The sequence below is a fragment of the Enterobacter sp. UPMP701 genome (assembly GCF_053709515.1).
The window spans coordinates 1-56,859 of record NZ_JBSKJN010000020.1; the positions used below are offsets into that span (position 1 = coordinate 1).

The 56,859-nt window shown below is 56.8% G+C and carries 47 protein-coding genes and 2 pseudogenes; 12 read left to right on the forward strand and 37 right to left on the reverse strand.

All coding sequences use genetic code 11. The features are described 5' to 3' along the window. From ACWKXT_RS22990 to ACWKXT_RS23115, 26 genes are all read right to left on the reverse strand, one after another. Positions 1-254, reverse strand: a 254-nt coding sequence (locus tag ACWKXT_RS22990; RefSeq protein ID WP_454533461.1) for a contractile injection system protein, VgrG/Pvc8 family, incomplete at its 3' end; no start/stop codon positions are given. 64 nt (positions 255-318) lie between these two features. Beyond that, the gene (locus ACWKXT_RS22995) at positions 319-729 is read right to left on the reverse strand and encodes a hypothetical protein (protein WP_454527703.1); all 411 of its coding nucleotides are present in this window, start codon (positions 727-729) and stop codon (positions 319-321) included. Positions 730-960: 231 nt separating this feature from the next. After that, a complete protein-coding gene (locus ACWKXT_RS23000) occupies positions 961-2,379 on the reverse strand; it encodes a serine/threonine protein kinase (protein ID WP_454527704.1) in 1,419 nt (472 codons plus the stop codon). 24 nt (positions 2,380-2,403) lie between these two features. Further along, a complete protein-coding gene (gene tssH / locus ACWKXT_RS23005) occupies positions 2,404-5,019 on the reverse strand; it encodes a type VI secretion system ATPase TssH (protein ID WP_454533462.1) in 2,616 nt (871 codons plus the stop codon). 38 nt (positions 5,020-5,057) lie between these two features. Continuing rightward, on the reverse strand, positions 5,058-6,101 hold the full coding sequence (gene tssG / locus ACWKXT_RS23010) for a type VI secretion system baseplate subunit TssG (protein WP_454533463.1): 1,044 nt from the start codon (positions 6,099-6,101) through the stop codon (positions 5,058-5,060). Continuing rightward, the gene (gene tssF, locus ACWKXT_RS23015) at positions 6,098-7,969 is read right to left on the reverse strand and encodes a type VI secretion system baseplate subunit TssF (RefSeq protein WP_454533464.1); all 1,872 of its coding nucleotides are present in this window, start codon (positions 7,967-7,969) and stop codon (positions 6,098-6,100) included. The genes tssG and tssF overlap by 4 nt, the downstream gene beginning before the upstream one ends. Positions 7,970-7,971: 2 nt before the next feature. Further along, positions 7,972-8,535, reverse strand: coding sequence for a type VI secretion system baseplate subunit TssE (gene tssE, locus ACWKXT_RS23020; protein WP_454533465.1), 564 nt, complete (start codon positions 8,533-8,535; stop codon positions 7,972-7,974). Then, positions 8,528-9,340: a type VI secretion system accessory protein TagJ gene (locus tag ACWKXT_RS23025; protein WP_454533466.1), complete on the reverse strand. Its 813-nt coding sequence runs from the start codon at positions 9,338-9,340 to the stop codon at positions 8,528-8,530. Before ACWKXT_RS23025 ends, tssE begins: the two co-directional genes overlap by 8 nt. Before the next feature lie 9 nt (positions 9,341-9,349). Continuing rightward, positions 9,350-10,342, reverse strand: a complete 993-nt coding sequence (locus ACWKXT_RS23030) for a hypothetical protein (RefSeq protein WP_454527709.1) — start codon at positions 10,340-10,342, stop codon at positions 9,350-9,352. 16 nt (positions 10,343-10,358) lie between these two features. Then, complete coding sequence (locus ACWKXT_RS23035; protein ID WP_023336024.1) at positions 10,359-11,156, reverse strand: PP2C family protein-serine/threonine phosphatase; 798 nt, start codon at positions 11,154-11,156, stop codon at positions 10,359-10,361. Further along, the gene (gene tagH / locus ACWKXT_RS23040; protein WP_454533467.1) at positions 11,153-12,916 is read right to left on the reverse strand and encodes a type VI secretion system-associated FHA domain protein TagH; all 1,764 of its coding nucleotides are present in this window, start codon (positions 12,914-12,916) and stop codon (positions 11,153-11,155) included. The genes ACWKXT_RS23035 and tagH overlap by 4 nt, the downstream gene beginning before the upstream one ends. An 87-nt stretch (positions 12,917-13,003) precedes the next feature. Next, entirely contained in the window at positions 13,004-13,420 is a 417-nt protein-coding gene (locus ACWKXT_RS23045; protein ID WP_454527711.1) for a hypothetical protein, read from the reverse strand. Beyond that, positions 13,414-14,403 (reverse strand): hypothetical protein, encoded by a 990-nt coding sequence (locus ACWKXT_RS23050; protein ID WP_454533468.1) that lies wholly within the window; start codon positions 14,401-14,403, stop codon positions 13,414-13,416. Before ACWKXT_RS23050 ends, ACWKXT_RS23045 begins: the two co-directional genes overlap by 7 nt. Before the next feature lie 595 nt (positions 14,404-14,998). Continuing rightward, complete coding sequence (locus ACWKXT_RS23055) at positions 14,999-15,481, reverse strand: Hcp family type VI secretion system effector (protein WP_008502640.1); 483 nt, start codon at positions 15,479-15,481, stop codon at positions 14,999-15,001. 180 nt (positions 15,482-15,661) lie between these two features. Further along, on the reverse strand, positions 15,662-16,087 hold the full coding sequence (locus tag ACWKXT_RS23060) for a T6SS amidase immunity protein Tai4 family protein (RefSeq protein WP_108417629.1): 426 nt from the start codon (positions 16,085-16,087) through the stop codon (positions 15,662-15,664). A 27-nt stretch (positions 16,088-16,114) separates the two neighbouring features. Beyond that, complete coding sequence (locus tag ACWKXT_RS23065) at positions 16,115-16,609, reverse strand: T6SS effector amidase Tae4 family protein (protein ID WP_454527713.1); 495 nt, start codon at positions 16,607-16,609, stop codon at positions 16,115-16,117. Then, entirely contained in the window at positions 16,606-17,010 is a 405-nt protein-coding gene (locus ACWKXT_RS23070; RefSeq protein ID WP_226347761.1) for a Rap1a/Tai family immunity protein, read from the reverse strand. The genes ACWKXT_RS23065 and ACWKXT_RS23070 overlap by 4 nt, the downstream gene beginning before the upstream one ends. Positions 17,011-17,359: 349 nt before the next feature. After that, positions 17,360-18,859: a type VI secretion system contractile sheath large subunit gene (tssC, locus tag ACWKXT_RS23075; protein ID WP_148241900.1), complete on the reverse strand. Its 1,500-nt coding sequence runs from the start codon at positions 18,857-18,859 to the stop codon at positions 17,360-17,362. Positions 18,860-18,862: 3 nt separating this feature from the next. After that, positions 18,863-19,387, reverse strand: a complete 525-nt coding sequence (gene tssB / locus ACWKXT_RS23080) for a type VI secretion system contractile sheath small subunit (RefSeq protein WP_008502644.1) — start codon at positions 19,385-19,387, stop codon at positions 18,863-18,865. Between the two features lie 75 nt (positions 19,388-19,462). Then, on the reverse strand, positions 19,463-20,479 hold the full coding sequence (gene tssA / locus ACWKXT_RS23085) for a type VI secretion system protein TssA (RefSeq protein WP_454533469.1): 1,017 nt from the start codon (positions 20,477-20,479) through the stop codon (positions 19,463-19,465). 11 nt (positions 20,480-20,490) lie between these two features. After that, on the reverse strand, positions 20,491-21,207 hold the full coding sequence (gene tagF / locus ACWKXT_RS23090; protein WP_454533470.1) for a type VI secretion system-associated protein TagF: 717 nt from the start codon (positions 21,205-21,207) through the stop codon (positions 20,491-20,493). Between the two features lie 16 nt (positions 21,208-21,223). Further along, complete coding sequence (tssM, locus tag ACWKXT_RS23095; protein ID WP_454533471.1) at positions 21,224-24,844, reverse strand: type VI secretion system membrane subunit TssM; 3,621 nt, start codon at positions 24,842-24,844, stop codon at positions 21,224-21,226. Positions 24,845-24,846: 2 nt separating this feature from the next. Next, positions 24,847-26,085: a DotU family type VI secretion system protein gene (locus ACWKXT_RS23100; protein WP_119915863.1), complete on the reverse strand. Its 1,239-nt coding sequence runs from the start codon at positions 26,083-26,085 to the stop codon at positions 24,847-24,849. Between the two features lie 17 nt (positions 26,086-26,102). After that, complete coding sequence (gene tssK, locus ACWKXT_RS23105) at positions 26,103-27,446, reverse strand: type VI secretion system baseplate subunit TssK (protein ID WP_454527717.1); 1,344 nt, start codon at positions 27,444-27,446, stop codon at positions 26,103-26,105. 28 nt (positions 27,447-27,474) lie between these two features. After that, on the reverse strand, positions 27,475-27,978 hold the full coding sequence (tssJ, locus tag ACWKXT_RS23110; RefSeq protein ID WP_116339318.1) for a type VI secretion system lipoprotein TssJ: 504 nt from the start codon (positions 27,976-27,978) through the stop codon (positions 27,475-27,477). Positions 27,979-28,001: 23 nt separating this feature from the next. Continuing rightward, a complete protein-coding gene (locus ACWKXT_RS23115; protein WP_454533472.1) occupies positions 28,002-28,496 on the reverse strand; it encodes an SH3 domain-containing protein in 495 nt (164 codons plus the stop codon). Between the two features lie 981 nt (positions 28,497-29,477). On the opposite strand from ACWKXT_RS23115, the gene ACWKXT_RS23120 reads away from it, so the two are divergent. Continuing rightward, positions 29,478-31,766: an FdhF/YdeP family oxidoreductase gene (locus ACWKXT_RS23120; protein ID WP_454533473.1), complete on the forward strand. Its 2,289-nt coding sequence runs from the start codon at positions 29,478-29,480 to the stop codon at positions 31,764-31,766. A 22-nt stretch (positions 31,767-31,788) separates the two neighbouring features. After that, positions 31,789-32,685 carry a LysR family transcriptional regulator gene (locus ACWKXT_RS23125; protein ID WP_454527720.1) on the forward strand — a complete coding sequence of 299 codons (897 nt, stop codon included), beginning with the start codon at positions 31,789-31,791 and terminating at the stop codon, positions 32,683-32,685. Here ACWKXT_RS23125 and ACWKXT_RS23130 read toward each other — a convergent pair. Then, a complete protein-coding gene (locus tag ACWKXT_RS23130) occupies positions 32,664-33,422 on the reverse strand; it encodes a phosphate/phosphite/phosphonate ABC transporter substrate-binding protein (protein ID WP_454533474.1) in 759 nt (252 codons plus the stop codon). The two genes, ACWKXT_RS23125 and ACWKXT_RS23130, sit on opposite strands and share 22 nt — an antisense overlap. Beyond that, positions 33,415-34,386 carry a fatty acid desaturase gene (locus ACWKXT_RS23135; RefSeq protein WP_454533475.1) on the reverse strand — a complete coding sequence of 324 codons (972 nt, stop codon included), beginning with the start codon at positions 34,384-34,386 and terminating at the stop codon, positions 33,415-33,417. Before ACWKXT_RS23135 ends, ACWKXT_RS23130 begins: the two co-directional genes overlap by 8 nt. 138 nt (positions 34,387-34,524) lie before the next feature. Between ACWKXT_RS23135 and ACWKXT_RS23140 the strand changes: the two genes are divergently transcribed. Both ACWKXT_RS23140 and gap read left to right on the forward strand, forming a co-directional pair. Then, positions 34,525-35,505: a GlxA family transcriptional regulator gene (locus ACWKXT_RS23140; RefSeq protein WP_454527723.1), complete on the forward strand. Its 981-nt coding sequence runs from the start codon at positions 34,525-34,527 to the stop codon at positions 35,503-35,505. 78 nt (positions 35,506-35,583) lie between these two features. Further along, positions 35,584-36,594, forward strand: a complete 1,011-nt coding sequence (gap, locus tag ACWKXT_RS23145; RefSeq protein ID WP_454533476.1) for a type I glyceraldehyde-3-phosphate dehydrogenase — start codon at positions 35,584-35,586, stop codon at positions 36,592-36,594. Positions 36,595-36,635: 41 nt separating this feature from the next. Here gap and ACWKXT_RS23150 read toward each other — a convergent pair whose 3' ends face one another. Next, on the reverse strand, positions 36,636-37,823 hold the full coding sequence (locus tag ACWKXT_RS23150; RefSeq protein WP_454533477.1) for an MFS transporter: 1,188 nt from the start codon (positions 37,821-37,823) through the stop codon (positions 36,636-36,638). 115 nt (positions 37,824-37,938) lie between these two features. On the opposite strand from ACWKXT_RS23150, the gene ACWKXT_RS23155 reads away from it, so the two are divergent. Beyond that, positions 37,939-38,895 carry an AraC family transcriptional regulator gene (locus ACWKXT_RS23155; protein WP_454533478.1) on the forward strand — a complete coding sequence of 319 codons (957 nt, stop codon included), beginning with the start codon at positions 37,939-37,941 and terminating at the stop codon, positions 38,893-38,895. A gap of 14 nt (positions 38,896-38,909) precedes the next feature. On the opposite strand, the gene ACWKXT_RS23160 is transcribed toward ACWKXT_RS23155, so the two are convergent. Continuing rightward, positions 38,910-40,250, reverse strand: a complete 1,341-nt coding sequence (locus ACWKXT_RS23160; protein WP_454527726.1) for a carbohydrate porin — start codon at positions 40,248-40,250, stop codon at positions 38,910-38,912. Between the two features lie 419 nt (positions 40,251-40,669). On the opposite strand from ACWKXT_RS23160, the gene ACWKXT_RS23165 reads away from it, so the two are divergent. Continuing rightward, positions 40,670-42,355 carry an alpha,alpha-trehalase gene (locus ACWKXT_RS23165; protein ID WP_454533479.1) on the forward strand — a complete coding sequence of 562 codons (1,686 nt, stop codon included), beginning with the start codon at positions 40,670-40,672 and terminating at the stop codon, positions 42,353-42,355. Positions 42,356-42,393: 38 nt separating this feature from the next. Here the strand turns inward: ACWKXT_RS23165 and ACWKXT_RS23170 are convergent, their stop codons facing one another. Together ACWKXT_RS23170 and ACWKXT_RS23175 are read right to left on the reverse strand one after the other, a co-directional pair. Next, on the reverse strand, positions 42,394-44,496 hold the full coding sequence (locus ACWKXT_RS23170) for a TonB-dependent siderophore receptor (protein ID WP_454533480.1): 2,103 nt from the start codon (positions 44,494-44,496) through the stop codon (positions 42,394-42,396). 112 nt (positions 44,497-44,608) lie between these two features. Continuing rightward, entirely contained in the window at positions 44,609-44,863 is a 255-nt protein-coding gene (locus tag ACWKXT_RS23175; protein ID WP_028013508.1) for a GlsB/YeaQ/YmgE family stress response membrane protein, read from the reverse strand. Positions 44,864-45,070: 207 nt separating this feature from the next. On the opposite strand from ACWKXT_RS23175, the gene ycgR reads away from it, so the two are divergent. Further along, complete coding sequence (ycgR, locus tag ACWKXT_RS23180) at positions 45,071-45,802, forward strand: flagellar brake protein YcgR (protein ID WP_454527729.1); 732 nt, start codon at positions 45,071-45,073, stop codon at positions 45,800-45,802. A gap of 37 nt (positions 45,803-45,839) precedes the next feature. Here ycgR and emtA read toward each other — a convergent pair whose 3' ends face one another. Next, positions 45,840-46,451, reverse strand: coding sequence for a membrane-bound lytic murein transglycosylase EmtA (gene emtA / locus ACWKXT_RS23185; RefSeq protein ID WP_080329418.1), 612 nt, complete (start codon positions 46,449-46,451; stop codon positions 45,840-45,842). Positions 46,452-46,557: 106 nt separating this feature from the next. On the opposite strand from emtA, the gene ldcA reads away from it, so the two are divergent. Both ldcA and ACWKXT_RS23195 read left to right on the forward strand, forming a co-directional pair. After that, the gene (gene ldcA, locus ACWKXT_RS23190; protein WP_454527730.1) at positions 46,558-47,472 is read left to right on the forward strand and encodes a muramoyltetrapeptide carboxypeptidase; all 915 of its coding nucleotides are present in this window, start codon (positions 46,558-46,560) and stop codon (positions 47,470-47,472) included. Positions 47,473-47,569: 97 nt separating this feature from the next. Next, positions 47,570-49,285, forward strand: a pseudogene (locus ACWKXT_RS23195) (potassium/proton antiporter); the annotation flags it as partial. Here the strand turns inward: ACWKXT_RS23195 and ACWKXT_RS23200 are convergent. From ACWKXT_RS23200 to ACWKXT_RS23210, 3 genes and pseudogenes are all read right to left on the reverse strand, one after another. Continuing rightward, positions 49,241-49,336: pseudogene (locus tag ACWKXT_RS23200) on the reverse strand (hypothetical protein); the annotation flags it as partial. The pseudogenes ACWKXT_RS23195 and ACWKXT_RS23200 overlap by 45 nt on opposite strands. A 16-nt stretch (positions 49,337-49,352) precedes the next feature. Continuing rightward, positions 49,353-50,423, reverse strand: coding sequence for a catabolic alanine racemase DadX (gene dadX / locus ACWKXT_RS23205; protein WP_454527731.1), 1,071 nt, complete (start codon positions 50,421-50,423; stop codon positions 49,353-49,355). Positions 50,424-50,432: 9 nt separating this feature from the next. Further along, positions 50,433-51,731, reverse strand: a complete 1,299-nt coding sequence (locus tag ACWKXT_RS23210; RefSeq protein ID WP_454533481.1) for a D-amino acid dehydrogenase — start codon at positions 51,729-51,731, stop codon at positions 50,433-50,435. A 321-nt stretch (positions 51,732-52,052) separates the two neighbouring features. Between ACWKXT_RS23210 and ACWKXT_RS23215 the strand changes: the two genes are divergently transcribed. After that, a complete protein-coding gene (locus ACWKXT_RS23215; protein WP_100170101.1) occupies positions 52,053-53,585 on the forward strand; it encodes a SpoVR family protein in 1,533 nt (510 codons plus the stop codon). Positions 53,586-53,630: 45 nt separating this feature from the next. Here ACWKXT_RS23215 and fadR read toward each other — a convergent pair whose 3' ends face one another. Further along, positions 53,631-54,350, reverse strand: a complete 720-nt coding sequence (gene fadR, locus ACWKXT_RS23220) for a fatty acid metabolism transcriptional regulator FadR (RefSeq protein WP_454527733.1) — start codon at positions 54,348-54,350, stop codon at positions 53,631-53,633. A 200-nt stretch (positions 54,351-54,550) separates the two neighbouring features. Here fadR and nhaB point away from each other — a divergent pair, with 200 nt between their 5' ends. Together nhaB and dsbB are read left to right on the forward strand one after the other, a co-directional pair. Beyond that, entirely contained in the window at positions 54,551-56,089 is a 1,539-nt protein-coding gene (nhaB, locus tag ACWKXT_RS23225) for a Na(+)/H(+) antiporter NhaB (RefSeq protein WP_454533482.1), read from the forward strand. A 143-nt stretch (positions 56,090-56,232) separates the two neighbouring features. Beyond that, entirely contained in the window at positions 56,233-56,763 is a 531-nt protein-coding gene (gene dsbB / locus ACWKXT_RS23230) for a disulfide bond formation protein DsbB (protein ID WP_454527735.1), read from the forward strand. Positions 56,764-56,859 lie beyond the last annotated feature (96 nt).

The following is a 56,859-nucleotide window of genomic DNA, read 5'->3' on the forward strand; positions in this document are numbered from 1 at the left end:
CGGGTGCCCGTCAGCTCAACGGCGCTCACCGCCACGCGGGTAATCTTGCCGTTAACATAGCGGGACGTCAGCAGATTCTGCGTCGGGATGGTCACCGTGACCGGCTGGCCGAGCAGCCTGCTGCGGTCAATGCGCGCGTCCGTGCCGAGCACGGTCAGCGTCAGCGCGAACGACTCAGACATCGCCTCGCGGCCCGTCAGTTTCCAGAACAGAAGCCCCTCCACCGGGAGCTGAACGGTAATTCGGTTGAGCATAATCTTTATTCCATCTAGCTTATGCGATGCAGAAAAGAGGTTCGCATCTGTGATAAAGCGTCATTCAAGAAAGGGGCGTTTCCCTCTTGTTCATCCAAAAAACAAGAGAGTAGATTTTCAGTGACTCTGATGTGACAAATAAACCTACATTCAACCAGATGTTTGAAATATCAAACATACTTACTAAAAGAGGGAAAAATGAGACCGAGCATCTGAATGAAATCAAGCGAAATAATTCCTGAGCAAGGGCAAATTTAACCGATCCGATCTTTCGCTTGAAGAATAACCAGGCTGAAGCAAACAAAGAGAGTAATAAAAGTAAGTCAAGCATAAAAAAAAGCATGACCAAAATGCTGAAACCATCACCTGCGTAATAATGCAACGAAGCACTAAACGCTTTTGCGTCAGAAATGAATGGAATTCTGTCGTGGCGAACTGAATTCACGCAATAAAGCAATATTGCGAGAAGATCCATACTTCCCCAGAAATACCATAATTTGCTATTTAAATGAGCGAGGTTATTTTGTGTACGCCCGATATTGTTATTTACAAAAATGGGGAGGCACATGTTGGCTTCAACTCAACTCTCCGGGTTAGGATTAAATTCAAAACGCATAAACAGGAGAGACAATCTTTTCGAATTCCTTTGGACGAAGCCTTTGGCTTCGAAGATCGTACACTTCCATAGTATCTCCTGTTTAAACTCCTACGGATTCACCAGCCAGGTGCCCGGCTTGGTGATATCCAGCGTCTGGCTGCGCGTTCTCCCGTTGCCCTGCAGTTCAATCTTCGCCTCACCGGCTGGCAGCTTGAGCGATGCATAGCCATTGGTCGCCGGACGCAGCGCTTTTGGCTCGCCGTTCACTTTCAGGGTTTCGCCGTCGAGAATGCGGATATAGACAAGCGCAACAGGGCTCTCGACAGGCGGTGGCGTCTGTTCCGCCGTCGTCTGCTCGCTCGCCTTCGCGGCTTCTGGCTTCACGTCTGGCGTGTTCGCGGCGGTCTCAGTCGGACGCGTCTCTGCTGGGGTCTGTGCAGCCTGCTCAGGCGTAGCATTGCCGCCGCTGAACAACATCGCGCCGGCGACAATTCCCACCAGCACGCCCGCGGCAACCATGCCCGGGATCTTGTAGCGACGCCAGTCGAGTACCGAAGCCGGTTTCTCTTCCTCAACCGGAACCAGCATGGTGCCGGTCTTTTTGGCGGTCAGCACGTCGTTAATCCCGGCGACCGGCATCTCAATCAGCGCAGCAAATTCGTCGATAGACTGCGGACGGTCCTCCATGTGCAGCGCCAGCGCGCGGTCGATGGCCTGCAGCAGCGGGATGGAGTAGCCCTGCGGCATGATTTCCACCAGCGGTTTGCAGGTGTCCTGAATGGAACGCACCACGCTGACCGGCGGCGGAGAACCCACAATCAAGGTACGCAGCACCGCGCCGAGGGCGTAAATATCCGTCCACGGGCCCTGCTCGCTCTCGTTGTCGTCGGTGTACTGCTCAATCGGTGCAAAGCCCGGACGCAGCATGGTTTCCGTTTCGTCGGAGAGATTACCGATGGTGCGGCGCGCGGAGCCGAAATCGAGCAGCACCGGCAGGCCGTTATCCTGGATCTGAATGTTATCAAGCGAGATATCGCGGTGCAGGTAGCCTTCGTCGTGGATAGTCTTGATCGCGCCGAACAGCATCGGCAGCGTGCGGCGGATCCAGGCCTCGTTGATCAGCTCCGGTTTTTCTTCGCGCAGGCGTGAAAGCGTGGTACCGCTGTAAAACAGCGTCCCCATGTAGGCCGTATCGTTTTGCACCCAGAAGCGCAGGACGTGCAGCAGGTTCGGGTGGTTAAAGCGCGCCAGCAGACGGGCTTCCTGAATGAAGCTGTTCAGGCCTGCGGAAAACGCTTTGCCAAAGCGCTCGCTGCGAAGCACCAGGGTCATGTCGTCGCCGCGCACGGCAAGCGAGGAAGGCATAAATTCTTTGATAGCGATAGTGCGTTCGAGCTGGTGATCCCACGCGCGATAAACGATGCCAAAACCGCCGCCGCCGATCACCTCTTTGATTTCAAACTCGTTGAAGCGGTACCCGAGCGGGAGCGCGTTTGGGACAGTCCGATTGTTATCATTATCCGTCATCTTTTACAGTTCTCTTGATGATTATTACGCGGCAAACTGACAGTGAAACTCGCCCTGCTTGCAGGTGACGTGCAGACGTCGGTACTGCTCGTCGCTGCGGCTGGCGGTAAGTAAGATCTGGCTCATCTGAGGCAGCAGTGTGTTAGTCAGAATAGCGTCCACCATGCGGCCGCCGGACTCCACCTCGGTGCAGCGCTGAACAATCTGTTCCACCACGCTGTCGTCAAACTCAGAAATGATGCTGTGATTCTCTTCCAGACGACGCTGAATGCGCTTGAGCTGCAGGCGAACAATCTGCCCGAGCATCTCGTCGCTGAGCGGGTAGTACGGCACCACCAGCAGACGGCCCAGCAGCGCCGGCGGGAAGACCTCCAGCAGCGGCTGGCGCAGCGCGCCGCTTAAGGCCTCCGGCTCCGGCATCAAGTCCGGATCGGCGCACATGGCGCTAATCAGCTCGGTGCCGACGTTGGAGGTCAGAATAATAATGGTGTTGCGGAAATCAATGTGCCGCCCCTCGCCGTCCTCCATCCAGCCTTTGTCAAAGACCTGGAAGAAGATTTCGTGGACGTCCGGGTGCGCTTTTTCAATTTCGTCCAGCAGCACCACGCTATACGGGCGGCGGCGCACGGCCTCGGTTAACACGCCCCCTTCACCATACCCTACGTACCCCGGAGGCGCACCTTTTAAGGTGGAAACGGTGTGCGCTTCCTGGAACTCGCTCATGTTGATGGTGATAACGTTCTGCTCACCGCCGTACAGAGATTCCGCAAGCGCCAGCGCGGTTTCGGTTTTCCCGACGCCGGACGGGCCGCATAGCATAAAGACGCCCACCGGTTTGTTCGGGTCATCCAGCTTCGCCCGCGAGGTTTTCACGCGGCGGGCAATCAGGTCCAGACCGTGACGCTGGCCGATAACGCGCTGGTTAAGCGTGTCGGCGAGATTCAGCACCGCGTCGATCTCATCTTTCACCATCCGACCCAGCGGGATCCCGGTCCAGTCGGAAACCACGGCAGCAACCACGTTTTCATCCACCGCCGCAAACAGCAGCGGCTCATCACCCTGTAAGGCGTTCAGCGCCTGCTGCTGCTCCTCCAGCTGACCGCGCAGCTCGGCGGTATCGTCATCCCCTGCCGCAAACAGCGCGGCGCGCAGGCGGATAATCTCCTGCACCAGGCTGCGCTCTTCTTCCCAGCGCCGGGACAAGGCTTCACGCTTTGTTTCATACGCGTCGCGCTCGCCGCGTAATGCAGTGACGCGCCCGGCGTCACCGGCACCGACGCGCGCTTCGCGTTCAGCGATCTCAATTTCCACGTCCAGCGCGGCAAGATGGCGCAGGCAGTCTTCCAGCTGCGCGGGCGGCGCGCTCTGGCTGACCGCGACGCGGGCGCAGGCGGTGTCGAGCAGCGCAACGGCTTTGTCCGGCAGCTGACGCGCCGGGATGTAACGATGCGACAGCTTCACCGCCGCGCTGACCGCCTCGTCGAGCAGCAGCACCTGGTGGTGCGTCTCCAGCGGCGACACGGTGCTGCGCAGCATCAGAATCGCTTTCGCTTCGTCCGGCTCGTGAACCTGCACCGTCTGGAAACGGCGGGTCAGTGCCGGGTCTTTCTCAATGTACTTTTTGTATTCCGCCCAGGTGGTGGCACCGATGGTGCGCAGCTGACCGCGCGCCAGGGCCGGCTTCAGCAGGTTCGCCGCATCGCCGGTCCCCTGCTGGCCGCCTGCACCAATCAGGGTGTGGATCTCATCGATAAACAGAATAATCGGCGTGGCGCTGGACTGGACTTCATTAATGAGCGCCTGCAGCCGGGCTTCGAACTCGCCTTTCATGCCCGCGCCGGCCTGCAGCATGCCGATATCCAGCAACCACAGCTGGATATTTTGCAGCGGCTCCGGGACGTCGCCGTCGGCGATACGCAGCGCCAGCCCTTCCACCACCGCCGTTTTCCCGACTCCGGCTTCCCCGGTCAGCAGCGGATTGTTCTGGCGGCGACGCATCAGAATATCCACCATCTGGCGGATCTCCTCGTCGCGCCCGACAACCGGGTCAATCTTCCCGTCGCGGGCGCGGGCGGTCAGGTCCTGGCCGTACTGGGCCAGCGTCCCCTGCGCCGCAGGTACCGCACCCGCTGGCGCATCGACGGCGGCAGCGGCCTGCTGCGTCTCTTTGCTGTTGGCGCAGATGGCGTCGAACTGCTCAATCAACACCTCAACGTTGAGGCGGGTAAACTGCGACGAGATGCTTTTCAGCACGTTGGCCAGATTCCAGGTTTTAAGGATGCCGATCAGCAAATGGCCGCCGCGAATACGGCTGACGCCAAACTTCAGCGAGCCGAAGACCCAGGCACGCTCCACCGCGCTGTCGATATGTTCAGAGAGATCGGAAACGGAACTGGCCCCGCGCGGCAGGGCGTCCAGCGCGGCCACGATATCGCGCGTCAGCTGCTGTTCATCAAGGGCAAAATGGCGAATGACCAGTTGCAGATCGCCATCCTGCTGTTGCATCAGTTGATGCAGCCAGTGCACCAGCTCAACGTAGGGGTTGCCGCGCAGCTTGCAGAAGGCAGTCGCGCTTTCCAGAGAGGTAAATAACAGCGTATCCAGTTTGCCGAAAAGCACGGCACGGCTAATTTCTGACATGTTAGTTTCCATTAACAATGATTCGGTATACGGAAGGATTACCGCTCTGCGCGATACACCAGATCGCCACGCGGGACAGGCTGGGGTTGATGACCCAGCCAGGTGTTGTAGCCTAATCGCCCGGTGCCACCGAGCGAGGTGCCCTGCACCGCGTCTTCACGCAGGATCACCCGTGTTTCCCATTCAAACTCAATTCCAACGTACTGGCGCACCCAGTCGCGCAGCTCGGTGACCCACGCTTCGCCCGGCAGAAAGCGGTTGTACTCCTCCGCGCTCAGCGGGCCAATTTCGATGCGAAACTTATGCTGCACGTCGCGCACCGCGACGCCGAGAAAAGCGGATTCCCCCATGCGCGGCATGCGGCGTCCTGCTCCCAACTGCGCCTGCTCGCGCGTGGAGAGCGGCATCCACTGCGGCACGTTGCTCACCAGCTTAACCGGCGCTTTAAAATAGTTGCGCAGGATCTTCTCCAGCCCCTCAGGATCCCGCCCGTGACGGGTCAGGTGCCCGGCGTGGGTAAAGCGGGCATGAGCGCTCAGGCTGCCCTTGTTCATCTGGCCCGGCTGCCCCATGCCAATCAGCGAGGCAAGGTAACCCTCAAAGCGCTTGTTGTCGGCGCGATCGAGGGAAACGGCGGGCTGTGCGTCCGCCCAGGCGCGGTAGAACAGCAGCGCCAGACGATGATGGAACAGATCGGCAAACGCGCTGAGGCTGGTGTCCTGGTGATGATGAATACGCTCGCGGGCGTACTCGGTCATATGGACCGGCAGCGGGCCGTTCGGGCCAAACAGACCGAAGCTTAAAATTGAAACTTCATGCAGCCCGCCTTCCTCACGCTGTCGTACCTGGGCCAGCGTCGACGGCGCAAAGCTCATTGACGGCTGCTGGCCAATGCGCAGCGGCTCAAATTTCGGCAGCGGCGCGCGTCCCAGCGGGTAGCGCTCGCCACCCTGGGCATCAATCCGCCTTAACAGCTGAAACAGATCGTAGCGCCAGGGCGTCTCACGGACCCCGCGCCAGAACGTATCCGGCAGCTTCGTCAGGCGATGCACGCGCAGCGGTGCGGTGGTGGCGTCACTCATACCAGCGCCCTTTTACCCATGCGCGGCGCCCAGTAGCCAATCTCGCCGCGCTGCTGGCTCTTCAGGGTGAACTCCGTGAAGCTGTTGATGGACACCAGCCGGGCAAAGAGGCGCTCCAGCACGCTGCCAAAAAGCCAGGGGCTGGCACCGGAAAACGCCCGCTCGTCTACGGTCAGGGTGATGCCAATTCCGCGGGCGAAAACGACCGGGCCGGGCTCGGGCACGCGGCGGTGAACCGGCTCCAGCACACAGTGGCGAACCCCTTCTACCTGGCGCGCAACCGGCGTTTCGGCCAGGTTGGCGTACAGCCCTAACAGCTGGCGCAGCGCCGCCGATCCGTCTTCATTCTCGCTGTCCATCAGGCTGAGGTAGTTCATCTGCAGCTGGCTGATGAGCCGCCAGGTGCTGAACCCTTCCGCCAGCGCCGGACGCGGCGGCGTCGGACCTTTGCGCAGGGTCAGGGATTTCACCGGCATGGAGTCGGCCATGATGAACTGTCCGAGCTCCTGCTGCAGCATCAGCGGCAGGTCGCGGCTGGTACAGAGCACCTCGGCAGAGATGTAGCGCAGGTTTTCCTGCCACGGGGCATGCTGTTCATCCACCAGCGAGACAAAGACCTCCGAGCCGATATAGCCGGTACGGGTGCCGTAGCGCAGGGCATGCTCGGAGAGCACGCGCTGTTCCCGGCGCAGGGAAAAATAGGCTCCGTAGTTGCCCGCGTCGCCGCTCCAGGTGCTCCAGAAAGGACGAAACGTCTGGTCGTCACGCTGGCCATCGGCGCTGCCGAAGATTTTATTTACCGCGTAAATTTCATAGTCCAGCGGCCGGATGTTATCGACCACCAGATGGTATTCATGCTGGCCGTCATTCAGCTTCTGCCTGGCCGCCACTTTCGGGAACAGGTTGATAACCGGCGTGCAGTGCAGCGCCAGATGGCTGGCGTCGACCACGCGCTCCAGCTGTTCATCCGACTTATCGAGCAGAATGAAGATATCGAAGGCTTTTTCGTTTTCGCAACGCTGGATAAGCGTGCTCAGACCGCTCAGGCTGATAAAACGGAAGCGGGCCGGAAACGCAAAATATTCCTGCAGCAGACGGTAGCCGTCAAAGTTGCGCAGATCGTCCGGGAGCAGCGCCTGGTCCGGCGCGAAGCCCTCCTGACGCAGCGCATCCGTTGCCAGCAGCTGTCGCTGCGGCTGCGGGCTGACCGTCTGGCAGACGATCCTTGCGTGGTGCTCCATGACCAGCTCCAGCAGCTTCAGCGCCTCAATGTCCGGGCCGCTGAGGAAAAACTCCAGCCGGTCAAAATTAAGATGTCCAAGGTTTTGCGGGCCATCGCAGGCAATACGGATCCGCAAGGCGCTGTTAATCCCCTGCTGGCTTAAGCCGAGTTGCGCCAGCGGCAGGTCAGCGGGCACGCCGCCGAGCTCCACTTTATCGATTTTCAGCGGCAGCAGATTAACCTCGTGCGCCGTGGTATAGCTGCAGGTTACGCCGGTTTTTTTCAGCGCCAGGCTGTCCATCATGGTGCCGCGCGGCACAATAAAGCCGTTGCTCAGATCGCCGCGGCTGCTGTCGGGCTCAATTTCCGCAATCGCCATTGAGGGCGTAGGCGCGAGGTAGTTTGGCGCGATCATCTCCAGCAGACGCTGGGAGAAGCGCGGAAACTCCGCGTCCATTTTCATCTGCACGCGGGAGGTCAGAAACGCGAAACCCTCCATCAGGCGTTCGGTGTACGGGTCCGCCACTTCGATGCCGCGCATGCCCAGCCGCCCGGCGACCTTCGGATAGCGTTCGGCAAACTCGGCCCCCATTTCGCGCAGGTAGGCCAGCTCACGGTTGTAATATTCGAGCAGTTTACTTTCCATGATTACCCCGCATCTTTCAGTTCAAAATGGCCGTTTTCCAGATCGACATCGGTGCGAAACAGAAACTCCAGCGGGTACGGTACACACCATAAACGCCCTTTTATTTCGATGGAGAGCACGTTGTGCAGATCCAGCGAGGAGGTATCCGATACGCAGCGGACCTGTAGCCCCTGCGGCAAAATGCGCGGTTCGAAATTAATGATCGCCTCGGTGAGCTTGCGCTGGATATCGTGCCATTCAATATCCGACATTCTCTTCCCGGCCAGCGGCGCGACGCCGAAGTTGACCACCGAGCGGCTCACGTGCGGCAAGGCGCTTAAATCCCCGGAGGCATCATGGTTGATGGTGTTAAACAGCCACTGCAGATCGCGCAGCACGTTACGACGCAGCGCAGCGTGAGTAATCAGGTTGCTGTTCGCCGGCTCGCGTTTTTTTACCGGATCGTTATCGGTGAGGCGATCGAGCAGCGAGGGCTGCATTTTGTCGCGCGCCCCCACCTTCTCCTGCCTGCTGCGGGCTTGCCAGCCGCTGCGCAGCAGATCGCCTTCGCCAGCGGGATTACTCATCGGCTCCATCCGTCGCAAACGTCACGAGGCTTAACGACAAGAGCGGGCTTTCGCTTTGCTCGCTGAGCCAGGCTTTCTGGCCCCTGCCTTCGTACAGGGTGCCGTCCTCGTCGAGCGGCTGCCATTCGGTGGTGCGACCGAGTTTGATCGCATCCGGTGCATCAGCAGCAAACGGGTAACGCGCCGGGATCTGACACACCTGCTCCGTACCGTCGGTCAGGCGTACCAGCGCGTGACGCCAGACCAGATCGGTCACGCTGGCCGGTGCCTGGAAGCGGATCTCTGCGATAGCGTTAAACGGCAGCCAGAAATAGCGGCCGTTCACAATCGTTTCGCACACCGGGCCGAGACGGGCATCGCCGTCCATCAGCCAGTCAAACGCCTGCGTTTCATCGTTTTCGAGGGTGATATGACCGGGGGTGGCCTGCGCCTGGTCAAGCGCTTCAAGGCGCAGCGACCGGGCACGCTCGCCCTCCTCGCCGAGCGCCGCGGCCAGGGTTGAAAGCCACGGCCACTGAGTTTCAGGCATGGCCGGACGCGCCTGCCCCGCCATCACCTGCGCGCGCTGCAACTCGCCCTGAATGGACTGCTCCAGCAGCGTGACGGTCGGCTTCGCCTGAGGCTTCAGCGCCAGCCAGCTTTTCAGCTGAGTCAGAGCGCGGGTCCAGTTGCCGCTGAGGGTTAAAAACTGCACGAACGCGGCGCGGAGGTCGGCATCTGCCGGACGGGCTTTGATTTCTGCTTCAAGGCGCGCCAGCGCGTCGTTGAGCGTTTCACCCGCCAGGTGTTGATAGAGCGTATTCATAGCCATTCCTTAATTCGCCGCGCGCCATGCGCCCACTGCCGGATCGCGCAGCTGAGGGCGCAGGGTATCAATCAGAACGATATTCAGCTGAGTGCCGGGTGCGACCCAGGCGCTCCAGGTTTTCTTCACCGCCGCAATACGCGCCTGCAGTTTTGCATCGTCGCTGGCGGTCTCGCGGGAAATCTCTACCGCTACCGTGCCGTTGCTCTTCCAGCTATTCAGCGTGTTATCGTAAGGCAGGATCATCCAGCTCTGATCGCTATTTGAGGTGCTGAATACCATGCGCTCTTTGTTGACGGAGGTGATCAGCGCGTTTTCCGGGTCGGCGCTTTGATTCAGCCCCATCACCGGGAAGCCGTGGATATAGGTCACCGCCATCTCTTTCTGTCCGCCGTTACGGGACTGGGAGATAACGGTGTGACCGCTCAGCCAGCTGCCGTTACCGCAGCGGGTGGTGTCAGAATCTGGAATAAAGAGCGCCGGAGCAGACGCGCCGCCTTCCCAGAAGGTGCGCAGGTGGCAGCCATCCTGAAGGGTAAACTCCTGCCACGGCGTGCGGTCAGCGGCGACGGTTTGCGAAGCGACATTTTGATCCGGTGGCAGTAATGCGCCGCTGGCGGTAGTCGTGTCGATGGCTGGCGTAGCCTGCTGCTGTTTCACCACCAGCGCCCACTCCTGCGCTTTGGCTGCCGTGCCCTGCGCCAGCGTCATTCCCGCCGGATCGTTGAGCGTCCAGCTGAGCTTATTCACTTTGCTGCACTGGTGTTCCAGCAGCGAGCCAAGACGCGGCACAAAATTTTCCAGCACGGAGACATCTTTCTTGCCGTTCGCCACAATGCGCAGCGCCACTTCTGGCTTACACCAGCTTTGCGGCGTGTTGTCTTTGATGTTGTCGATCCAGATATCCAGCTTCTGCGCAGGAGACTGCACGATGCGGAAATTCTCAGCCTGCGCGGTGGAGGTGACCGCCAGAAGTGCCAAACCCGATAGCCAAAGTTTCATATCGTTCCTTGTGTGTCTAATCAGTTCCGCAGGGAAGAAATTGTGCTGCGTCAGAGAGCGTATGCAGCAAAGTGGTGTCCTGAGGGTTGCCCATCCATACCGCCAGGGCAGTATAGTTATCCTGAGCATTCCCCTCCTGCTCGCCATTCTTTTGAATGATTTGGTTCATTAAGGTCAGCCACTCCTGCGGCGTATTGACCATGTGCAGCGACTGCTTCATTTGTTCTTCGCTGACGCCATGCCAGAACCCGTCGGTGCAGAGTAAAAAGGCATCGCCGTCTTCCACCTGCACCACGTCGCTGTAGCTCGCTTCCGGCCCGCCGTTTTCAATTCCCAGCGCCAGATACAGCAGGTTGCTGTTGAGGTCATCGGTCTGATGCCCCGCATCCTTCATCTGCTGCACCAGGCTGTGGTCGGTGGTCACGTGCCACAGCCATCCCCGGCGAAACAGGTACAGGCGGCTGTCACCGGCATGCGCCCAGTACGCCAGCCCGTAGTCCCGGTCTATGAACAGGCTGACCAGCGTCGTGCCCATCCGGCGATAGTCCTGAACGGCCTGCTGTTCGCTCAGAATGGTGCGGTTCGCCGTCTGCACGTAGTCGCGAATATGCTGAGCGTTGAGGTGTTTGTCGCCATCGAAGCGGGAGATAATGCTGTTGCGGGCCAGTTCCGCGGCGACTTCACCACCGGGCAGCCCCGCAATGCCGTCACAGACGACAAAGCAGGCCGAGCGTTCCCCTATGGTTTCTCCCGTCTGATCCTGGTTGCTGGCGCGCGTCCCCTGGCGGGAGAGAGAAGCGGTTGCGATATTCATTTGTCTTCCGATCCGCTCTGTGAGTCTTTGTACTGATTCACCTCCATGTCATACGCATGAAGGAAGGCTTCGCCGAACAGAGTGTGGAAGTCATCCTCAATCTCGCCCGCCGTCTCGCCATAGCTGCGAACAAAATAGTCCCACAGGGCGGCTTTGCGGCTGCCCGGCAGCGCCAGACGAGAGGTCATGCCGTTCTGCTTCGCCTGCTCCTCCAGCTGTTCCGGGTTAAAGGACTGCAGCATCGCGGCGATAATGGCGCGAATACCGGAGATCATCCCCAGCTGGTGTGCCTGAAGGTCGATCAGCGCGTCGCGCACCGATTTGGTCGGCGGCATAAAGCCCGGCATCGGCGTGCCGAACATCTGAATGAGGACGGTTTTCCCGGTCGGCAACAGCTTGAACGGGTTGTTGGCATCGTCCAGTACCATGGTCATATCGGCTTTTACGCCGCGTTTGAGGATCGAGCGAGACGAGAGCAGCGCCACGGTTCCCTGGGAGAACATGCCGAGGATCTGCCCAAGCTGACGCATATTTTCCCGGTCAAACTGCGGCACCGGCTGCATTTCACTCAGGCCCATACCTTCCAGCAGCGCCTCCAGCAGTTCGCCCTGCAACACCTCACCCTTCTCGCCGTTATTCGCGGTGGCGGTTGATGAAGCGGCGTTATTGACCGGGTCGATGCGCAGACGTCCCTTTGGCGTCTGTGCGCTGCTGCGTGCGACGGCCTGTGGCGTAGGCATGGTGAAGCCTGCGTAATCAGGGCGCGCGGGCTCTTCTTCTGCACGCGGCGGTTCCTGCGGCTCGGGGGCGAACAGCGGGGAAGCGGCAAGTACGTCCTCTTCTTCTTCCTGTTCAGGTTCAGGCACTGGCTTTTCGTCAATAATGTCATCCGGATGGGTTAACGGTGCCCCGCCCATCAGCCCGAGCGGGTCATCATTGCGTGCGGCCGGCGCGCTGGCCTTTCCACCGAACAGCGCCAGCGGGTCGAGTTCGTCCGCCGCGTCTTCTTTAGGGGCGGGTTGCCCCTCAACCGGCGGCACCAGTGTGGAAGGCGTCACGTCGTCAAAAATGCTCTCTTTTTTGAACAGCGCTTCATCGCTGAACAGCGTGTCCGGGTCGACGTTCTTACGCTCGAGCGTTGGATCGCTGTCGTTGAACATCGCGAGCGGATCTTCGGCATTACGCTCCGGCGCGGCGGGCTGGGAGAACGGATCGTGCGATGCCGCAGGCTGCGGTTTTGCGCGGTTGCTGGAGATGCTGTCGGAGATGGAGAACTCCTGCATCAGGCTGTCCCAGATTTCCGACGGCACGGCGGTCGGTTCAGCCTTACCGCGTGGCGAGGGGTTAGCAGGTTTCGGTTGCGCTGCGGGCGCAGCAGGTGCCGTTGTTGGACGCGCCTGCTGCTGCATGCTGGCCGCCATCCGGCTCACCGGCTGCGTATCGTGGATCAGTTCGGTCACTTCGATACGGTAGTCATCAATACCGAGAATGTCGCCATCCTGGAGTTCAACCTGACGTCCGCGCTCAAGCGGAATGTCATTTAATACCACGCGGGTGACGCTGCCACGGTTGGTGACGCGGCATTCGCCCTGGGCGTCAACGTGGACAATAGCCTGCAGACGCGAGATGGTGCGGTCATTGTCCGGCAATACCAGATTGTTATCCGTACCGCGCCCAATGGTGCCGCCCGGGGCGTAAAAATCACAGCTGCTCTGCGGCGGCTGATGACCGGGTTTCGTAGAAATAATCGTGAATCGCATGGCGTATTCCTGCTGGTATGATTAGCGCTCAAACGCTGCCGCTCTAGGGACGAGAACGGCGGCGTTTGAAAAAGTGAATATCAAAAACTATTTAATGAAAGTTATAAAATATAATCCAACAATGAGCCATAGAGTGAATATTAACGCCTGTAATTTATAACGACGATGTAACTTTAGTATCCAGCCAATTCTTTCTTCCGGTAACGACTGTACGTATTTATAAGCTTCTTCCTGAACAAGCCTTTCACGAGTGAACTTTATTTTTACGCCTTTATAAAGGCGAACAAACCAGATTATTTTTTGATAATTTGCCAACGAACCGAAAAAAGAAGCGTAGTCGGTAACAAGATCCAGGTCATATCCCTTTCGCCGGTAGTCAGAAAGTAACTGATTATAATCAGCCTCGTGTTTTTTGAAGTAACGAGAACTGAATAGATCCATAACTATCACAATCAGCAATAAAGCCACGATAAGGAATAATAGTAAATTTTCAATATTCACCATATTTTATCCATCATATACTCAGTCGCTCCGCCCGCTATCTCGCCACCAACGTATCCACCTGCAGCCGCCCCGACAATGGAACAGGCGAGCAAACCTACACCACCCGTTGCGACACCAAGCGCAACGCATACACCGGCACTTGCCATGGCTCCGTATTTGCCACCGTAAATCCCTCCTGCAAGACTTGCACCAAAGCTGCTGTATTTTTTCACAGCGACTTTAGTACAACTTTGCTCTCGTCCCGTGGTGCATGCATTGTAAACTTCATTGGTTGTATTTGCACCGGCAAAACCTATTGCAAGCCATCCCCCCGCTTTAAGAAAACGAGCGGCTTTAGAGGCATTATCGACATAAGTTGAATAACCACGAATAGAAGCGACACCCGCTGTGCTCCATTCATGTACAATTGATCTGCTTGACAACCCTAATGCATGCTTCAGTTCGTTATAGGGTTTCATCTTTAACGTCAGCCTGGACAATTTATTTAATAAACCATCCAACTCAGAAAAGAGGCGCTGACGCTCAACAAAAAACTGCTGGCTTATCAATGTACCTTGTGCCCTGTACTGATTCTGGTATGCCAACTCAATGGATTTAAGTTTTTTTTCTATTTCACTGAAATATTTTTCACCTGCGTCAGCAACAACTCCAAGGGACTTATCCATAAAATTAGAGACTGCGGCTATGGTACTAAAATGGTGATTAAAAAAATTCGCTTCTCCAGAGTTAAGATCGGCCAGAGCACCATTGACTTTATTTTTTGCAAGCTGTAACTGCTTAAGTTGCACAGCATTATTACTTCCCGGCGCATCAAGAATCAACATCTGTCCAGGTTTTGACCACTGCATATCACTATTAACCTGCATGAAATAACGTGCAACATCACTGTTTGGATTGTTGAATAAGAGCCTTGCCTGGAAATCCAGAGTTCCGGGTTGCTGAACAATGCAATATCCCGGATTAACTAATGATTGACCAGCCATATTCACTCCCTCTGATTTTCACCGAAACGCTTACAAATAAGCACAAACATTTAAATAAATATGAAGTTAAGCAGCACCCAAATGTTGACGCTTTTCTAAAAAAAGAGCCAACATTTGGAAACTCTTCTATTCTATTTTAGTCAGCGATAGTTCACCTTTAGCATTCGCACTGAGCACAAAGCGAGTCGCGTACCGAAGAGCGGCATTATGATTTCTCAACTTTAATACCACATCATACTTTCCTGGTTGCCAGTCAACTTTATCCCAACGAAGACAATCCTCAGACTTTAGAATGAGGCCGGAATGAAAAATTTGTGGGGAATATATAGCTTCCCATTCATTACCTACCTGTCGAGATATTGAAGGTTCGTAAACTAAAACAGTTTCACCTGGCCTCGTGTCATCCAAAAACCCAAAACAGGGGACATTTTTTTCCAGCTTAACAGTTAAACTTTGAAACTGAGCAGGATGGGATATGCACGCGCTACATGATAATACAATGGATATAACAGTTAACGCTCTTTCCATCGCTATTATACACCGAGTAGTGAACCAATCGTAATGACCGGGGAAAATTCCCCGGCCACATACGCAATTATGCTTCTTTATTTTCTTTGATGTTCCAGCCAGCGCTGCTTTCAGCACCTTTACCGCCAGACGTGGTCTGCTCCCAGTACTGCTGTTTCACTTTCGCAGCCTGGAATGCATAGGTCACGCCAACGGTATCGCCGTTGTCAGCACCGGTGTACTGAACAGAAGTGACCAGCACATCTTCCAGCGTGATGCGGGAGTATTCCACCTGCTGGCCGCCGGCTTTACAGACGGACAGCTCAACTTTAGTCAGGTGTTTACCGCTGGCGCAGTGTTTCAGGATAGCGGTGGTGGATTTGTCGATCAGCGCGTTTACGTGCAGGTCGTTAAAGTTAACTTTACCGGCACCGCCGCCACCGCCGACGCTCATATTACCTGGCTGGGAAGCGCCCCAGGAGAAGGAGGTAATATCAGTCCAGCCGGTGTGGTTAGAATCTTTAGATTCGCCCGTAACACCCTCGACCTTCAGAAACATATCAATAGCCATAATATCTACTCTTCGTGGATGAACAATATTGCTTTCGAAAAAGCACTTATATGGCAAACAGGAAAGCATGGGGCTGAATAAAACCGTCCATATTTTACCTCTGCCTCACATCAAATGACCCGTGTCATTTGACAGTCTTACATTCCCCCTGAATGAACGGAAAGAATGTGAAGTCTTTTACTACTGCGGGTTATCCTGGATCCAGCTACGGTCAGGATCGCCAACTATTACCTGAGAAACCATTTTATTCAGTTCGTCGCTATGATAAAGACGGAGACAATTTAAAGTTACGCCTTTGATTTTTTGTGAACGTTCAGAGTGAAAGCTGTTCTTTTCGTCTTTATATTTATTTATAACAGCCTCAATTTTCTCCATGCCATTTTCAACATCGAAGGGCATCCACTCCAGGAGTGCGCTTGCACTGAGCCCTGCATCAGCAGAAAACTGACCACCTTCATCTGCCACCTCAGCAAGACAGCGTGCCAAAACGTAATCTTTCATCACCTGCCTGTAAGTTTGTTGATGAAAGAATTGAAGGTCCGTGTTGGCAGAATAAGATGAGCAACTAGTCAGAAAAAGAAACAGGCAAAGTGTTTTTTTAAACATGGCGATATCTTTATTTGCGCTATGACGCTATCTCAGTTCCCAGAACCAAATCTCTTTACAGTCTGTATAACAATCGGAATTGCACTGCATCATGTTATCTCCTACCGGCTCCAATAGGTCGATGTGTCCACCGTTGTAATTAGTTATACGGTTGAAGAAAATCACACCTTTACGGTTACGGAGTTTTTGACCTGCCTCACGAATATCAGTATAGATTTCTGCCTTGCCAAACACACTCGCTTTATAGAGCTGGTCAGCTAAAAGCTTCGCACCAGGTTCAATTTTTTTACCCTTATATGGCCCACTCTTTATAGCCAAACGTCCTCCAAATTTAACATCACACTTTAAGAGAGCGAGACTCATTCGCACTGCGCAAGTATTCATATATCCTGGATTGGACTTAATGAGCACGCTTGCGTCGTAACCTATTTCATTAAAGAGATCATCCCGAGGGACATAACCCGGACGGGCTTCGTTAGAGGAGTAATGTTGTGCTTTTAACTGTGCATACAACGGTTTCATGGTTGAACTCCTTTTTTGCACGGTAAATCCTGCGCGAGAGCCTCGGTGATTAATGATGATGCAGCTTCTTTCTTACGGTTTTCAGGCAATTTTCTGAAATAGCTGTAAATGCTCTCTCGTAATGAACCGGGCAACGCGACCGTATATCCACACCAGGATTTGCCCTCCGTCGCATCCATTACCCCAAGCAGGTACATATTCGCTTTAAGCTGCTCCTGCTCGTTATCTTTTGCGAGCCACGCTAAAAGAAACTTTTCCCCGCTCATTCGTACATCATTACGGGACAGCGTATTAGGGTCGCGTAGAAGATTTGATGAGTCATTCTGGCCATTAGCAGCCCATAGTGGCGTCGCTCCCAACAGACCGGTAAACAGCAAAACATGTAGGGTAAGTAACTTCATTGTTTCTCCTGCTCCAGATTAGATTTCTCTTTCAGCATAACTAAACGTGGTCAGTGAAGGATTAACAACGCTTTTTGATTTTCTCACCGGTAGCGTATATGCACATCGCGAGAGCAATACATCCGACAAGCAAAAGTACGTGCAATATCGCTCTCAAAACACCCTGTTGCCAGTCAAATATCAAAAGGTAGTAACCGCATGCGGTAAAAAACATCATTGCCGAAATCAAAAGCAATAAATAAGCGATGAAATAGATAATGAATTTTTTCACCAAGAATTTTCCTTCAAATTCATTATCTTTTTCATATTCAACGTCATAGTGCCGGCCCTTACGGGCCGGCAATTATCATTACGCGTCTTTCGTCTTCAGCGACGGCAGTTTAGAAACCAGACGCAGAGAAACGGTCAGGCCTTCCAGCTGGTAGTGTGGACGCAGGAAGAACTTCGCGGCGTAGTAGCCCGGGTTGTCTTCAATCTCCTGCACCTGCACTTCCGCAGCCGCCAGCGGTTTGCGGGACTTGGTTTCCTGAGAGGAGTTGGCCGGGTCGCCGTCCACGTAGTTCATCACCCAGTCATTCAGCCAGCGTTCCATCTCTTCGCGCTCGCGGAAGGAGCCGATTTTGTCGCGCACGATGCACTTCAGGTAGTGAGCAAAGCGGCAGCAGGCAAACAGGTACGGCAGACGAGAGGCCAGACGCGCGTTGGCGGTGGCATCCGGGTCGTGGTACTCGGCCGGTTTTTGCAGCGACTGCGCGCCAATAAAGGCCGCAAAGTCGGAGTTTTTGCGGTGTACCAGCGGCATAAAGCCGTTTTTCGCCAGCTCGGCTTCGCGACGGTCGCTGATGGCGATCTCGGTCGGGCACTTCATGTCCACGCCGCCGTCATCGCTCGGGAAGGTGTGGCACGGCAGGTTTTCCACCGCCCCGCCGGACTCCACGCCGCGAATCGAGGTGCACCAGCCATACTCTTTGAAGGAGCGGTTGATGTTGGCCGCCATCGCATAGGCGGCGTTCGCCCAGGAGTAGCTGTTGTGGTTCGCACCGTCGGTCTGCTCTTCGAAATCAAAGCTGTCGACCGGGTTGGTGCGAATGCCGTACGGCAGGCGCGACAGGAAGCGCGGCATCACCAGACCCAGATAGCGGGCATCTTCGGATTCACGCAGGGAACGCCAGGCAGCATATTCGGTGTTCTGGAAGATTTTGGTCAGGTCGCGCGGGTTAGCCAGCTCCTGCCAGGACTCCATCTGCATCACGCCAGGTGCGGTACCGGTGATGAACGGACAGTGCGCCGCAGATCCGATGCGCGCCATTTCGCCCAGCAGCTCAACGTCCTGCGGGCTGTGGTCGAAGTAGTAGTCGCCCACGATGCAGCCAAACGGCTCGCCGCCGAACTGACCGTACTCCTGCTCGTAGATTTTCTTGAAGATCGGGCTCTGGTCCCAGCCCACGCCCTTGAAGCGCTTCAGAGTGCGGCCCAGCTCCTGCTTGGAGATGCTCATAAAGCGGATCTTCAGCATCTCGTCAGTTTCGGTGTTGTTCACCAGGTAGCTCAGACCGCGCCAGGCGCTCTCCAGCTTCTGAAACTCTTCGTGGTGAATAATCTGGTTCACCTGCTGCGACAGCTGCTCATCGATACCGGCGATCAGGTTCTGAATGGTGCGGTAGGTGTCGCTGGAGAAGGTGACGGTATTTTCCAGCGCCTGCTGCGCCAGGGTTTTGACCGCGCTCTCTACGGCTGAACGGGCCTGATCGGTTTTCGGGCGGAACTCTTTGTTCAGCAGCGCGCTGAATTCATCCTGGCTGAACGCCTGACCCGCCTGCTGCTCATGTTGTTGAGTCTGGTTGCTCATCGATTATTCCTCGCTACCTTTCGCGCTTTCGTCATTTTTCGGCAACTGGCTCAGAGATTTGAGCAGCGTCGGATCCTGCAGAATTTTTGCGATCAGCTCTTCCGCACCGTTTTTGCCGTCCATATAGGTCAGCAGGTTGGAGAGCTGAGTACGGGCTTCCAGCAGCTTGTTCAGCGGCTCAACCTTGCGGGCTACCGCGTCGGGCAGGAAGTCGTCCATGCTGTCGAAGGTCAGATCCACGTTGAGCTTACCTTCGCCGGTGAGGGTGTTATCCACCTGGAACGCCACGCGCGGCTTCAGCGCCTTCATGCGTTCGTCAAAGTTGTCGATGTCGATTTCAAGGAATTTACGCTCGTCGACGGCCGGCAGGTTTTCCACCGGTTTGCCGACCAGATCGGCCATAACGCCCATCACGAACGGCAGCTGAATTTTACGTTCTGCGCCGTAGATCTCTACGTCGTACTCGATCTGCACGCGGGGGGCACGGTTACGTGCGATGAATTTCTGCCCACTGTTACTCATTGCCATGATGTTCTCCATCAAAGATGCGCGGTGAAGGTGAAACGGCAGGCTCCATGCCTGTCGTCATAATGCCTGGACGCGTTATTCGCGGCGTCCAAAGATATTTTCCAGTTGGTTAACGCCGTCTGGCGCCAGGTCGCGAATAATGTCCATAAAGTTAAGTTCTGACAGCCGCTGCACCCGTTCAATCATCAGCGGCGCGGGGTGGCTCGGTTCGTACTGCGCAAAATACTGCTTCGCTTTCTCCAGCATCAGCTGCGCGTCGGCGCGGCTGGTGACCTGCACGCTGCGCCAGTCCGTCACCTGCTGAACGGGCGACGCGGCCACCGGCTGCGGCTCGGCATGCTGTTCAGCCTGCGCATCACGGTTCGGCAACAGCTTGCTGATGTCGGTCACCTGACACGCGCTGGCGACCAGCCCGACGGTTTTCAGCAGCTGTTCCATTTCCGGTACGCCGCTTTCACCGAGATGCCCGATGAGCAGCTCGCGGATCGCCAGCAGCCGTTCGTTAATGACGATAACCGCGGCGGTCCCCGGCTGGTCGCCGCGGGCCAGCTCGTCAATCAGCCGTGGACGACCGCCCGGATAGTCCGGACATTCCGTCTTGCTGCCATCCAGCAGGGCCTGGGCATCCCGGAGCGAAATTTCATCCCCGTTTGAACGCAGCAGCGAGGCGTTTCGCACGGCGACGGTGAGCTCGGATTTATCGCTCAGCCCCGCCAGGGCGTTAATACGATAGAACGGGTCGGTCTCACCATACTCTTCCAGCAGCGGATAAAGCGTCTCCCAGTAACGCGCGATCGCCTCCTGCACCAGCAATAATCCGTCCGCGTAGCCCGCAAGGCCGCGACGACGCGTCCAGGCGTGGGTTAACGCCAGCATCACGCGAAGATCTTTAGTGCGGCTCAGCAGGCTGGTGGCGAATTTTTCTACCGTGTTCCAGTCCGCTGGCTCTGCCGGGATAATGGTGTCGCCAAACTGCTGTTCCGCTTTCCCAAGGCTTGCCTGGTTCATCGCCTGGAAGTCAGCGTCGTACTCCAGATTGTCGCCACAGGGCTTGTCGGGGCTGACTGGCGCGAGAAATTCTTCGATATTCATACGTTCCCTGCTTATTCAAACATGGGCGGATAGAGACCGTGACGCCCCGGACGGGCTCCCCCTGCCGGGTCGAACAGCAGGGTGAAAAGCTGCCCGGTGAAGTTGCCGCTGTGAACGTGGGTGTACAGCGGGTATCCGTCGCAGCGGTTGGTCCACCAGTAGCTGGTCTGACGCAGCGGGTCAAAACACTCTGCCGCCTGTGGCCAGCCCAGCGTGCTCTGGCCGTCCTCGTCGTAACCAATCACGTCGAGGATGTCGGAACGCTTCTGCGGCTCGACGGGCTGCGGTGCCGGAATAGACATCAGCATCTCATCCAGCTGTGAGGCGGAAAAACTGTTGCGCACCGCGTGCAGGCCCAGACGGCCAATCTGCTGATACCAGCTCTCCGCCTGGCTGAGCAGGCTGGTCGACCACTCTGACGGGGCAAAGCTGAGCTGAATGCAAACCGGGTAGTGTCGGCCAACGCTGTCGCGGCCGGGCAGCAGACAGCCCATCTGGATCATCTGGCTTCCCAGCATCGGCGGGACGACGAAATTCCAGACCGGTGCTTTCGTGAACTGGCGTTCGCCGCTGCGCTGCTCTTCCTGCTGCCAGGCCAGCAGGCCGACCTGAAACCAGTGTGACCACTGGCGCTGTAAAGTGTCAGGAAAGCGACGCTGCAAAAAATCTCCGGCGCTGGGTAATTTGCCATACCAGCTGTAGCGGTTCATCGCAGGGGTATTCGTCATACGGCTGTCCTTGCGGTTATGGGCATGAGAAACGGGGAAGCTGGAACGGGTTGCGAATGCTGTTTGGAGCAAACTCCAGCGTGACCTGATGGCCGTCGACGTTGAAGGTGGCCTGACGGCTCAGGCTTCCCGCGCCCGGGCTGGTGCTCGCTTTATCGAAAAAGCGGTTGAGCGCCCAGGCGCCGTTAGTGACCAGCGTCGCGGTGCTGCCGTTAGCCAGACCCAGCTGCATACGGACCTGATTGGTGCCACCCGGCCCCGGCCAGTTCATGATCTGCACGGCCTGCGGACCGTGGCTGTAGCGCAGCAGTTGGCCGTCAACGTCCAGGGTCAGGTTCAGAATGGTGTTATCCATTCGTACGGTGCGTACCGTTACCTTGAAAGACGGCGTGGTGGCGCCGTTAGCAAAGAAAGCGTCGCGAATCGACTGGGCCTGCTGGAACGGTCTCAGTAGCCCTTCACTGCCCGGCAGGGTTTTACCGTCGATGCCTGGCATAAAGCGCCAGTTTGCCTGCGTGGTATCCACTTTGCTGGTCAGGTTGTCGCGAAAGAAGGTGTCCATCAGCCCGGTGCCCGGCGCAAACATGCGGGCGAGATCGTCAGGAGTGACCTCGGTGCTCGCGCTGCGCACCAGCGGGTAGCGACCGGCGATCGCCTGACGGCAGAACCCGCCGACTTCGACGTTAATCCGCTTACGGACGTTTTCCAGGTCACGGCGCTGAGTATCGCTGCTGGCCCCCACCGCCATATTGCTGAACATGGTTTGTAGTCCGCCTGGCAGACGACCGGCGCTGGCCTGCAGACGGCTGATCGCCTCGCCGCCCGGTGCCGGCATGCCGCTGTTGGCCGCATCCTGGACGGCGGTCAGGTAACGATAAAGCTCGTCCACCTGTTTGAGAAAATCATCAAAGACGATGGTCTTGCCACCCTTTTCCAGCGGCTGCGCCAGCTCAATCATCGGCGCGTAGTGATCCGTTACCAGCTGCTCCGGAGCCTGGATAACCGCAGCCGCCTGCGTCGGCGCAGTGTCGTTATTACTGAACAGCGCTTCCAGCGTGCGGGTGGCGCGGTTGCTCTGCACCTGCGCTTTACCGGCATCTTCCGGTGCCGGAGTATCGCGGGAGAGCGTCAGGACCTGGCTCAGGTTCTGTACCAGACGGCGCAGGGGCGAGTTCGCGCCAGAGAGCAGGCGCGCGGTGTTGATGCGCTGGGAAAGATCGGCGCTGTTGTTAAGCTGGATGTCAGCGAGAAAGCGATCCCAGTTCGCGATAAAGTCGCGCATGTAGAGCTGGCGCACGGCGTTATCGATCTGCTGTTTATCTTCCTGCGCGGTCGCGGCGCCCAGCACCCAGGCATCGTCTTCATGCAGCGCGGTCGTCACGCTGTCAATCTGCCCGTTAAAGCTTTTCCAGTAACCGTCCGGCGTATAAAGACCCGGCACGCCTTCGCTCACGGGCTTACCGCTTTTGCGGGAAAACACCAGCTCGCTCTGCGGCCCGCCCAGGTCGGAAAGAGAGACCGGCTTCAGGTTGTCATCATGTTCCAGCAGGCGCTTCAGGCGACCGTAGACGCGGGTTGAAAGCGGCTGCTGGTTGATCAGCGCTCTTTCACGCGCCACCAGGGATTCGTCCTGCGCGTACGGCGAAGCCTGGATTTTCGGTTCCAGCAGCTGCGTCAGGTGCCATTCGAGCTGCTGCAGCTGCGCCTTCGTGACGTTCTGCGGCAGATTCCGCTGCAGGTTGAGCATCACCCACGAATGCAGGAATTTGCCGTCATAGTGCTTCGGCTGATAGAGCATCTGATAGGCTTTCAGCGCCTCATAGCTGTACTCCACGTCGCTGCCGTTGTCGTTGCGAAGCCAGGTGGTGATGTGCATAGCAACGGCGGGCAACAGCAGCTGATCCAGCGCCTTCTGATACAGGGACTGCGATGCGTCGCTGACGTCATCCCCACGGTAAAGCCCCATGCGGCGCGATACTGGCGGATCGTTGACATCAAACGCGTCGCTTTTCGGCAGGTCGACCAGGCCATTTAGCAGCGGGAGCAGATCGAACAGGTCACGCTGCGGCTGGTTCTGCAACGCTTTGCTCTGCTGATCCAGAAGGGGCACCTTCGCATCCACCTCTTCCAGATAGGCCTTGTTTTTGGCATAGCTGGTCAGCCACAGTCCGCCGAGGATCACCAGCAGGGCCAGCAGCGCCGCGTAGCCGGACCAGATCACCGCCCGGTTGCGCAGTTCCCACCAGCGGTTTTCCCCCGCGATCCCGGCTTCCTGGAAAATGACGTTTTGCAGCAAATTCTTGATGAAGAAACTCTGGCCCTTCGCGCCCGGGATTGGGGCCTCTTTACTGACCGAATCCCAGCGCGAGCTCTCATCCCCTTCCGGCAGGGAGAGCGCGCGGTTCAGTTCGCCCATCACGCGGTCGAACGGCATGCCTTCCTGAGTCCCGCTGGCGAAGTAGATTCCACGCGGCGAGAACTCGGTTTCGAAGTTGGAACGTGCAAAGACCGTGCTCAGGTAGTCCGCCAGCAGCGGACGCAGCGCGGCAAACTCCTGAGGGAAGAGATACGCTTCGGCGCGGGTTTTTGCATCATGCTCTTTGAGCATGGTTTCAGGCAGCCCGGCATCGAGGCGCTGCTGTAACAGAGAAAACTCCTGCTGGAAGTTGCCCATCAGGTCGTAATCAGCGTGTTTGGTCTGTTCCCACGGCAGCGTGAATCCCCAGATCTGGTCTCGCTGCGCTTTGTCGTAGTCGGCAAACCACGCGCGGAAGCCTTTGAGCAGGTCGGCCTTGGTCACCATCACGTACACCGGGAAGCGGATACCCAGCTGTTCGTGCAGTTCAGAGAGACGCTGGCGCAGGTTCACCGCCTGCTGGCGGGACGCCTCGGCAGACTGGGTCAACAGGTCGGAAATGCTGATGGTGACGATGACGCCGTTGATCGGCTGGCGGCGACGGTATTTGCGCAGTAGCCCCATGAACTGCAACCATTCACCGGCGTCCTGCACCTGCTCGCTCTCCTGGGTGGTATAGCGACCCGCGGTGTCCAGCAGCACGGCCTCGTTGGTGAACCACCAGTCGCAGTTGCGCGTGCCGCCGATGCCCCGCAGCGCGGTCTTACCAAAACGGTCGGCCAGCGGGAACTGCAGCCCGGAGTTAACCAGCGCCGTGGTTTTACCGGAGCCCGGCGCGCCAATAATGACGTACCACGGCAGCTGGTAGAGATATTGCGTGCTGAAACGCTGGGTCCACTGGGCGCCCTGGCCCGCTTTGCTGAAGTGCGCTTTTTTCAGCATCTGCGCGGCTTCATCAAAACGGCTGGCGAGGATCTGCTCCTCGCTGTTCAGTCGCTGCTGCGGATCCGCCGCCTCCGGGCTGGTGGTGTTCTCGTTGAGCTTGTCCATCAGCTTGCGGTTCAGCCAGGCGTTATAAAGACGCGGGAGAATGTGGCCCTGCGCCCAGAGCAGATAGACCACGGCAATGCTGATAATGCGGTTCTGTTCAGACTCAAGCGGTCGGGTGTCCACGATGGACAACAGCGGACCAATCATCCAGATCACCGCCGCCAGCGCCGTAACGCCGAGGAAGCTCCACAGAATGCGGTTGGTCAGAATGGAAAGAAGTGTAGTCAGCATCCTTAGTTTCCTTGTGGCAATCCGTTCAGCTCGGCCTGGGTGTTTTCAGGCGACACCAGCAGAGTAATTTCCACACGGCGGTTACGGGCGCGGTTTTCCGGCGTCGTGTTTGGCGCCACCGGGTTAATCTCGCCCCGCCCTTCCGCCTTCACGCGGCCAGGCTGAGAGAGGCTTCCCTGCAGCATTTTCTGTACGGAGCGCGCGCGTTCCAGAGAGAGCTCGTAGTTAGAGGCAAAGCGCGCGCTGCGGATCGGCACGTTATCGCTGTAGCCCACTACCAGAATTTTGCCGCTGACGTTGTTCATCGCCTGCGCAATGCGGTTGATGACCGGTTCATAGCGGTCGCGCACGACGGTCGAAGCGGAGGCAAACAAACCGTCACCTTTCAGGATCACGACGCTGCGATCCGCTTCGTCTTTTACCGCCACCAGACCCGCCTCGATTTCAGGCTTCAGGAAGCCGCGCAGGTTCAGCACCGCTGGTAGCTGACGGGCCGGTTGCTGAATAGTGGTTTCCGGCAACTGAGACTGATAAATCTTCGCCAGCACCGGGTTGGTGTTATCGCCAAGACGCCAGTTAAGCACAATATAAAACAGGCAGGCGATAAACCCGGCCAGCGCCACGCAGGCCCACAGGGGAACCATCGGACGCCAGAGTTTGCGCAGCACCGGACGATCTTCCGGATGAGGAGAAAGCGGCGGCGGATAGCTGCCGCGCACGCCGCGGATCATCTGCCAAAGCCGCTGCTTGATGGTTTCAAGCTGGGTACGGCCATTATCCAGCACCCGGTAACGCCCTTCGAAGCCGAGCAGCAGGCAGTAGTTGATCATCTCCAGCAGCAGGATATGCTCGCGCGGGTTCTGCGACAGGCGCGCCAGCAGCTGGAAGAACTTCTCGCCGCCCCAGGTTTCGTTATGGAACGTCACCAGCAGGCCATTGCTTGACCAGACGCCGCTGCTGCCCCAGGGAGTAAGCGCGGCGGCCTCGTCCAGCGCCGTACACAGGCAGTAGCGCGCCCCGACGATCACTTCGTAGGGCAGCCCCGCCTGCTGACAGCGGACTTCGAAACGGCGGATCTCATCGATCAGGCGCTGGCGTAACGCCACCTGATCGTCATGGGATACCGAATGACGGATCTGCGGAATCGCATTGAGCAGCGGGTTGGCGGCCGCCACCAGCGGGTTGTTGCTACTGGCTCCGGTAAACGCGGCATCACTGCCGGTGTCCTGTCGTTCCTGCATATTAAGCGCTCGCTTTATTATTCTGTCGGGCTACGGATGGCCCAAAACTCCATATCCAGCCCCGGGAACTCACCCGCAAGGTGCAGGGCGAATGCGCCGGACTTATCCATCTCGTGCCACAGCTCGCTGCCCTTCTCCAGTTCGAAGTAGCTGTATCCGGCATGCCATGGGATCTGCGGTGGCGCGACCGGCATAGCGCGGAGCATGATGCCCGGCAGTTGAAGCTGGACCAGATCGCGAATTTTCGAGACCGGCGCGATTTTCATCTGTGCCGGGAAATGGGTCTGCAGGTGTTCACCAGGCACGTTGGCTTTTACCGCCAGCACGAACCCGAACTCGCGCACCATGCTGGTTTCAGGAACGGTGGCGATGTTCAGGCCATGCGAGCGCTCGTTAAGCGGCAGCTGAATGGCGTGGTCTTCCATCACCAGCGACAGCCCCTGGCGCAGCATCAGCATCAGCTTGCTGAAGCAGTTCGCCAGATCGTCGTGATCGTAAATCGGCAGCACGCTCTCGGTGGTGCGCTGCGACGTCCAGGTCGTGAGCTCGGTGGCAAACGGCAGCCAGCTGCGCCAGAGCGTTTCCGGGTGTAGCAGCGGCAGTGTTTTTAAATGTGAAACCTCACCGAGATGACGGTTAACAAGCGAGAGCAGCGTAAACTCAATCAGTTCTGAGGTATTAAAGCGGCCAGGCTGGCGCAGGCGGCCGCCAATCTGCTGGCTGCGCTGCACCAACAGGCCGTGCAGATCGTTAATCATGCTGTAGATCTGCGGGCTGTTATTGGCGTTCAGCATCGGCGGGATGTAGCTGTTATCCAGCCGCACGTGGTTGTCGTTGCGTTTTTCCGTCACAAACGCCACGCCGATGGCGGTCCATTCTGCCGTGAGGTCTTTTTCCAGCATCAGCGTCAGGCGCAGGCGGCCAAACTGGACGGTGGCATCCCCCACCGACATGGCGTTATCGTCTTCGACTTCCTGCTCAAACGCGACGAAGCGCGCCAGCGAGGCAGGCTCTTCGCTGAAAATCACCTCTTCCCGCTCGCCACGACGAACCGGCAGCGCGAGCACTACCTTTTCGTTGGTGAGATTGTCAGGAATTTTAAGCGGCGCCGGACCATTGCGTCCGTTGCGGACCTGGAAAAAGGTACCGTCCGGCAGTAACCCGCTGCAGTAGCTCAGGGCAATACAGCCCTGGCGCAGCATCGCTTCGTCCAGTTCTACGTCGAGAAAGCCCCAGAGATAAGAACGCTGCAGCGCACCCCACTCACGAACATGGTTGAGCAGATAACTTTCAGTCCGCTGAAAATGGTGTGGACGCAGGAACATGCCTTCGGTCCAGACGACCTTTTCTGCTTTGGTCATGATGATGTGTTTCCTGTTGTGAAGCGCGTTACTGGCTGATGACCCGAATGCCGTTTACGTCGAGAAAAACGTTGGCCTGGAGTTCATCCGCGGACCATTTCCAGAACTGGTAGATATGATTTTCGCCCGGCACAGGCAGAGGGAGTGAAACGCGCCATTTTTTTCCATCCAGCTTCTGATATTCCGCCATCACGCCGATATAGCGCGCCTCGGGATCGCTCTGACCGCTGAGGGTTTTGGACAGCTGTCCCGGCATCAGGAAGAAAACATCGCTGTTCAGCAGATTCGCGCCAAGCGTTGCTGACGCGTTGTTCTGCAGGGAATAGAAGTCGCTGGACATGAAATCCGCATCGGATTTCAACAACAGCACCCGGACTTTAAGTGGCGCAGAATCATTGATTTGTGGATGAGCCTGAAACTGCAGATTGTAGCGGGAAGGGTCGCTGTGTGAAGACGACGTACAACCACTGACAAGGGCGAAAAACGCCGCGTAAAAGACTAACCACAGCCGATGAAACTTTTTATTATTCATAAAAATACGCCCACGAAAGCCGTTTAGTTCAGGATCCAGGTACCGTTAGCGCTGTCTTTGCAGGCTTTGCTGTTACCATCCACATCGACGCAGGTCGCTTTTTTGCGCGTCTTAGGGCGAATGGCCTGTTTGCGAACGGTGGCTTCGTACTGGTCGGCTTTGATAACGGCACGCATCGGAACGTAGCCAATCAGCTGGTCGTTTCCTTCATCAGCAAGCGCCATCCAGTAGTGTTCAACCTGCCCCAGCACCACATAAGTTTTGCCGGTTTCAAGCGTACGGATAACCTTTCCGCCAAAGTCAGGACGGCTCATCAGGGAGGCCGGATACATGGCACGGTAAGGCTCGTTGAGCTGGGTGAATTCCGTTGGCGGCACCACGGCGTGACGGTGAGTCAGGGTAATGCCGTTGACCTGGCTGGTCACGATCGTGTCGTCGGTCACCGCGGGTTTCTGTGGCGCTTTACAGCCCGCCACCGCCATTACAAACAGAAGTGAAAACAGTACGCGCATTTTCATATGCTTTTCCGTAGCGATATTTTGATGATGGAGATAAGGGGATGAAGTTTGACTTAAGTGCTATCGTTAAAATAGTCAGGATAATTTCGGGGTGTTACTAACTTTAAGGCATAGCTACCGCACGAGCCCTTCAGAATAAGGCCCAGCGTCTTCCTGACATATTTTGACAAACGGTAAACAAGTTTACATGAGCTTTGCTTCAATTCAATATTTACCGCATCGTAAGTGATGGTAATTGAAGCAGTCGAAACATTATAGGATTTATCTGATAAAAAAACCCGACATGACCTGACCCTGCTTATTTCCTCCCTCACTAACCTTATAACACCCTGTTATTAAAGCATAAAAACCAAAAGAGAACTAATTTCATTAACGCAATAATGCTATTATCGCCACTACCATAATTAGTAGAATTGTCGTTTTGGTGATGTCAGAAGAATATATCGACGATGAATTATTTGTTGCACTAACAAGGTATCTTTAATATTGCTCGTGTTACCCGAACACAGCATCGTTATTTTTACTTATGACGTGCACCTTTAATTTCACGGCTCAAAATAACTTATATTTCATGTTGTGATAATTACCCTGAGAGCCATTAAATATTCCCATGAATCATTAAGCCCGAGTAAACATTCCAATCACTATTCACTCTCCTGAAGCCCTTATATCGCCTGTTGGCCGCGATATCTTCATTTTTGACCTACCGTCACTTTCATTCGAAATTTTATCTGTGCTACATACTTTCTTGCTCGACGCTATCTATCCTGCCTACCGGATGATAGATACAATTTATTATTAAAATGATAAAAATTCGTTATAATTTCTTTAAATAGTTACACGCTACCTATTTTAACTCATTGTTATAAAACATTATTACAGGCAAGAGCCACAGTTCGACTGCATGAGATTCTGGTCCTGCCAGTTATTGCTTTCGCTTATTGCCCAGCCGTTGCGCGATCAAACCCGTCAGGAGTATGTATGAAAACGAAAAGACGCTCAGTTCCCGGTATCAGACACTATGAGGGTCCTGCCGGCGGCTGGGGCGCGTTAAAAGCGACGGCCATTGCGGTGCGTACTCAAATGGACACCTTTGACGCCCCTGCTACGCTGCTCCGTACCAACCAGCCGGACGGTTTTGACTGCCCCGGCTGCGCGTGGCCCGATAAAGAACACAAATCCACGTTCCAGTTCTGCGAGAACGGCGCGAAAGCGGTGACCTGGGAAGCGACCAGCAAGCGCGTTACCCCTGCGTTTCTGGCGGAAAACAGCGTCTCCTCGCTGCTGGCAAAATCGGATTTTGAGCTGGAGGGTTACGGTCGTCTGACGCATCCCCTGCGCTATGACCGGGCCAGCGATACCTTCCGGCCCGTCGGCTGGGACGAGGCGTTTCAACGCATCGGGGAAATATTGCGCGGGCTCGAACCGGACCAGGTCGAGTTCTATACCTCCGGACGTGCCTCCAACGAAGCGGCGTACCTTTTCCAGCTTTTTGCCCGCGAGTACGGTACCAATAACTTCCCGGACTGCTCGAATATGTGTCACGAGGCCACCAGCGTCGGCTTGCCTCGCTCAATCGGTATTGGGAAAGGCACCGTCTCGCTGGACGATTTCGATAAGACCGAGCTGGTCATCTCCATTGGCCATAACCCCGGCACCAACCATCCGCGAATGATGGGCACCCTACACGAGCTGGCCCGACGCAACGTGCCGATTATCGTTTTTAATCCGCTGCGCGAGCGCGCCCTCGAACGTTTTGCCGACCCGCAAAGCGTGATAGAAATGGCGACCTACGGCTCCACGGATATCGCCTCGACCTATTTCCAGGTGAAGGCCGGAGGCGATGCCGCCGCGCTGAAGGGCATTGCCAAACACCTTCTGGAGATGGAGGCCGAACGCGGTGACGTGCTCGACCACGCGTTTATAGCTGAACATACTCAGGGCATTGAAGATTTTGCCGCCGATATCGCGCAAACTCGCTGGGACGACATTGAGCGCGAGTCGGGGCTCAGCCAGGCGGCGCTCAGGCAAGTCGCAGAGGCCTATGCCAAATCAAACGCCACCATCATTACTTACGGAATGGGGATCACCCAGCATAACAAAGGCACGGCGAACGTCCGCCTGATTGCTGACCTGCTGCTGCTGCGCGGGAACATCGGCAAGCCCGGCGCGGGGATCTGCCCCCTGCGCGGTCACTCAAACGTTCAGGGAAACCGGACTGTCGGCATCAGCGAGAAACCTGCCCCGGCCTTCCTGAACCGTCTGAAGGAGGTGTTTGGCTTTGAGCCCCCCTCTCACCACGGACACGATGCGGTGCAGGCCACGCAGGCGATGATTGACGGCCATGCAAAAGCGCTTATCTGCCTCGGCGGTAATTTTGCGGTTGCGATGCCCGATCACGAGCGGGGCTTTCCGGCAATGGGTAACCTGGATTTGAGCGTGCACGTCGGCACCAAGCTCAACCGTACTCATCTGCTGGTGGGCAAAGAGACCTTTATATTCCCGTGCCTTGGCCGCACTGAACTGGATATGCAGGCCACCGGCCGTCAGTCCATTACCGTCGAAGACTCCATGTCGATGGTGCATGCTTCCTCCGGCAAGCTGAAACCCGCCTCGCCGTTGCTTCGGTCAGAACCCGCTATCGTCGCGGGCATGGCGAAAGCTACGCTGCCGGAAACCCGCGTGGACTGGCTGACGCTGGTTGAGGATTACGACCGCATCCGCGATCTGATCGAGCAAACTATTCCAGGCTTTGAGAACTACAACGCGCGGATCCGCGTTCCCGGCGGCTTCCGCATGCCGTTGCCGCCAACAAAGCGTATCTGGCCGACCGCGACGGGCAAAGCCATGTTCTCGGTATTCGACGGCGTACACGAGAACGCCAGCGGTGAAGGCGAGCATGTGCTGCGCCTGATCACCCTGCGCAGCCATGACCAGTACAACACCACCATTTATGCCCTTGATGACCGCTACCGTGGCGTGTTTGGCCGCCGCGACGTGCTGTTTATGAATGAAGAGGATATGGCGCAGTCAGGGCTGGAACACGGCGATCGCGTGGATATCGAAACCGCCCTGCCCGGCAGCGTTCAGCGGCTGGAGGATATTACGGTGGTGGCGTACAGCATCGCCCCGGGCACCGTCGGCGCCTATTACCCGGAGGCCAACGTGCTGGTGCCGCTCGATTATCTCGATAAGGACAGCGGGACGCCGTCGTATAAATCGGTTCCGGTTCGCATCACCCTACGCTCGAAAGAAATCCGCATGCTGTAAGGCTGTTCGCGCGGAGGAACTCATGGATATAAAACAGTTAAAATACTTAATCGCGCTCGATGAGACCCGGCACTTTGGTAAAGCGGCCTCGCAGTGCAACATCACCCAGCCGACCCTCTCCATGCGTATCCGCAACCTGGAAGAGGAGCTGGGACTGGTGTTGATTGCGCGCGGACAGCGCTTTGAAGGGTTTACGCCTGAGGGAGAGCGCATCCTCGCGTGGGCGCGCGCCCTTCTGGCCGCGCACGACGGATTGCAGGCGGAGGCCGCGCTGTGCAAAGGCCAGGTGGTGGGTGAGCTGCGTCTGGGGATGGTCCCGCTGGCGAGCGTGGATCCGATGATCTTCATTCGTCAGCTGACGCAAAAATACCCAGAACTCACTTACAGCCTTTATTCTATGTCTTCGGCGCAGATTGCCGACGGCGTCAGCCGCAACCAGCTGGAACTGGGGATCTGCTATCTCAACAGCATCGACACCAGCCTGTTTGATATTATCCAGCTTCCTGAAACGAAGATGGGCCTGCTGCACGATACCCGTCATTTCCAGTTGGACCAGGCACCGCTCACCTGGCACGACCTGACGGATTTTCCGCTGGGATTCCTGACCAAAGGGATGCACTACCGGGCGCACATGGAGGCCAGCTTTAAATCTGCCGGTATCGAACCGACGGCCGTTTTTGAGAGCGACTCCACGTTCCAGATCATCCAGGCCGTACAGAGCGGCGTGTGCTGCGCCGTGATGCCGCTGAACAACGGGCTGGAAGCATTGAACAGCAATTTCAGGATTGTCCCCATCGCCGACGCGAACATTGAGGCTCCCATCGGCCTGATTATGCGCAGACAAAAACCTCTCTCCTCGCTGGCGCTGCGCTGTTTTACCGACGCGCAGGCAATTTATCACGCGAGCAACGAGGCGTAGGCCTGCCGCGACACCACGCTGAAACCGCTAATGAGCACCGCGTCGCACACCTCCCGGTATTCGGGCGAACTTACCAGCACGCGGAGCGCATCGCGAATGTCGTTAAGCGTTTCAGACGAGGTGTTATGCGAGGTAATCAGCGGCAACCCTGGCGTCAGCGGAGTGCGGTCAATGACCGCCAGCCCCGCAAGCCGTTCCGGCTCATGGCGCTGCAGCAGTGCCCAGGTGACGCAGTCGATGGCCGCGATATCTCCTGCCCCGCGTTTCACAGCAATCAGCGACTGGCGATGGCTGCCGCTGAAGACCGTTTGCGAGAAAAATGGACCGTCACTCGACAAGGGGGCCACTTTTTTTCGCAGCGCGTTGAAGCCGGACTGGGAGTCCGCAGAATTACACACCGCACGACGTCCGCGAAAATCCGCCAGCGTCAGGTGCCGATCCTCCTCGCGTACCGCCAGAAAGCTGCGGTACTGGATCCCTTCGCAGCCCGGTGCCGTATAGTGAAAACAGCCGACCACCTGCACGTCCGGCAGCTGCGTGACCAGCGGATAACCGCAGGTCTGGCTGAGGATAAGCGCAGGCTGCTGCCAGTGGGTCAGCAGATCGGACTCCGGCCAGCCGGGGTCGCGATCGACGGACACACCGCGCGTCGCCAGTACCCGCTTAACCGCCAGCCAGAGCGCGCGGGTGTCGGCGCGATCCACGGCATACATGGGAAACGCCAGCAGGTTACTCATACCCTTCCCCCTGTTGTTTTCCGGGATGAACGGTGACGTCGACGGGTCTGACCCAAAACTGGCGCAGCCATTCACCATAGCCCCTGACGAGAAAACCGTGGTTTCGCTGCCGGTACGCCTCCCGGTTTTGCTGGTAGATCGCCTTCAGCCCGTACCAGGGAACGCCCGGCAGATCGTGATGGACTGAATGGTAGTTGAGATTCAAAAACAGTACCCGCCAGAATAACCCGGCCTCGTTAATAACGGAGCGCGCAAGGGGATCGTCCGCCGCGCGATGTTCGTAAAACGACCGGACCTTGGTCAGCGCCAGCGCCGGATAACTGACCGCCAGCACGAACCAGACGGGTGAAAAGCCGTTATGCACCATCCACGCGAAGAGCGCCACCAGCAGCAAAACGTGGACCAGCCACATCGTCATCGCCCGCAGGTGAAAATCACGAAACGCTGCCGCGGCATTGCCCAGTGTCTGAAGGATATCCAGCAGCGGCGCCAGCGCTATCCGACCGACAAAGGTATTTCGGGCGCGGATCGCGCGTTTCTGCCAGGGGGTAAAGCGCGCCCAGCTTTCATCGGTAAAATAGTACGACTCCGGGTCATCCGCCGGAAAGGTCAGGCTATCGTGACGATGATGCGCCAGATGGGAATCCCGGTACAGGCCGTACGGATACCAGACCGCCAGCGGGAGCGTGCCAAACAGCTGGTTAAGCCAGGCCAAACGCGTGGGGTGTCCGTGGATCAGCTCATGCTGCAGGGACATGTACCACGCGGTAAACCCGATGAGCAGCAGCGTGGCGGGCAGCAGGCCGAGCGTTTGCCAGAAGGTCAGCGTGGCAAACCAGCCGGCATAAATAGTGACGATCAACAGCCACGTGGGCAGTTCGCTTCGCCATAAAAAACCCGATGCAAGACGGTGGATTTGTTCGCGTTGTTGCGGATGTAAATAGAGGGAGCTTCGTTGACTCATTCCTTCAGACGCCGTTTCGCCAGAGACAATGCCCTGACGATCGGGGATTACGTCTGAAATCACAAAGAACTTAAATCGCTTTGCTTTACCGGAATCGCGCTTCTTGACTTATTCTGCAATAAAGGTACTTTTCAGGACATGAAGAAGATCCTGATTATTGTTCCCGACGGCGGGATGCTGTTTGAAGCCGCCGGTATCGCCGACATTCTGATGCAGGCCAACCGGCTGCATGCGGAAGGCCTCACGCAACCCCGCTACCGCATTATCATCGCCACCACGCAGCCGCACCAGGTGATCCACGGCCAGTCCGGCCTGAATCTGCTGGCGGACTATCGCCTGCCGGAGCTGGATCCGCGTGAACCGCTGGACACCATTATCATCACCGGGCGCGGGATGAACGAGCAGGAGAGCACGGCGGTGGTGGACTGGCTGCATCTCGCTGCACCGCACGCCCGGCGGGTCGCCTCTATTTGCGGCGGCGCGATGCTGCTGGCCCAGACCGGCTTGCTGGACGGTCGCCGCGCGACCACCCACTGGCGGCTGCTGGAGACAATGCAAGCCCAGTACCCGGCAATCAAAGTCGAAGGCGGCCCGCTGTATATTCAGGATGGTCCCATCTGGACCTCCGGCGGCGTGAGTTCCGGGTTCGATCTGACCCTGGCTCTGGTGGAGGATGACTATGGCTTTACTCTCGCCCGCGACGTGGCGCAGGATATGGTGATGTATCTGCGCCGCCCCGGCGGGCAGCTGCAGTTCAGCCGCTACAGCCTGCAGCAGGCTGGATCATCAGGGCCGATCGGCGAGCTGCAAAGCTGGATCCTGCAGAACCTTACCGCCGACCTGTGCGTGGAAAATCTGGCGGAAAAAGTGGCGATGAGCCCGCGTAATTTCACCCGGGTGTTTACCCGCGAGGTAGGGGTCTCTCCTGCCCGCTACGTCACCGAAGCGCGTCTGTCCGCTGCCCGCCAGCTGCTTGAGCAAACGAATGATCCACTTGAGCGCATTGCCGCGCAAAGCGGGTTTGGCACCAGTATTAATCTGCGCCGCGTGTTCGAGAAACAGCTCCACCTCACGCCGGGCGAGTACCGCCAGCGCTTCCACTGCCGCAAGATGGCGTAATCTGATCCTTTTTTGTCGTTTACGCCAACCAGCCCGACGCCTACAGTGACTCCAGACAACAGACATAAGGAGTGCACCATGGTTAAGGTCGGTATTAACGGTTTCGGCCGTATCGGACGTAATTTCCTGCGCGCGGCGCTGGGTAACCCGGATCTGCAGATTGTGGCCATTAACGATCTGACGGACAGCAAAACTCTCGCCCACCTGCTGAAACATGATTCCCTACTGGGCAAGCTCTCTGCGCCCGTTGAAGCCGCCGACGGCGCGCTGCAGGTGGACGGTCAGCGGATCACGGTGTTTAGCGAGCGCGATCCGGCGAATATCCCATGGCACGATGTCGGCGTTGAGGTGGTGATTGAGGCTACCGGCTTCTTTACCGAGCGGGAAAAAGCGGCGGTGCATATCACACGCGGCGGCGCTAAGCGCGTCATCATCTCCGCGCCCGGAAAGAACGACGATCTGACGGTCGTGATGGGTGTGAACCACGACAGCTATGACCCGGCTCAGCATTTTGTGGTGAGTAACGGAAGTTGCACCACTAACGGCCTGGCACCGGCGGCTCAGGTGCTGCATCAGCAGTTCGGCATTGAACATGGGCTGATGAATACGACGCACGCCTACACCAACAGCCAGGCGCTGCACGACCAGCCGGAGAAAGATCTGCGCGGCGCACGCGCGGCGGCGCTGTCGATAGTGCCTTACTCCAGCGGCGCGGCAAAAGCGCTGGGGAAAGTGATCCCCTCCCTGGACGGCAAGCTGACCGGGTATTCCCTGCGCGTACCGGTGCCGGTAGTATCGATTGTGGATTTAACGGTAACCCTGAGCCGTGACGTGACTGCTGAAGAGGTGAATGCGGCGTTTCGTAATGCGGCAGCCGCTGGACCACTGAAAGGGATCCTGGGATATAGCGATGAACCGCTGGTCTCCAGCGATTACCAGGGCGACCCACGCTCCTCAATTATCGACGGGCTTTCCACGCTGGTGATTGGCGGGAAGATGGTGAAGATCCTGGCGTGGTATGACAACGAATGGGGCTTCTCAAACCGCCTGGTGGATTTGGCGGTGCTGATGGATAAGAAAGGGCTGTAAGCCTTGCGCCGGGTGGCGTTAACGCTCACCCGGCAAATGCATCACTCCGCCTTAACCTTCACGCCCATCAACACAATCACCATCGCCGTCACCAGCAGGAAACCGCTGCCGGCAAACACGCCGCTGGCACCGTTGAGGTCAAACACCGCCCCGCCGACTGCCGCACCGGCGCTTATCGCCAGCTGAATGGAGGCCACCAGCAGCCCCCCTGCACTTTCGGCTTCATCCGGAACGGTGGTGGCAAGCCAGGTTGACCAACCCACCGGCACCAGACCAAACGCAAAGCCCCACAGCGCCACCAGGAAACCGTCCAGCATCGCAAGATGACCAAACGCCACCATCGTTAGCGCAAGTATGCCCATGACGAACGGCACCAGCGCCAATGTCAGGCGAAGATTACGTGCCAGCAGATGCCCGGCAACGGAGGTGCCGACAAAGTTGGCCAGCCCGAAGCCCAGCAGGATCAGTGAAATGGTCTCAACGCTTGCCTGCCCCACCGTTTCCAGGAACGGGCGCAGGTAGGTGAAGAAGGCGAAATGGCCGCTGAAGATCAGAATGGTCGCCAGCATACCGCCAATCATGCCCGGACGGCGCAGCACGCGAAACAGCGTGCTCAGACTGCCGCTGCCCTCGGGCTTCATGGACGGCAGCACCCAAAGCTGCCACAGTACCGCCAGCACGCTCGGCAAAATGCAGAGCACAAAGACGTTACGCCAGCCGATCAGGCTGCCCAGATAACTCCCCAGCGGTGCGGCGACCACGGTGGCAATAGAGACGCTGGAAAAAATGATCGCCAGCGCTTTGGGGACTTTGTCCGCCGGAACCAGGCGCATCGTCGTCGCCGTTGACATCGCCCAGAATCCACCAATGGCGACCCCTAACAGTAAACGCCCCATCAGCAGCACGTGCAGAGTCGGCGCAAAGGCCACCAGCAGGCTGGAGATAATTTGCAGGACCGAGAAAAACATCAGTACCCAGCGACGGTCGATATTTTTGGTCGCCGGGGCGATCAGCAGCCCGGTGACCAGTGCCACCAGCGCGGTGGCGGTGACGGCCTGCCCGGCCATGCCTTCCGTGACACCCAGGCTAGCGGCCATCGGCGTCAGCAGGCTGGCTGGCAGGAACTCTGCCGTTATCAAACCAAACACGCCCAGCCCCAGTGAATAGACGGCTCGCCAGGCGGGTCTGGCAGGCGCGACAGCCTCTCTCGCCACGACACATGAATTCATCGGTTGTTCTCCCGTTATTAAAATGTGACAACTGTCGCAAAAGCATAGAGGGTTCACCGTGGACGATCTATGACATATAATCTCCACTTATTGATTATTCGTCCGGAGTTGTGCCATGACCGTTCAGTCCCCCGATTTGATCAGCGAACTCTTACGCGGCATGCGCCTGTCTGGTGTGAAATACCGGCGGATTGAAGCCAGCGCGCCGTTTGGCGTGGCGTTCCACCAGGCACCCGGTAAGGCCCAGTTCCATTTCGTGAGCCACGGTAGCGCCCTGCTGCGAATGGAGAGCGGTGCGACCTTCGAGCTGAGCGGCGGCGACGCGCTGTTTATTCCCGGCGGAAACGCCCACGCCCTGCTCTCTGACGCGCAGGCAGCCATTACACCGGTGAACGCCTTTCCGAGCGAGCCTATCTGCGGCTCGGTGTGCGCCATAACCTGCGAGCCCTGTCCGGAGAGCGACAAGACCATTATCTTTAGCGGGTGTATGGATTTTGAGCTTGGCGGAATGCAGCCCCTGATTAAGGCAATGCCGGAAGTGATGATGGTCAGCCGGCTGATGTCCACCTGGCCGGAAATCCATCCGCTACTGGCGGCGATGGAGCGCGAGTCGATGACCCGTCAGGCCGGGTTCGCCGGGATCCTTGCGCGGCTGGCTGACGTGGTGGCGGCGTTAATTGTGCGCGGCTGGGTTGAGGGCGGCTGCGGTAAAGCCACCGGCTGGGTGCAGGTTTTACGCGACCCGCGCCTGAGCCGGGCGATCTACGCTATGCACCAGCAGCCTGGCCTGAACTGGAGCGTGGCGGATCTGGCAAAAGAAGCGGGCACCTCCCGCTCCGTGTTTGCCGAACGGTTTCTGGCCGCGACGGGAACCACCCCGGCAAAATACCTCAGCGAACTGAGAATGCGGCTGGCCATCCAGTACATTCGCCACGAAAATCAGCCGATTGAAAGTGTTGCACTGCGTCTGGGGTACGGCTCGCTGGCGGCGTTCAGCCGGGCCTTTAAGCGCATCATTGGCCATGCGCCAGGCACGCTGCGGGAAGCCAGTCAGACCCCGGAAGAGGTCTGACCGGCTAGCTGGCATCAGAAATAGTATTTAAAGCGTACGCGGCCACCGTAGCGGTCGTCGTTTTTATTGTCGCCCTCTTTCGGAGAGGCGTTGACCCAGGACGCATACGCGCCGAGGTAGATGTTGAAGTTTTTCATCTTCATGACGTTCGGGATCAGGTACGACGTATGGATGGTATGAATATCGTACTCGCCCGGGTCGGTGATCCAGCAGTCGTTTTCGCACTCTGCGTCAAACGTCGAGGTATTAAATTCGTCGATTTCGTTATGGGCATAGATATAACCCAGCTCAAAATTGCGCCAGAGGGCATTGATGCCTGAGGTAAAGTCGGTTTCGCCCGTCGCGTCCAGGTAAGCCGTGTTGAGGTTCATGACCACGCCGTTCTCCGGATCGGTTTTGAGCCCGTCCCAGGTCATAGTAAACCCGTAGCCGGTCCGGTCTGACTGATCGACCCAGCGTCCGGCATCGTCACGATAGCCGTAAGCGTTGTTCACCAGGTTACTCTCCATGGCGACCGCGGTGGAAAACGGTCCGTTCTGCCAGGAGATAACCGGGCGCACGTAGGCGACGTTTTTATCGTTTTCAAGCTCTGCGCCGTGATAGCGCTGGTCGACGTACAAATCGCTGCCGTCTTTGAACAGGGTATTCAGCTCAAAATACCAGTTATCCAGCGTCTTGCTCATCAGGAAGTTGCCCCCGCTGTCGGTTCGCCCGCGCCCCTCTTTCAGCATATAGATATAGCCGTAGCCGTCGCTGTAGAGATCGTCCGCGGTATTTCCTGAGTATTCCACAAAGGTATCCTGATTGAGCGGGAACATATCGTAGGCCTCGAAGCGTCCGACCTTAATTTCCCAGTCGTTCTCGGAACCGAAGAAGAATACCGCATCATCGAGATACATTTTCCCGACAAGATCGCCGAGGGGCTGAACGGAGAAACCAGCAAAATTGCCGTTATCCATTTTACGATAACCGTCAAAGCCTAATAAAATACGTCCGTTAATATCCCAGCGTTCTTTATCTCCTGGCGCCCAGTCGCTATTAGCGCTTTGCTTAATGGATGTCAGGCTGCCTGTTTTACTGGCGGCGTCCATATTAAATTCAACGTCGCCATAAAATTTAATATCACCATATCCTGAAAGCGTCAGTTTTGGCGGCGCCGTCTTGCTCACCGGTTCTTCCGACTGAACAACCACGGCGGGTGCAGCCTGCGCCGCGGCCGCCTGCTGCTGTTTAAGCTCCTGAATTTGCGCTTCCAGCTGCGCCAGTTTTTCTTCCACGCTTATCGAGGGTTGGGCAGCAAAAAGCGTACCGGAATAGAGCGCGCTCATCAGAATTACCGTTTTCTTTAATTTCATAGAATCCATCCTGATTAAAAAAGTGAATACCAAAATATTGAGCCTCGCCATTTCGACTAAATACCCCTGGAGGTGCTATTATGTTTTTTGATAAGTTAATTATGATTTTTAACTTGTGTGATCGGCACTGAGAAAAGATCTCGGATTAAACGAAAGAAAGACCACTTACTTCACACTCTTATTTCATTAACTATATTTATATTTTAATGTGAGATATATATCATTATTTAAAGGCATGAATGATTTAATTCCATTTGCATAACTTATTCCTTCCAGCCGTACGGTACGGGCGAAGCGGTAAATTGTCTGGTTCTGCGAAAAATGGGATATCCAACACGCGAAGCGGGCAATATTCGTCTAAGGTTTTCAGGTGATTGATAACAGCGGTCACGCTGCTCAGGAATACAGGAGACGAACCGATGATAATACCTCGTACTTTACGCCCTGCTCTTTTGCACCTCGCGCTGGGAGGCGCGCTGCTCGGTGTGGCAACGATGGGCTTTGCTGAAGAACAGCCAGCCTACCAGAAAAATTCTCCCGATATTTTGCTTGGCCCTCTGTTTAATGACGTGCAGAGCGCCAAACTGTTTCCCGATCAAAAAACCTTTGCCGATGCCGTACCGAAGAGCGACCCGCTGATGATTCTGGCGGATTACCGGATGCAGCACACCCAGACCAGCTTTGACCTGCGCCACTTTGTGGAGATGAACTTCACGCTGCCGACTGAGGGTGAAAAATATGTGCCCCCTGCCGGGCAAAGCTTACGTGAGCACATCGACGATCTCTGGCCTGTACTGACGCGCACGACGGACAAAGCCAGCAACAAGTGGGATTCTCTCCTGCCCTTACCGAAGCCTTACGTGGTGCCGGGCGGACGCTTTCGCGAGGTGTATTACTGGGACAGCTATTTCACCATGCTGGGCTTAGCCGAAAGCGGCCACTGGGACAAAATCAGCGATATGGTGGATAACTTCGCCTGGGAGATTGATACCTTCGGCCATATCCCCAACGGCAACCGCAGCTACTACCTGAGCCGCTCTCAGCCGCCGTTCTTCTCCCTGATGGTGGAATTGCTGGCGACGCATGACGAAGACGCGCTGAAAAAATACCGTCCACAAATGGAGAAAGAGTATGCCTATTGGATGGAGGGCGTAGAAAGCCTTCAGCCGGGGCAGGCTAACCAGCGCGTGGTGAAGCTGGATGACGGTACGGTGCTCAACCGCTACTGGGACGATCGCGATACCCCGCGCCCCGAGTCGTGGCTTGACGATGTGAATACCGCCAAAAGTAACCCTAACCGACCTGCGACCGAGATCTACCGCGATCTGCGTTCCGCTGCGGCATCGGGCTGGGACTTTAGCTCGCGCTGGATGGACGACCCGCAAAAACTCGGTACGATCCGTACCACCAGTATTGTGCCTGTCGATCTGAACGCCCTGATGTTTAAAATGGAAAAACTGCTCGCGCGAGCAGGCCAGGAGGCGGGCGACAGCGCTGCGGCGAGTAAATACGAAGCATTGGCAACCGCGCGTCAAAAAGCCATTGAGAGCCATCTGTGGAACGATAAAGAGGGCTGGTACGCCGATTACGATCTCAAGAGCAAGAAGGTGCGCAACCAGCTTACGGCCGCTGCTCTCTTCCCGCTCTACGTGAAGGCGGCAGCGCAGGATCGCGCCGATAAAGTGGCCGCGGCCACCTCCGCGCGCCTGTTGAAACCGGGCGGGATCACCACCACCACCATCAACAGCGGCCAGCAGTGGGATGCGCCAAACGGCTGGGCGCCGCTGCAGTGGGTGGCCACGGAAGGGTTGCAGAACTATGGACAGGATAAGGTTGCGATGAATGTAACCTGGCGCTTCCTGAAGAACGTTCAGCATACTTATGACCGCGAGAAGAAGCTGGTGGAGAAGTATGATGTTTCATCCACCGGGACCGGCGGTGGCGGCGGCGAATATCCGCTGCAGGATGGGTTCGGCTGGAGCAACGGCGTGACGCTGAAAATGCTGGATCTGGTTTGTCCGAAAGAGAAACCGTGCGATAGCGTGCCGGAAAATCAGCCTGCGGCGAACGATGACGTTGCGCCAGCGAAAAGCGCAGCGCAGTAATGGCTCACCCTCTCCCCAATGGGGAGAGGGTGAGATCCTCAGAAGCTGTAACTCGCCCCTAGCTGATACGTCCTGTCACGCCCAATCCAGCAGTTGGTCGCATCGTAGCAGGTCAGCGTCTCTTTATTGGTGATGTTCTGCATACTCGCCTTAAGCGTCAGCCCCGTCAGCGAAGGCAGAATTTCACCCATCCGGTACGAGGCCGCCAGATCGTACTGTGTAGTACCCCCCAGTTTGCCCGCATCGTTAGCCGGTGAAATCTCCATCGGCCCGGTATAGCGCGCCCCGGCGCCCAGCATCAGCCCCTTTAACGGCGTGCTTTCGAAGGTGTAGTCTCCCCAGAGATTGAACGCATTCTCCGGTACCTGCGTTGGACGCTTGCCCTGGTATTTATCATCTTCGGTATTGATCGCGTGGGTGTAGGCATAGTTGGCGATCAGGGTCAGGTTGTCCGTCGGTCGGCTGACGGCGGAAAGCTCCGCGCCTTTGGATTCCACTTCACCGGTCTGACGATAGTTCAGGAAGCCCGGGTCGGAAGTGACAACGTTTTTCTGACGGATGTTAAACACCGAGGCGGTAAACGTCGTGGCGTACTCGGCCAGCAGATATTTTACCCCTCCTTCCACCTGCTTGCTGGTGGTCGGCTTGACGTCTTTCGCCGTGAGCGTGCCCTGCGGCGACACCGGCGCAAAACCTTCTGAGTAGCTGATAAATGGCGAAATCCCGTTATCGAAGGCATAAAGCGCCCCCAGGCGTTTGGTGACGCGATCTTGCGATACCCAGGCTTTATCCCCGTTTTGCAGGTAGTTGGTGGTGACGGAGCGGTAATCGTCGTAGCGCAGGCTGCCCAGCAGATTTAAGCCGCCAAATTCCACCTGATCCTGCAGGTAGTAACCGTTCTGCTGGTAGCTAAGACGGTTTTTCTGAGCGGTGTAGAGCCCCAGTGCGCTTTCGTGGATTTGCGAATAGTCAGGATCGCGCATATCCATGCCCGGCGTGGCCGACGCGTAACGATAATGGAAATGCGAGTTCAGCCTCTGGTAGTCAAATCCGGCCAGCAGATGGTGTTTCCAGTCGCCCAGCGCAACGGTTTTGGTCACCTGGTTGTCGATGTTGAAGCTCTTAAGGTCTTCATCGGTGGTGTAGGCAAAGCGGTTAAGCTGGTAGACCTCGCTTCCTGTTCCCGTTGCGTAGACGCTGCGCTGGTGGGTATCGACGTCGAAATAGCGCGCTTTCTGATTGAAGCCCCAGCCGCTGTCGAACTCGTGTTCGAAGCTGTAGCCCAGCATCCACTGACGCTGCTTAAACCCGTTCCATTCGTCTCCAGCATAATCCCGACGATCGGCATATTTTGAGCGCAGATAAGCGAGCGGCAGCGGGTTCGACGGCGTCAGGCTCGGGGAGTTTTGCGCCAGCGCATCCAGGGTGAGGCGGGTTTTGCTGTCGGGTTGCCAGGTGACGGACGGGGCGACCAGGTAATTTTCATAGCGGCTGGTGTGCGGCTGATCGTCACTCTCCGTCGCCTTACCCAGCAGACGATAATTCCAGTTGCTGTCGGCAATCTGTCCGGTCGAGTCGAGGTAGCCCTCTTTCAGATTACGGTTTCCGGTGTTAACGCCAAATTCAGTTCGGGCTTCCCGCTGCGGCTTTTTACTTTGAATATTCACCAGCCCGCCTGGGGAGCCGCCGCCGTAAAGCACCGATGAGGGCCCTTTCAGGATATCGACGCTCTCTATCAGCAGCGGATCGATGCGCGCTTTCGTATTGCCGGTGACGTTATAGGGCAGTTGCAGACCGTTATAGAACTCCTGGTCGACGGTAAAGCCACGAATCTTGTATTCGCTCAGATAGGAGGTGTTCCCCCGCACCTCGGTCGAGACACCAGGGGCATAGCGCAGGATTTCATTCACGGAATTCGCGTGACGCTTTTCAATTTCGGGCGCAGAGAGCGTGTTGATGACCTGCGGCGTTTTACTTTCAGCAACGGCCGATTTGGTGGCGCTGTTCGTCCAGGCCGGGAGCGCGCTGCCCTGCTCTGAGCCCGTGACGAGGATGGTAGATTCTTCGGCGAAAGCCTGGGCCTGCAGTGCCAGCGTGACGGCACCCGCCAGGGCGCATAACCTAAAACGTGAGGAGTTCATAATGTCGTCTTGTTGTTAGATGCAATACGGAACGACAATTATTATCATTTCGATTAGCAAATCAACATTCAGGCAAAAAAAACGGCCCTCCGCAGAGAGCCGTTCTGTCATTTTATGCTCGTCGTAGTAATCTGAATATGCCCAGCACAACAATGGCGCCCACGACAGCGACCAGGAAACTGTGCATGTCGAAACCACTGATGTCACCACCAAAGCCAAACATTGTCGCCAGCCAGCCGCCTACCACCGCACCAACGACACCGAGAACACAGGTCAAAATAAAGCCGCCGCCATCGTTTCCCGGCATGATCAGTTTTGCGATCGCGCCAGCAATAAGGCCAAAAATAATCCAGGCGATGATACCCATAGCAATGCCCTCTTACAGATTAAACGCATGTGCAGAAAACCTTCTGCGCAGGTAACTTAAGTATAGGTCATCACCGGAAAACCGATTTCGTCTCACCGACTTATCTTGCGTGCGTCCGTTAAAAAAACTCACCGGTTTGTATTAAGTTTGAAAGTGAATTGCCGATAACGCTAAGACAGTCTGTCATCAATCAAGGAGCCATCCGGCGTGAGTCATTACAGTGAGCAGTTCCTCAAGCAAAATCCGCTGGCTGTATTAGGGGTATTACGCGACCTGCAAAAAGGCGAAGTGCCGCTGCGCATCAGCTGGTCGAATAATCAGTTCATCAGCAAGATCCTTGACGTCTCGCAGGAGCGACTGGTTATCGATCTGGGTAGCCAGGAGTATGAAAACCGCGCGGCGCTGAAAGCAGAAAATATCGCCGTCATGGCCGAAACCCAGGGGGCCAAAGTGGAGTTTATTCTGCAACGGCTTGAACTGAGCGAGTACCAGGGACTGCCTGCTTTTGTTACCCCCCTTCCCACCAATCTTTGGTTTGTCCAGCGTCGTGAATACTTCCGCATCAGCGCCCCGCTTCACCCTGCCTATTTCTGTAAAGCCAAAATGCCGGACAAAAAAGAGATCCGCTTCCGCCTCTTTGACCTGTCGCTGGGCGGAATGGGCGCGCTGATGGATACCCCGAAGCCGGACGGACTGGTCGAAGGCATGCGGTTTACGCAAATAGAACTGGATATGGCCGGCTGGGGGCGCTTTTATTTTGATGCACAGCTGATTGCCATCAGCGAGCGCACGGTGGTCGACAGCAAGAACGAAACGATTACCACGCCGCGTCTGAGCTTCCGTTTTCTGAACGTCGGACCGGGCGCTGAGCGCGAACTGCAGCGTATTATCTACTCGCTGGAGCGTGAAGCACGGGAACGTGCGAATAAGATTCTGTAGGAAAGTCGGGCAGCGCGAGCGCCGCCCGTTTGCGGCATTACATGGCATCCATCGCTTTCTGTACTTTCCAGATATAACGAGGCGCCTGTGGTGCCGGATGATTTTTCGCCACGTGCTCGACGAACTCATCTTTGTCCATGTCGTTGATCTCTTCTATCGCCTCTTTACGGTCAGAGGAGAAGGTTCTGAGCAACGCTCCGGCGCCGTTCACGTACGAGACAACCAGCGCATATTGCATCACTTCTGGATCCTCAATTCCCTTCAGCACGCCGTGTTCCAGGATGCTCAGATAAGCGGTCCCCATTGAAATGTTGCGTTCCGGGTTCTTCAGCTCGCTGGTCGACGGCTGACCGTTCCAGCCCATATAGCGGTAGACCTCTCTCCCCGCCGTTGACGCTTTCAGCTGCATCAGCCCCACCGCGTTGGATTTGCTGACAAGCGTGGGATTACCGCCGGACTCCACCGCGATAATCGCGGTGATCAGCCGCGGGCTGACGCCCCATGCCTTTCCGGCTTTTTCGCTGATCGGCATCCACTGCATGGCCCGTTTTACCGGCACTTCCGGGTTCCAGGGCGGGTTTTGATAATCATGTTTTGAACTACAGCCAGCCAGCAAAACAATCAAAAAAGCAAACCATCTCAATTTCACGTCATCTATCCTTATAGCCGGTCATCGCGGTGCGCCGCCCTTGAAGCAGGCAGCGTATACGCGGCATGATATAGACAATTAGTTTCTCATTCAGCAAGGAATTGCCATGTCTCAGATTCATCTCATCGCGCCGTCGGGCTACTGCATTAATCAGGAGGCGGCACAGCGAGGCGTTCAGCGTCTGCGGGAATCCGGTCATCAGGTAGAAAATCAGGCCATTATCCCCCGCCGCGAGCAGCGCTTTGCCGGCACGGAAGCGCAAAGGCTGAATGATATCAATAGTCTGGTGCACCTGAAGGGTCAAGACCGGATAGTCCTTGCGGTGCGCGGCGGCTATGGGGCAAGCCGCCTGCTGGAGAGCATTGACTGGCAAGGGCTGGCGCAGCGCCAGCAGCAGGATCCGCTGCTGATATGCGGCCACAGCGATTTCACCGCCATCCAGCTTGGGCTGCTGGCGCTGCATAACGTCATCACGTTTAGCGGCCCGATGCTGGCCGGTAACTTCGGCGCACCGGAGCTGGACGCGTTCACTATGGACCATTTCTGGCGCGCGCTGCGCAATCCTACCTACAGCGTAGCGTGGCAGGGGAATGGGCCGTACCGGGAGTGTGAGGGCCAGCTCTGGGGCGGCAACCTGGCGATGCTGGTCTCGCTCATCGGGACGCCGTGGATGCCGCACATCGAAAACGGCATTCTGGTGCTGGAGGATATCAACGAACATCCGTTCCGCGTCGAGCGCATGTTATTGCAGCTTTATCACGCGGGTATTCTTGAGCGCCAGTCCGCGATTGTGCTGGGCAGCTTTAGCGGTTCTGCTCCAAATGACTATGACGCGGGATACACCCTGGAAACGATGGTCGATTTCATCCGCTCGCGGCTCGATATTCCGGTTATCACCGGTCTGGATTTCGGCCATGAACAGCAGACCGTCACCCTTGCGCTCGGCGCGCAGGCGACGCTTACACACGATGTTTCAGGCAGTCGGTTAACAATCAGCGGCCATCCGAGCATAAAGGGATAAAAAAGCCGTTAAACCCCCTTAATAAAACGCTGTTACCGTCGTTATTATGTTAGGGTTTTAGTAACAGCGTTAACATTGAGGTGGGAGTAAGAGAACATTGGATGCCGGAGCAATAATCAGCCTTTTCATTTTGGGTTCTGTGCTGGTCACCAGCAGTATTTTATTAAGTTCATTTTCGTCGCGTCTCGGCATACCCATTCTTGTGATTTTCCTTGCCATCGGCATGCTGGCTGGCATTGATGGTATCGGCGGTATCCCATTCGATAACTATCCCTTCGCCTACATGGTGAGCAACCTCGCACTGGCGGTGATCCTGCTCGACGGCGGGATGCGCACCCAGGCAAGCTCCTTCCGCGTGGCTTTAGGACCAGCACTGTCGCTGGCGACCGTCGGCGTTCTGATCACCTCCGGCCTTACCGGGATGATGGCCGCGTGGCTTTTCCATCTCGACCTGATGGAGGGACTGCTGATCGGCGCAATCGTTGGCTCTACCGATGCGGCGGCGGTTTTCTCCCTGCTTGGCGGTAAAGGGCTTAACGAACGCGTCGGCTCAACGCTGGAGATTGAATCCGGCAGTAACGATCCGATGGCGGTGTTCCTGACCATCACGCTGATAGAGATGATCCAGCAGCACGAGACGGGCCTGAGCTGGATGTTTGCCTTACATATTCTGCAGCAGTTCGGGCTGGGGATTGTCATCGGCCTGGCGGGTGGCTACCTGCTACAGCAGATGATCAACCGCATCTCGCTGCCCGCGGGGCTTTACCCGCTGCTGGCCCTGAGCGGCGGCATTCTCATTTTTGCCGTTACCACCGCGCTGGACGGCAGCGGTATTCTCGCCGTCTACCTCTGCGGATTCCTGATGGGCAACCGCCCTATTCGCAACCGCCATGCCATTTTGCAGAACTTCGACGGCCTGGCGTGGCTGGCGCAAATCGGCATGTTCCTGGTGCTGGGCCTGCTGGTGACGCCATCTGACCTGCTGCCGATCGCCGTTCCGGCGCTGCTGCTGTCCGCGTGGATGATCTTCTTCGCCCGCCCGCTGTCGGTGTTTGCGGGCCTGCTGCCGTTTCGCGGCTTTAACCTGCGCGAGCGCGTCTTTATCAGTTGGGTCGGCCTGCGCGGCGCGGTGCCGATTATCCTTGCGGTGTTCCCGATGATGGCCGGTCTGGACAACGCGCGTCTGTTCTTTAACGTGGCGTTCTTCGTGGTGCTGATTTCCCTGCTATTCCAGGGCACGTCGCTCGGGTGGGCAGCGAAAAAGGCTAAAGTGGTGGTGCCGCCCGTTGGCTGGCCAGTCTCCCGCGTGGGGCTGGATATTCACCCGGAAAACCCGTGGGAACAGTTTGTCTATCAGCTGAGCGCCGACAAATGGTGCGTGGGGGCCTCGCTGCGCGATTTGCACATGCCGACCGAAACGCGCATAGCCGCCCTGTTCCGCGACAATGTTCTGCTGCACCCGACCGGCAGCACCCGCCTGCGCGAGGGGGATATTCTGTGCGTCATTGGCCGCGAGCGCGACCTGCCCGCGCTGGGCAAGCTGTTCAGCCAGTCGCCTCCGGTGGCGCTGGACCAGCGTTTCTTCGGCGATTTTATTCTGGAAGCCAGCGCCAGGTTTGCGGATGTGGCGCTCATTTACGGGCTGGATGAAGGTGCTGAAGACGGTGATAATCCGCAAACGCTGGGCGAAATTATTCAGCAGCGGCTTGGCGCTGCCCCGGTCGTGGGTGACCAGGTAGAATTTGCCGGGATGATCTGGACCGTTGCCGAAAAAGAAGATAACGCGGTGCGGAAGGTCGGTTTGAGGCCGATGGAAGAGGACGCAGAGTAGCAGTTTTTTTACCGGGTGGCGGCCTCGCGTCACCCGGTAATGGTGTAAGTTACACTGTCACAACAGGCACCCTCGGTGCCAGCGCGCACATCAGTTCATAGCCAACCGTTCCCGCCGCAGCCGCCACGTCATCAATTTTGATTTCGTTACCCCACAGCTCGACCGGTGAACCGATCCCTGCCTGCGGGCATGGCGTCAGGTCAACGGCCAGCATATCCATTGAGACGGTTCCTACCGTGCCCGTGCGAACCCCATCGACCCAGACCGGCGTGCCGGTCGGCGCGATGCGCGGGTAGCCGTCGGCATAGCCGCCCGCAACAATACCAATCCGCTGCTCCCCCTTTGCCCGGTAGCGGCTGCCATAGCCCACCGAGTCGCCCGACTTCAGCGTCTGCACGCCGATGATCTCGCTGCGCAGGGTCATCACCGGCTTCAGGCCGCTGTTGGCGATATCCTGCCATTGGCCCGAAGGAGATGCACCGTACAGAACGATCCCCGGACGTACCCAGTTATAGTGGGCTTCAGGATGCCACAGCGTCGCCGCTGAGTTCGACAACGAGCGTGGACAATCGAGCCCTTCTGCCGCCTGTTCAATGCGGACCATGGCATCGGCAATCCCGTCGGGTTTTTCCGCGTCGGCAAAATGCGCCATCAGCGTCATTTCGCCCACGTTTTTCATGCCGCGCAGCTGCTGCCAGACCGTATGCACCCGCTCAGGCTGGAAGCCCAGACGGTTCATGCCGCTGTTCACCTTGAGATAGATATCCAGCGGAGCATGGAGCTTTGCATCCTGAATCGTCTTAATCTGCCAGTTGCTGTGCACGCTGGTGGTCAGACGGTACTTGTCCAGCAACGGCAGATCGTCCGCGTGGAAGAACCCTTCCAGCAGCAGGATTGGCCCCTTCCAGCCGCGCTCGCGCAGCAGAATAGCCTCTTCCAGATTGAGCAATGCAAAACCGTCGGTCGCGCCGAGCGCGCTCCAGATGCGGTCGATACCGTGGCCGTAGGCATTCGCTTTCACCACCGACCATACGCGCGAACCAGGAGCTGCCCGGCGAACAATTTGCAGGTTTTCCTTCAGAGCCTGCAGATCCAGCTGAGCCAGAACAGGACGGGACATGACAACTCCTTAGTTATGTGCGCCGTGCAGGTGCTGTGGACGCGATGGGGTAAACCCCGATTGATACCGCGCTGCACTTAAATCGTCAAATGGAATCGCCGGCGTGCGCCCGGAAATCAGGTCGCTCAGCAGCTGTCCGGAGCCGCAGGCCATCGTCCAGCCGAGCGTGCCGTGTCCGGTATTGGTCCACAGATTTTTGAACGGCGTGCGCCCGACAATCGGCGTGCCGTCTGGCGTCATTGGACGCAGGCCGGTCCAGAAGGTCGCCTGTTCTACAAAACCGCCACGCGGGAACAGGTCCCCCACCACCATCTCCAGGGTTTCACGACGCGGTTGCAGCAGCTCGGTGTTGAAGCCGACGATCTCCGCCATGCCGCCCACGCGGATGCGGTTATCGAAGCGGGTAATCGCGATTTTGTAGGTTTCATCGAGAATGGTTGATACCGGCGCGCCGCTCTCCTCTTTGACCGGAATGGTCAGCGAGTAGCCCTTCAGCGGGTAAACCGGAATGTCGAGAATGCCTTTCAGCATGGCAGTGGAGTAGGAACCAAACGCCATCACGTAGGCATCGGCTTTGATCACCTCGTCGCCGCACTTTACGCCGTAAATTTTTTCGCCTTCCGACAGCAGCTTGTCGACGGAAGTGTTAAAGCGGAATTTCACCCCCGCCTGCTCGCACATCTGCGCCAGACGCTGGGTAAAGAGCTGGCAGTCGCCGGTTTCGTCATTCGGCAGGCGCAGGCCACCCGTCAGCTTGTGCGCCACTTCCGCCAGCGCGGGTTCAACCTGGCCCAGCTGGCTGGCTTCCAGCAGCTGGTACGGTACCCCGGCATCTTCCAGCACGGCGATATCGCGGGTGGCGTTTTCATACTGTTGCTCGGTGCGGAACAGCTGCAGCGTGCCGCCCTGACGGCCTTCATACTCAATCCCCGTCGATGCGCGCAGGGCTTTCAGGCAGTCACGGCTGTATTCCGCCAGGCGCACCATGCGGCCTTTATTTTCCATGTAGTGCCGGGTGTCGCAGTTGCGCAGCATCTGCCACATCCACTTCAGCTGGAACTGCGTGCCATCAAGGCTGATGGCCAGCGGCGCGTGGCGCTGGAACATCCATTTGATCGCCTTCAGCGGCACGCCGGGTGCCGCCCACGGGGCCGCATAGCCTGGAGAGATTTGCCCGGCGTTCGCGGCGCTGGTTTCCAGAGCCGGGCCGGATTCACGATCGATAACGGTAACCTCATGTCCCGCCTGACTTAAATACCAGGCGCTGGTTACGCCAACGACACCACTTCCCAGTACGACAACACGCATAGCCACTCCATTATGAGCAAAAGAACAATCATCTAATTACAGATTGATAACCTAGTTGAAAATATTATTCAACATACGACTTTTTTATGGTGACTTACCTCACACATCCCCCAGCATCAGGGGATAGCGCTAATTTGGGATCTCCTGCTGAGCTTTATTTTTAACCAGCATAAAATGCTGCGACCGGCGTGTTTTTTGCCGTATCAAAAACGGGAAATCGCAAAGAAAAAATTTCTGCGCCAGCACGCTTTTTAACACGTTGATCTATGCTTGAAAGGAGGCTCTCCAGACAGAGAGAGCACCCACAACGAGGGCGCGCTAATGGCTACTATTGATTCCCTGAACAAGGACAACACACGTCTGAGCGATGGACCCGACTGGACCTTCGAGCTGCTGGATGTCTACCTCGCCGAAATCGACCGGGTGGCAAAACTGTATCGCCTGGATACCTATCCCCATCAAATTGAGGTGATTACCTCTGAACAGATGATGGACGCCTACTCCAGCGTCGGGATGCCGATTAACTATCCGCACTGGTCGTTTGGTAAAAAATTCATTGAAACGGAGCGGCTGTATAAGCACGGCCAGCAGGGTCTGGCGTATGAGATCGTCATTAACTCCAATCCGTGTATCGCCTATCTGATGGAAGAGAACACCATTACTATGCAGGCGCTGGTGATGGCGCACGCCTGCTACGGTCATAACTCGTTTTTCAAGAATAACTACCTGTTCCGCAGCTGGACGGACGCCAGCTCCATCGTTGATTACCTGATCTTCGCGCGTAAATACATTACCGACTGCGAAGAGCGCTACGGCGTGGATGAAGTGGAGAAGCTGCTGGACTCCTGCCACGCGCTGATGAACTACGGTGTGGACCGCTATAAACGCCCGCAGAAAATCTCGTTGCAGGAGGAAAAAGCCCGGCAGAAAAGCCGCGAGGAGTATCTGCAAAGCCAGGTGAATATGCTGTGGCGTACCCTGCCGAAGCGTGAGGAGGAAAAAACGATCGCCGAAGCGCGTCGTTACCCGTCCGAGCCGCAGGAAAACCTGCTCTATTTTATGGAGAAAAACGCGCCGCTGCTGGAGCCGTGGCAGCGTGAGATCCTGCGCATCGTGCGTAAGGTGAGCCAGTATTTCTATCCGCAGAAACAGACGCAGGTGATGAACGAGGGCTGGGCAACGTTCTGGCACTACACCATCCTCAACCATCTTTACGACGAAGGCAAAGTCACAGAGCGGTTTATGATGGAGTTCCTCCACAGCCATACCAACGTGGTGTTCCAGCCGCCCTACAATAGCCCGTGGTACAGCGGGATTAACCCGTATGCGCTGGGGTTTGCCATGTTCCAGGACATCAAACGCATCTGCCAGTCGCCGACGGAAGAGGACAAATACTGGTTCCCGGATATCGCCGGCTCCGACTGGCTGGAAACCCTGCATTTCGCGATGCGTGACTTTAAGGATGAGAGCTTTATCAGCCAGTTCATGTCGCCGAAAATCATGCGTGATTTCCGCTTCTTCACCGTGCTGGACGATGACCGCAACAACTATCTGGAGATCTCCGCGATCCATAACGAGGAAGGATACCGTGAGATCCGCTCACGCCTCTCTTCCCAGTACAACCTGAGCAATCTGGAGCCCAATATTCAGGTGTGGAACGTGGACCTGCGCGGCGATCGTTCCCTGACGCTACGCTATATCCCGCACAACCGTGCGCCGCTGGATAAAGGGCGTAAAGAGGTGCTGAAGCACGTGCACCGTCTGTGGGGCTTTGACGTGCAGCTGGAGCAGCAGAATGAAGACGGTAGCGTGGAGCTGCTGGATCGGTGCCCGGCGCGGTTGAATACGCTGTAGCGCCACCGGGCGAAAAAAAACCTCTCGGTTGAGAGGTTTTTTGTTTTAGCGACTCTGAATGGCTAAATCGCCCGGTAGCGTTTTCTGCATGCGGTGCCAGATTTCACCGGAATCGTGACCGTAGCGGCGCACGGTTTCATAAACCTGATCGTGCAGGCCTTCGCTGCAGAGCTTGCTCAGCTTATGGTAGAAGCCCAGCGCCAGGCTGCGGGCTTCAGGATTGGCGAAGTAGTGACGACCAATGCGGGTATAAAGCCCTTTCATCCCGTTGAGGATAAGACCGTAAATCGGGTTGCCGGAGGCAAACGCCAGGCCGCGAAACACGTTGTAGTCGAGGGTGGCAAACGCATCGGCGTGATCTTCCACTTCGTTTGCGCTGGCAAGCACCGTAAGCGCGTCTTCAGGGTGCTGACGGAAAGCGGTACGAATGAAGATTGTGGCAATGTTGGTACGCACGGAGAGCAGATTGTCGATCAGCTGCGGCACGCTTTCATGGTCGAGGCGCGCCAGCGTTTCAAGAATGTTCAGCCCCGAGGTTTCCCAGAAGTTGTTTACTTTTGTTGGCTTGCCGTGCTGGATCGTCAACCAGCCATCACGCGCCAGTCGCTGAAGCACTTCGCGTAGCGTGGTGCGAGTGACGCCAATCAGTTCAGAGAGTTCGCGTTCAGCCGGAAGAATGGACCCCGCAGGGAAACGATTATTCCAGATGCTTTCAATGATGTACTCTTCCGCGAAACCCGCCGGGCTCTGCGCCTTAATGACCATAGTGAGATTTCCATTACACAGCTTTTGCAAATTGCACTCATCATACCAGAGGCGCGCAGCGGCAGGTAGCGCGGCAAAGAGAGAAAAGAGGGATCGCCGTTTCATTTTTATGAAATTTACAATGCGGCCTTAACCGCCTCCGGGCCGCGATTTTTGCGTATACTGATGTTTTGTTTTACTTGACGGGAAGGACGTCTGTTGTGGAAATTTCTTTTGGGCGCGCGCTATGGCGCAATTTTTTAGGTCAGTCTCCTGACTGGTATAAACTGTTACTGCTGGTTTTCCTGGTCGTTAATCCCATCATTTTTTGTGTGAATCCTTTTATCGCCGGCTGGCTGCTGGTGGCGGAGTTTATCTTCACCCTGGCCATGGCGCTGAAGTGTTATCCCCTGTTGCCTGGCGGCTTGCTGGCGTTTGAAGCCGTGGTCATTGGTATGACGTCCGCCGAGCACGTCAAAGCGGAGCTGGCCTCTAATCTTGAGGTGCTCCTGCTGCTGATGTTCATGGTCGCCGGTATCTACTTTATGAAACAGCTGCTGCTGTTTATTTTCACTCGCCTGCTGCTGAGCATTCCGTCAAAAACGGTTCTCTCTCTGGCATTTTGCCTTGCTGCCGCCTTTCTGTCGGCCTTCCTGGATGCGCTGACCGTTGTCGCGGTGGTAATCAGCGTCGCCGTCGGGTTTTACGGAATTTATCACCGCGTGGCATCCTCGCGCCCGGGTGAAGATCTGCAGGACGACAGCCACGTCGAGGCCCATAACCGTGACGTGCTGGAACAATTCCGCGCGTTTCTGCGCAGCCTGATGATGCATGCAGGCGTCGGTACAGCGCTGGGTGGCGTGATGACCATGGTGGGCGAGCCGCAAAATCTGATCATCGCCAAAGCGGCTGACTGGCAGTTCGGCGAGTTTTTCCTGCGCATGGCCCCCGTCAGCGTGCCCGTGTTTGTCTGTGGGCTAGCAACCTGCATTCTGGTCGAGAAATTCCACGTTTTCGGCTATGGCGCACAGCTGCCTGAACCGGTCCGCAAGGAGCTGCATAAGTTTGACGAGCAGAGCCGCAAACAGCGTACGCGTCAGGAGACGCTGCGTCTGATTGCGCAGGGGATCATCGGCATCTGGCTTATCGCCGCGCTGGCTTTCCACCTTGCCGAAGTCGGGCTGATTGGCCTCTCCGTTATTATTCTTGCCACCACCTTTAGCGGCGTGACGGACGAGCATGCTATCGGCAAAGCCTTCACCGAAGCCCTGCCGTTTACCGCGCTGCTGGCGGTGTTTTTCGCCGTGGTCGCGGTTATTATCGATCAGCACCTGTTTGCGCCGATTATTACGTTTGTACTCCAGGCAGCTCCGGACGCGCAGCTTTCGCTCTTCTATCTGTTTAACGGCCTCCTGTCGTCCATCTCCGATAACGTCTTTGTCGGGACGGTCTACATAAACGAAGCCAAAACGGCCATGCAAGAAGGCGTTATCAGCGCCGGGCAGTTTGAACTGCTGGCGGTGGCCATCAACACCGGTACCAACCTGCCGTCGGTGGCAACACCTAACGGTCAGGCCGCATTCCTGTTCCTGCTGACCTCCGCCCTGGCGCCACTCATTCGTCTTTCTTATGGAAGGATGGTCTGGATGGCACTGCCGTATACGCTGGTCCTCACGATTGTGGGATTGCTTTGCGTCAAAATTACCCTCATTCCCTGTACGCAATGGCTCATGCAAGCGGGTATACTTGCGGCGCATTAAATGATGCATATCGGGCAGTTCGCTGCCCGTTTGCCTTTTCGCACGATAAACATCCGATTACGTTTTATTTCGCCAGGTACAGGTGGCGCGAAAAACGAATTCGTTTACACTGCGCTTTCTAAGCATGTTCCAGGGAAATGATTATGTTGAGATTTTTAAACCAGTGCTCACGCGGTCGCGGAGCGTGGTTGTTGATGGCCCTGACCGCCTTTGCGCTGGAAATGGTTGCGCTGTGGTTCCAGCACGTGATGGGACTCAAGCCCTGCGTGCTCTGTATCTACGAGCGCTGCGCATTGTTCGGCGTGATGGGGGCCGGCCTGGTGGGCGCGATTGCCCCGAAATCACCGTTGCGCTATGTCGGTATTGCTATCTGGCTGTACAGCGCCTGGAAAGGGATTGAACTCTCCTGGCAGCACACCATGATGCAGCTGCATCCGTCACCGTTCATGACCTGTGATTTCGCCGCCCGCTTCCCGGGCTGGCTGCCGCTGGATAAGTGGCTGCCTCAGGTGTTTGTTGCATCCGGTGACTGCTCCGTTCGTCAGTGGGAATTCCTGACGCTGGAGATGCCGCAGTGGCTGGTGGGCATTTTTGTGGCCTACTTCGTCGTAGCGTTGCTGGTGCTGATTGCCCAGCCGTTTAAGCCGAAGAAACGCGATCTTTTTGGAAGGTAAAAGCAAAACGGCAACTTCGGTTGCCGTTTTTAGTGTTTACGCCCTCTCCCGTGGGAGAGGGTTGGGGGTGAGGGCATCAGGCCGCACAAACACAAT

Excerpts from the sequence above, each read along its gene's own strand:
- ACWKXT_RS23115 (WP_454533472.1), bottom strand. The coding sequence starts at position 28,496 with ATGAAAATGCGCGTACTGTTTTCACTTCTGTTTGTAATGGCGGTGGCG.
- ACWKXT_RS23155 (WP_454533478.1), top strand. The coding sequence starts at position 37,939 with ATGACCGTTCAGTCCCCCGATTTGATCAGCGAACTCTTACGCGGCATG.
- dsbB (WP_454527735.1), top strand. The coding sequence starts at position 56,233 with ATGTTGAGATTTTTAAACCAGTGCTCACGCGGTCGCGGAGCGTGGTTG.
- ACWKXT_RS23170 (WP_454533480.1), bottom strand. The coding sequence starts at position 44,496 with ATGAACTCCTCACGTTTTAGGTTATGCGCCCTGGCGGGTGCCGTCACG.
- tssF (WP_454533464.1), bottom strand. The coding sequence starts at position 7,969 with ATGGAAAGTAAACTGCTCGAATATTACAACCGTGAGCTGGCCTACCTG.
- tssB (WP_008502644.1), bottom strand. The coding sequence starts at position 19,387 with ATGGCAATGAGTAACAGTGGGCAGAAATTCATCGCACGTAACCGTGCC.
- ACWKXT_RS23100 (WP_119915863.1), bottom strand. The coding sequence starts at position 26,085 with ATGCAGGAACGACAGGACACCGGCAGTGATGCCGCGTTTACCGGAGCC.
- ACWKXT_RS23210 (WP_454533481.1), bottom strand. The coding sequence starts at position 51,731 with ATGCGTGTTGTCGTACTGGGAAGTGGTGTCGTTGGCGTAACCAGCGCC.
- tssG (WP_454533463.1), bottom strand. The coding sequence starts at position 6,101 with ATGAGTGACGCCACCACCGCACCGCTGCGCGTGCATCGCCTGACGAAG.
- tssM (WP_454533471.1), bottom strand. The coding sequence starts at position 24,844 with ATGCTGACTACACTTCTTTCCATTCTGACCAACCGCATTCTGTGGAGC.
- ACWKXT_RS23035 (WP_023336024.1), bottom strand. The coding sequence starts at position 11,156 with ATGAATATCGCAACCGCTTCTCTCTCCCGCCAGGGGACGCGCGCCAGC.
- ACWKXT_RS23000 (WP_454527704.1), bottom strand. The coding sequence starts at position 2,379 with ATGACGGATAATGATAACAATCGGACTGTCCCAAACGCGCTCCCGCTC.
- ACWKXT_RS23165 (WP_454533479.1), top strand. The coding sequence starts at position 40,670 with ATGATAATACCTCGTACTTTACGCCCTGCTCTTTTGCACCTCGCGCTG.
- tssE (WP_454533465.1), bottom strand. The coding sequence starts at position 8,535 with ATGAGTAATCCCGCTGGCGAAGGCGATCTGCTGCGCAGCGGCTGGCAA.
- tagF (WP_454533470.1), bottom strand. The coding sequence starts at position 21,207 with ATGACGAATACCCCTGCGATGAACCGCTACAGCTGGTATGGCAAATTA.
- ACWKXT_RS23025 (WP_454533466.1), bottom strand. The coding sequence starts at position 9,340 with ATGAATACGCTCTATCAACACCTGGCGGGTGAAACGCTCAACGACGCG.
- fadR (WP_454527733.1), bottom strand. The coding sequence starts at position 54,350 with ATGGTCATTAAGGCGCAGAGCCCGGCGGGTTTCGCGGAAGAGTACATC.
- ACWKXT_RS23215 (WP_100170101.1), top strand. The coding sequence starts at position 52,053 with ATGGCTACTATTGATTCCCTGAACAAGGACAACACACGTCTGAGCGAT.
- tssK (WP_454527717.1), bottom strand. The coding sequence starts at position 27,446 with ATGACCAAAGCAGAAAAGGTCGTCTGGACCGAAGGCATGTTCCTGCGT.
- ACWKXT_RS23055 (WP_008502640.1), bottom strand. The coding sequence starts at position 15,481 with ATGGCTATTGATATGTTTCTGAAGGTCGAGGGTGTTACGGGCGAATCT.
- ldcA (WP_454527730.1), top strand. The coding sequence starts at position 46,558 with ATGTCTCAGATTCATCTCATCGCGCCGTCGGGCTACTGCATTAATCAG.
- tagH (WP_454533467.1), bottom strand. The coding sequence starts at position 12,916 with ATGCGATTCACGATTATTTCTACGAAACCCGGTCATCAGCCGCCGCAG.
- dadX (WP_454527731.1), bottom strand. The coding sequence starts at position 50,423 with ATGTCCCGTCCTGTTCTGGCTCAGCTGGATCTGCAGGCTCTGAAGGAA.
- tssC (WP_148241900.1), bottom strand. The coding sequence starts at position 18,859 with ATGAGCAACCAGACTCAACAACATGAGCAGCAGGCGGGTCAGGCGTTC.
- ACWKXT_RS23160 (WP_454527726.1), bottom strand. The coding sequence starts at position 40,250 with ATGAAATTAAAGAAAACGGTAATTCTGATGAGCGCGCTCTATTCCGGT.
- ACWKXT_RS23060 (WP_108417629.1), bottom strand. The coding sequence starts at position 16,087 with ATGTTTAAAAAAACACTTTGCCTGTTTCTTTTTCTGACTAGTTGCTCA.
- ACWKXT_RS23065 (WP_454527713.1), bottom strand. The coding sequence starts at position 16,609 with ATGAAACCGTTGTATGCACAGTTAAAAGCACAACATTACTCCTCTAAC.
- tssH (WP_454533462.1), bottom strand. The coding sequence starts at position 5,019 with ATGTCAGAAATTAGCCGTGCCGTGCTTTTCGGCAAACTGGATACGCTG.
- tssA (WP_454533469.1), bottom strand. The coding sequence starts at position 20,479 with ATGAATATCGAAGAATTTCTCGCGCCAGTCAGCCCCGACAAGCCCTGT.
- tssJ (WP_116339318.1), bottom strand. The coding sequence starts at position 27,978 with ATGAATAATAAAAAGTTTCATCGGCTGTGGTTAGTCTTTTACGCGGCG.
- gap (WP_454533476.1), top strand. The coding sequence starts at position 35,584 with ATGGTTAAGGTCGGTATTAACGGTTTCGGCCGTATCGGACGTAATTTC.
- ACWKXT_RS23070 (WP_226347761.1), bottom strand. The coding sequence starts at position 17,010 with ATGAAGTTACTTACCCTACATGTTTTGCTGTTTACCGGTCTGTTGGGA.
- ACWKXT_RS23135 (WP_454533475.1), bottom strand. The coding sequence starts at position 34,386 with ATGAGTCAACGAAGCTCCCTCTATTTACATCCGCAACAACGCGAACAA.
- ACWKXT_RS23140 (WP_454527723.1), top strand. The coding sequence starts at position 34,525 with ATGAAGAAGATCCTGATTATTGTTCCCGACGGCGGGATGCTGTTTGAA.
- ACWKXT_RS23130 (WP_454533474.1), bottom strand. The coding sequence starts at position 33,422 with ATGAGTAACCTGCTGGCGTTTCCCATGTATGCCGTGGATCGCGCCGAC.
- ACWKXT_RS23120 (WP_454533473.1), top strand. The coding sequence starts at position 29,478 with ATGAAAACGAAAAGACGCTCAGTTCCCGGTATCAGACACTATGAGGGT.
- ACWKXT_RS23045 (WP_454527711.1), bottom strand. The coding sequence starts at position 13,420 with ATGGTGAATATTGAAAATTTACTATTATTCCTTATCGTGGCTTTATTG.
- ACWKXT_RS23030 (WP_454527709.1), bottom strand. The coding sequence starts at position 10,342 with ATGAAACTTTGGCTATCGGGTTTGGCACTTCTGGCGGTCACCTCCACC.
- ACWKXT_RS23050 (WP_454533468.1), bottom strand. The coding sequence starts at position 14,403 with ATGGCTGGTCAATCATTAGTTAATCCGGGATATTGCATTGTTCAGCAA.
- ACWKXT_RS23125 (WP_454527720.1), top strand. The coding sequence starts at position 31,789 with ATGGATATAAAACAGTTAAAATACTTAATCGCGCTCGATGAGACCCGG.
- ACWKXT_RS23175 (WP_028013508.1), bottom strand. The coding sequence starts at position 44,863 with ATGGGTATCATCGCCTGGATTATTTTTGGCCTTATTGCTGGCGCGATC.
- ACWKXT_RS23150 (WP_454533477.1), bottom strand. The coding sequence starts at position 37,823 with ATGAATTCATGTGTCGTGGCGAGAGAGGCTGTCGCGCCTGCCAGACCC.
- ACWKXT_RS22995 (WP_454527703.1), bottom strand. The coding sequence starts at position 729 with ATGGATCTTCTCGCAATATTGCTTTATTGCGTGAATTCAGTTCGCCAC.